49 protein-coding genes are annotated in these 41549 nt (G+C 57.6%); 39 read left to right on the forward strand and 10 right to left on the reverse strand.

Going from position 1 to position 41549, the window contains the following annotated elements; all coding sequences use genetic code 11:
* Positions 1–551 precede the first annotated feature (551 nt).
* Positions 552–1538 (forward strand): ImmA/IrrE family metallo-endopeptidase, encoded by a 987-nt coding sequence (locus DW49_RS0111875; protein ID WP_024421246.1) that lies wholly within the window; start codon positions 552–554, stop codon positions 1536–1538.
* Entirely contained in the window at positions 1539–2183 is a 645-nt protein-coding gene (locus tag DW49_RS0111880) for a hypothetical protein (RefSeq protein ID WP_024421247.1), read from the forward strand.
* Between the two features lie 11 nt (positions 2184–2194).
* Here the strand turns inward: DW49_RS0111880 and DW49_RS0111885 are convergent, their stop codons facing one another.
* The 9 genes from DW49_RS0111885 to DW49_RS0111930 form a co-directional block, all read right to left on the reverse strand.
* Positions 2195–3343, reverse strand: a complete 1149-nt coding sequence (locus tag DW49_RS0111885) for a site-specific integrase (protein ID WP_005619117.1) — start codon at positions 3341–3343, stop codon at positions 2195–2197.
* Entirely contained in the window at positions 3340–3546 is a 207-nt protein-coding gene (locus tag DW49_RS0111890) for a hypothetical protein (protein ID WP_024421248.1), read from the reverse strand. The genes DW49_RS0111885 and DW49_RS0111890 overlap by 4 nt, the downstream gene beginning before the upstream one ends.
* 338 nt (positions 3547–3884) lie before the next feature.
* The gene (locus tag DW49_RS0111900; RefSeq protein WP_005619116.1) at positions 3885–4694 is read right to left on the reverse strand and encodes a DUF2303 family protein; all 810 of its coding nucleotides are present in this window, start codon (positions 4692–4694) and stop codon (positions 3885–3887) included.
* 43 nt (positions 4695–4737) lie between these two features.
* On the reverse strand, positions 4738–5088 hold the full coding sequence (locus DW49_RS0111905; RefSeq protein WP_005619115.1) for a hypothetical protein: 351 nt from the start codon (positions 5086–5088) through the stop codon (positions 4738–4740).
* 49 nt (positions 5089–5137) lie between these two features.
* Positions 5138–5380 (reverse strand): pyocin activator PrtN family protein, encoded by a 243-nt coding sequence (locus DW49_RS0111910; protein ID WP_017698663.1) that lies wholly within the window; start codon positions 5378–5380, stop codon positions 5138–5140.
* On the reverse strand, positions 5377–5751 hold the full coding sequence (locus tag DW49_RS0111915; protein WP_024421250.1) for a hypothetical protein: 375 nt from the start codon (positions 5749–5751) through the stop codon (positions 5377–5379). Before DW49_RS0111915 ends, DW49_RS0111910 begins: the two co-directional genes overlap by 4 nt.
* Positions 5748–5984, reverse strand: a complete 237-nt coding sequence (locus DW49_RS0111920) for a hypothetical protein (protein WP_024421251.1) — start codon at positions 5982–5984, stop codon at positions 5748–5750. Before DW49_RS0111920 ends, DW49_RS0111915 begins: the two co-directional genes overlap by 4 nt.
* Positions 5985–6033: 49 nt before the next feature.
* The gene (locus DW49_RS0111925) at positions 6034–6606 is read right to left on the reverse strand and encodes a deoxynucleotide monophosphate kinase family protein (protein ID WP_005619113.1); all 573 of its coding nucleotides are present in this window, start codon (positions 6604–6606) and stop codon (positions 6034–6036) included.
* A 329-nt stretch (positions 6607–6935) separates the two neighbouring features.
* Positions 6936–7760: a LexA family transcriptional regulator gene (locus DW49_RS0111930; protein ID WP_081591593.1), complete on the reverse strand. Its 825-nt coding sequence runs from the start codon at positions 7758–7760 to the stop codon at positions 6936–6938.
* Positions 7761–7865: 105 nt separating this feature from the next.
* Between DW49_RS0111930 and DW49_RS0111935 the strand changes: the two genes are divergently transcribed.
* The 36 genes from DW49_RS0111935 (at position 7866) to DW49_RS0112115 (ending at position 38613) form a co-directional block, all read left to right on the forward strand.
* Entirely contained in the window at positions 7866–8117 is a 252-nt protein-coding gene (locus DW49_RS0111935) for a transcriptional regulator (protein WP_024421253.1), read from the forward strand.
* Positions 8118–8344: 227 nt separating this feature from the next.
* Positions 8345–8833 (forward strand): phage regulatory CII family protein, encoded by a 489-nt coding sequence (locus tag DW49_RS0111940; protein ID WP_005619112.1) that lies wholly within the window; start codon positions 8345–8347, stop codon positions 8831–8833.
* Positions 8826–9032 (forward strand): TraR/DksA C4-type zinc finger protein, encoded by a 207-nt coding sequence (locus DW49_RS0111945; protein ID WP_004407080.1) that lies wholly within the window; start codon positions 8826–8828, stop codon positions 9030–9032. Before DW49_RS0111940 ends, DW49_RS0111945 begins: the two co-directional genes overlap by 8 nt.
* Positions 9029–11722 carry a bifunctional DNA primase/polymerase gene (locus tag DW49_RS0111950; RefSeq protein ID WP_005619110.1) on the forward strand — a complete coding sequence of 898 codons (2694 nt, stop codon included), beginning with the start codon at positions 9029–9031 and terminating at the stop codon, positions 11720–11722. Before DW49_RS0111945 ends, DW49_RS0111950 begins: the two co-directional genes overlap by 4 nt.
* Before the next feature lie 328 nt (positions 11723–12050).
* A complete protein-coding gene (locus DW49_RS0111955; protein WP_005619108.1) occupies positions 12051–12533 on the forward strand; it encodes a hypothetical protein in 483 nt (160 codons plus the stop codon).
* Between the two features lie 251 nt (positions 12534–12784).
* A complete protein-coding gene (locus DW49_RS0111960) occupies positions 12785–13108 on the forward strand; it encodes a phage holin, lambda family (protein WP_005619106.1) in 324 nt (107 codons plus the stop codon).
* On the forward strand, positions 13105–13491 hold the full coding sequence (locus tag DW49_RS0111965; protein ID WP_005619104.1) for a hypothetical protein: 387 nt from the start codon (positions 13105–13107) through the stop codon (positions 13489–13491). Before DW49_RS0111960 ends, DW49_RS0111965 begins: the two co-directional genes overlap by 4 nt.
* Positions 13451–13639 (forward strand): hypothetical protein, encoded by a 189-nt coding sequence (locus DW49_RS1000000133640; RefSeq protein WP_229687546.1) that lies wholly within the window; start codon positions 13451–13453, stop codon positions 13637–13639. Before DW49_RS0111965 ends, DW49_RS1000000133640 begins: the two co-directional genes overlap by 41 nt.
* Positions 13640–13795: 156 nt before the next feature.
* Complete coding sequence (locus DW49_RS0111975; RefSeq protein WP_004663046.1) at positions 13796–14317, forward strand: terminase small subunit; 522 nt, start codon at positions 13796–13798, stop codon at positions 14315–14317.
* Between the two features lie 43 nt (positions 14318–14360).
* Positions 14361–16250, forward strand: a complete 1890-nt coding sequence (locus DW49_RS0111980) for a phage terminase large subunit family protein (RefSeq protein WP_005619102.1) — start codon at positions 14361–14363, stop codon at positions 16248–16250.
* Between the two features lie 10 nt (positions 16251–16260).
* Positions 16261–16476, forward strand: coding sequence for a hypothetical protein (locus tag DW49_RS0111985; protein WP_004663043.1), 216 nt, complete (start codon positions 16261–16263; stop codon positions 16474–16476).
* Positions 16477–16478: 2 nt separating this feature from the next.
* Entirely contained in the window at positions 16479–18080 is a 1602-nt protein-coding gene (locus DW49_RS0111990; protein ID WP_005619101.1) for a phage portal protein, read from the forward strand.
* A gap of 2 nt (positions 18081–18082) precedes the next feature.
* Positions 18083–19315, forward strand: a complete 1233-nt coding sequence (locus DW49_RS0111995; RefSeq protein WP_024421254.1) for a S49 family peptidase — start codon at positions 18083–18085, stop codon at positions 19313–19315.
* A gap of 13 nt (positions 19316–19328) precedes the next feature.
* Positions 19329–19679, forward strand: coding sequence for a head decoration protein (locus tag DW49_RS0112000; RefSeq protein WP_005619098.1), 351 nt, complete (start codon positions 19329–19331; stop codon positions 19677–19679).
* Between the two features lie 12 nt (positions 19680–19691).
* Positions 19692–20720: a major capsid protein gene (locus DW49_RS0112005; RefSeq protein ID WP_005619096.1), complete on the forward strand. Its 1029-nt coding sequence runs from the start codon at positions 19692–19694 to the stop codon at positions 20718–20720.
* Between the two features lies 1 nt (position 20721).
* Positions 20722–20943 carry a hypothetical protein gene (locus tag DW49_RS0112010; protein ID WP_024421255.1) on the forward strand — a complete coding sequence of 74 codons (222 nt, stop codon included), beginning with the start codon at positions 20722–20724 and terminating at the stop codon, positions 20941–20943.
* A 2-nt stretch (positions 20944–20945) separates the two neighbouring features.
* Positions 20946–21260 carry a head-tail joining protein gene (locus DW49_RS0112015; RefSeq protein WP_005619093.1) on the forward strand — a complete coding sequence of 105 codons (315 nt, stop codon included), beginning with the start codon at positions 20946–20948 and terminating at the stop codon, positions 21258–21260.
* Complete coding sequence (locus tag DW49_RS0112020) at positions 21257–21913, forward strand: phage tail protein (RefSeq protein ID WP_005619091.1); 657 nt, start codon at positions 21257–21259, stop codon at positions 21911–21913. Before DW49_RS0112015 ends, DW49_RS0112020 begins: the two co-directional genes overlap by 4 nt.
* The gene (locus DW49_RS0112025) at positions 21906–22457 is read left to right on the forward strand and encodes a hypothetical protein (RefSeq protein ID WP_005619089.1); all 552 of its coding nucleotides are present in this window, start codon (positions 21906–21908) and stop codon (positions 22455–22457) included. The genes DW49_RS0112020 and DW49_RS0112025 overlap by 8 nt, the downstream gene beginning before the upstream one ends.
* A complete protein-coding gene (locus DW49_RS0112030; protein WP_005619088.1) occupies positions 22432–22992 on the forward strand; it encodes a phage baseplate assembly protein V in 561 nt (186 codons plus the stop codon). Before DW49_RS0112025 ends, DW49_RS0112030 begins: the two co-directional genes overlap by 26 nt.
* Positions 22993–23047: 55 nt before the next feature.
* Positions 23048–23293, forward strand: a complete 246-nt coding sequence (locus DW49_RS0112035; protein ID WP_024421256.1) for a hypothetical protein — start codon at positions 23048–23050, stop codon at positions 23291–23293.
* Between the two features lie 5 nt (positions 23294–23298).
* Positions 23299–23625 (forward strand): GPW/gp25 family protein, encoded by a 327-nt coding sequence (locus DW49_RS0112040; protein ID WP_005619086.1) that lies wholly within the window; start codon positions 23299–23301, stop codon positions 23623–23625.
* Entirely contained in the window at positions 23622–24503 is an 882-nt protein-coding gene (locus tag DW49_RS0112045) for a baseplate assembly protein (RefSeq protein WP_005619084.1), read from the forward strand. Before DW49_RS0112040 ends, DW49_RS0112045 begins: the two co-directional genes overlap by 4 nt.
* A gap of 1 nt (position 24504) precedes the next feature.
* Positions 24505–25110 carry a phage tail protein I gene (locus DW49_RS0112050; protein WP_005619082.1) on the forward strand — a complete coding sequence of 202 codons (606 nt, stop codon included), beginning with the start codon at positions 24505–24507 and terminating at the stop codon, positions 25108–25110.
* Positions 25107–28232, forward strand: a complete 3126-nt coding sequence (locus tag DW49_RS1000000134030; protein WP_024421257.1) for a phage tail-collar fiber domain-containing protein — start codon at positions 25107–25109, stop codon at positions 28230–28232. Before DW49_RS0112050 ends, DW49_RS1000000134030 begins: the two co-directional genes overlap by 4 nt.
* Before the next feature lie 3 nt (positions 28233–28235).
* Entirely contained in the window at positions 28236–28811 is a 576-nt protein-coding gene (locus tag DW49_RS0112060) for a DUF4376 domain-containing protein (RefSeq protein WP_024421258.1), read from the forward strand.
* A gap of 120 nt (positions 28812–28931) precedes the next feature.
* On the forward strand, positions 28932–30104 hold the full coding sequence (locus DW49_RS0112065; protein WP_005621663.1) for a phage tail sheath subtilisin-like domain-containing protein: 1173 nt from the start codon (positions 28932–28934) through the stop codon (positions 30102–30104).
* A 12-nt stretch (positions 30105–30116) separates the two neighbouring features.
* Positions 30117–30620 carry a phage major tail tube protein gene (locus DW49_RS0112070; protein ID WP_004663012.1) on the forward strand — a complete coding sequence of 168 codons (504 nt, stop codon included), beginning with the start codon at positions 30117–30119 and terminating at the stop codon, positions 30618–30620.
* A gap of 9 nt (positions 30621–30629) precedes the next feature.
* The gene (locus DW49_RS0112075; protein ID WP_005621660.1) at positions 30630–30950 is read left to right on the forward strand and encodes a phage tail assembly protein; all 321 of its coding nucleotides are present in this window, start codon (positions 30630–30632) and stop codon (positions 30948–30950) included.
* A gap of 139 nt (positions 30951–31089) precedes the next feature.
* Complete coding sequence (locus tag DW49_RS0112085; protein WP_005621658.1) at positions 31090–34158, forward strand: phage tail tape measure protein; 3069 nt, start codon at positions 31090–31092, stop codon at positions 34156–34158.
* A gap of 8 nt (positions 34159–34166) precedes the next feature.
* Positions 34167–35012, forward strand: coding sequence for a phage tail protein (locus DW49_RS0112090; RefSeq protein ID WP_005621657.1), 846 nt, complete (start codon positions 34167–34169; stop codon positions 35010–35012).
* Positions 34987–35193 carry a tail protein X gene (locus DW49_RS0112095; protein WP_003342371.1) on the forward strand — a complete coding sequence of 69 codons (207 nt, stop codon included), beginning with the start codon at positions 34987–34989 and terminating at the stop codon, positions 35191–35193. The genes DW49_RS0112090 and DW49_RS0112095 overlap by 26 nt, the downstream gene beginning before the upstream one ends.
* A gap of 76 nt (positions 35194–35269) precedes the next feature.
* Complete coding sequence (locus tag DW49_RS0112100; RefSeq protein ID WP_005621653.1) at positions 35270–36310, forward strand: phage late control D family protein; 1041 nt, start codon at positions 35270–35272, stop codon at positions 36308–36310.
* A 44-nt stretch (positions 36311–36354) separates the two neighbouring features.
* Positions 36355–36909 carry a glycoside hydrolase family 19 protein gene (locus tag DW49_RS0112105; protein WP_024421259.1) on the forward strand — a complete coding sequence of 185 codons (555 nt, stop codon included), beginning with the start codon at positions 36355–36357 and terminating at the stop codon, positions 36907–36909.
* A gap of 171 nt (positions 36910–37080) precedes the next feature.
* Complete coding sequence (locus tag DW49_RS0112110) at positions 37081–37875, forward strand: DNA adenine methylase (protein WP_005621648.1); 795 nt, start codon at positions 37081–37083, stop codon at positions 37873–37875.
* A gap of 93 nt (positions 37876–37968) precedes the next feature.
* Positions 37969–38613, forward strand: a complete 645-nt coding sequence (locus DW49_RS0112115) for a hypothetical protein (protein WP_024421260.1) — start codon at positions 37969–37971, stop codon at positions 38611–38613.
* 347 nt (positions 38614–38960) lie between these two features.
* On the opposite strand, the gene DW49_RS0112125 is transcribed toward DW49_RS0112115, so the two are convergent.
* A complete protein-coding gene (locus DW49_RS0112125) occupies positions 38961–39455 on the reverse strand; it encodes an Hcp family type VI secretion system effector (protein ID WP_024421262.1) in 495 nt (164 codons plus the stop codon).
* 370 nt (positions 39456–39825) lie between these two features.
* Between DW49_RS0112125 and DW49_RS0112130 the strand changes: the two genes are divergently transcribed.
* A complete protein-coding gene (locus tag DW49_RS0112130; RefSeq protein WP_005621646.1) occupies positions 39826–41262 on the forward strand; it encodes an RNA-directed DNA polymerase in 1437 nt (478 codons plus the stop codon).
* Positions 41263–41549: the final 287 nt, after the last annotated feature.

Below are 41549 nucleotides of genomic sequence, written 5' to 3' on the forward strand. Positions count from 1 at the left end.
TGCGCTCCGACTGCCTGTCCAAGTGGACGTGGGGCAGGTGTCCAAGTGAGCTTGGAATGAGTGTCCAAATGATCGTGGGCTGAGTGTCCAAGTGTCGTGGAATCCGCAATCGAATTGGTAGGTATCCTTAAATCTATCCTTATTCTCGCTGGCTGCCACCGGAATCCGATGGAACGCCAAAACGAAAAAACCCGCCAGAAGGCGGGTTTTTCGCGGGTTCCAGAGATTTTTAAAGCCTTCTCTGGAAGCTTGTATGGTGCCGGCACCAGGAGTCGAACCCGGGACCTACTGATTACAAGTCAGCTTTTTTAGTCATACATATCATAGGCTTAAATACTTTTTTTGTACGCGAGGTGTCTTCTGCAGCTCACGTTCTGCGCAGTGCTGCCGACTAAATGTACGTGTGTTTTGATAGCAAAACCTACTTCTTACCTGTGGATAAATACAAAAAATGCTATCATTTTGCTCATACGGGTGACTTTCTCGCCGAAATTCGGCGTCTAACCCGCGTCTCATCTGTTATCCGAGGCCCGCTCAAAGGGGGAGGGATCATGACCAATATTCAAAGCATCTACTCTGCCCTTACCACCCACGGGCTCCCGAAGAAGCATCTGGCTCGCATCATGCCCGAGTGGTGGTCCGCGGAGGTTGAGGCGTCCCCTGGAGGCGCGCAGCGGGCAAAAATATATCTCGCCAAAGCTCTCAGCTTACAGATCCGACCTTTCAGCGAAGAGCCACCGCGGATTGCGTTCGATCTCCCTACAGAGAAGCGTTTTAAGCTTTCAGCAAAAACGTCGCCTGAGGACGTCTCTGTAGCTGTCGCGCTAGCAAGGAGCGCTTCTCGAATAGCGCTGAACTCGATGTCGAGGGTATATCAAGCTCCGCCCAATAGTGCGGCGCAAATTCGTGAGCATATCCTTTCGACTGGCGCGCCTTGGGTAGGCCTACCTCAGATTTTGGATGCTTGCTGGAGCAACGGTATTCCGGTGTTGCATTTGGCGTCGCCTCTTCTAGGTAAGAAGAAGATGGATGGTATAGCGATGTCCATTAAGGGCAGGCCGTCAATTGTCCTATCAAACGTCCGCAAGAATGGCTTTTTGCTATTTCATCTCGCCCACGAGCTGGGCCATATTGCTCTAGGTCATCTGACTGAGAACGGCGCAATTGTTGATGACGAGATCACTAAGGGTGAGTCGGACGAAGGTCGGAATCCGCAGGAGATTGAGGCTGATCGATTCGCCATTGAGCTTTTGACTGGCAACGCTGACACCCGCCTAACGTTGCCCCGGCGGGTGTATGCACCTCAGTTGGCTGAAACTGCAGTGCGGTTTGGGAAGGAAAGAAAAATCGATCCGACGCACGCGGTGTTGAACGTGGCACACAATAACAAGGAGATTTTCCCCCTTTGTGTTGGGGCCCTTAAAGAAATCTCAGGAGCAGTGAGTGACCAGGATGTTGTGTCAGAGCGCGTTTTCAGCAATCTGAATGACGGACTGGATCCGGACAGCGAGCACCTGCTACGGAACCTTATCGCGTAAATGATCGTGCTCGCCGACAATGACGTCTTAATAGCACTAGCGCAATGCGATTTGGTCGATGAGGCGTTGACTGTGCTAGGTTGCGGATTTAACGACTGTTATGTGCTTGGCGAGGCTCCCTTCTCCTTATATTTGACCGATGAAGCCAAGTGTTTCGATAAGAGGCTCGGTAATCATAGGGCTTTCGACCGTCTCTGTTACATTGTTGATTCATGTAAAAAACTCGGCCCGGCAGATGAGGATATAGGGCTGCTGGAAGAGTTGCTTCAGATTGAGGGTGTGCATGATGGCGAGCTGCAGCTTACGTTGCATGCGGAAAATCTATACAGGGCTAACACGCTGTTCACAGTGACGACGGGAGATAAAACTTTCCTTAAGGCGATTTACGACTCCGATTGTATGCATGCCCAAGCAATTCTTTCCCAGCGCGTCGAGTGTTTAGAGTCTTTGCTGCTGAAAGCATTAGCGTTATATGGGCACGAGTATATAACTCATAAGATTGGTGTAGGAAAAAGTACCACAACGAAATCAAATAAGTTTGACGGTGTCCTAAGTATGGCGTTCGGCAACGGTCGCGACCTACAGCACACCACGTCATGTCTTAACAATTACATGGATCCAGTACGATATTTCTTGCGACCTTGATCGACAGATTGCTACTCGCCAGATGGGCTCACGATCGGCAAACTCAAGTCGTATACATCCATCATCGATTCATCCCTGTGACCTGACGCCTGCTGCTTGTCCGCTCTGGTGCCAATCGTATCCGTGATTCCCTTGCGCTTGAAGTCGTGCATTCCAAACCGCTGAGCCTCTGTGAGGACGCCCTTTTCGATGGCCTGGGTAATAAGCCGCTGGAAGGCAGTGTCGAGGCCTGACTTCGATAGCTGCCCGCCGCTGGCGGAAACGATAAGGAAGCGCTGATCTGCCCGGAAAGGAACCGGCTTCTTCAACCTTTGCCACGTATCTGTTCTGACGGCCTTCGCCGCATCCCAAGCCGCACGCAGACGCGGTGTCCACCTCACAATGTTGTCCCGGCTGCCTTTCCGGCGGTTGGTGAGCACACCTTCCTCCAGCTCGTTCTCGTCGGTCAATGTGATAGTCTCAATTCCGCGCAGGCGACACAGATAACCAATTTCCATCACATACCACAGGTATGGCGAGCACGCGCCTTTCTCGCCTCGCTTGAGCTGTCCCTGCTGGTGGGCGAACTTGATCAGATCAACCATTACGGTTGAGTCTGGCAAGCGGCGCTGCTTCCTCTCCTTGGGTGCCTCAATGCCTTTGGCCGGGTTGTCGGTCACAAACCCACGATTCCGCCCCCACTGCATCAGACGGCGCAGGTAGCGCAGTCCGTGTGCGGCTTTCGACGGTGTACCAGCTTCGGCGATCTTGTCGATGATCCGCTGGACCATTGCAGGGGTAAACTTCTTCACGGCGAGCTCCCCCAAGGGTTTATCCAGTTTTGTGGGGTAGACCAGCAGGACGTCCCGTGAGTAGCAGTAGTCGTCTTGAGTCTTCTTTGTAAGTTCCTTGAACTGCTGGCTTCTATGAAACTCATCGCACAGGTATTGCAGGCTATCGCGATCCACGCCGCTACGCTCTTCTATGAGGCGATGCAGTTCCGAGAGGGTGACGTTTGCTGCGCACAGATTGGTGCGTTGGCGTCGCCCTGCCTCATTGAAGTACAACGTGTACCAGCGGCCCGAACCCCGGTGATCGAAATAGACATCGCGGGGAATCGCGGTCTGATCAATGTGTTTTGGGATGTTCGGGTTGTGCTGGCGCTTCCTTCCTCGTTTCATACGATATCCGCGTCATACTTTTCTTGATCAATAGGCTTGAGCCCTCCTGCTTGGTTCACCAAGTCAACAGTGGTCCAAGGCCCCTTCCTTCCGAGGAATATTCTGATTCCTTCCCCGAGTAACGCCTTCTCAACGTCTGCTCGCCGCGTATAGCCGGTGATCCGTTGCAGTTCTTCAAACTCAATCACTTTGGCGACGCTCATATCGATGCGCCTTTTATCTTTTGAAAAAATACGTTCCGTTGGAATTGTTTCATCAACGCTTCGACTCGGTTTCTTGTACGGGGAAGAGGTGAAATATCGTTCAAGTCGATATCCGTTGGGCTTATATTTTTTAACGTTACGGCTGCCGATTGTCCCATCCGGTACGACCTGCGCGGCGCCCATTTGACTGCTTTCTCAACAAATGCGGTGAGGAGCAAGAAGCATACGATTAGGCCAGTCAGAATGATGATGTGCTGTGCTTGCATGTGCTGTGTCCTTCGAAAGAGCCCGTCGCCGGATAGGTGGTGAGAGGACGGCGGCGGGCTGATACGGGAGTGTTATGCCAGCGTGAAGCTGCCGATGGTCAGATCAGTTGCGCTGCCGACTTCCTGGGCTACCACTTGTTTGAATTCTTGGGCGAGGTCTTCGCGCAGCTGCGCCTCACCGATCCAGCGCAGGCGCAGCACTGGCTGATCGCCTCCAGTAAGCACGGCAACGCGCAACTGAATGGTCTGAGCCTGCAAGCCTTCATAGGGGATAACGCTGAACAGCAGCTCAGCGGGGAGCCCGTCTGCCGATTTGGCTTCTATCTGATCCATTGCCGAACGGGATGCGCTCATGTCACCGACGATGTGTTCGCTTTTGCGGGCCTGCTCGATGGTGATGGAGCGAATTGCACCAGCAGCTCGGCGCAGATCGATATCTACACCTTCCGGGTTCAGCGCCTTCAGGTTGGGTGCCCAGTCCTCAATGAAGTCGCTCAGGTCTTTTTGAGTGTGCTTGGACCCGGCTGCGCGTTCGAGGGCGATAAATGCAGCGGTTTTCTTTAGGGTGAGCTTGGCGCGAAAGTCCCCATGCCCAGGATTGTCCTGATTGCCGAGGTTAAAGAAGACGGTGCACATCATGCAGTCGCTATCAACGAACCCAGCAGTGTTGCCATCGGTCTGGGTCAGCACGTATTCGCTGAAGTCTTTCAACGATGACGTTTCCAGCAGGCCCCGGAACCGGCTGCGCGACTGTTGGAATTTCTCCAGGCTGACGACGCTCACGGTCGCAGGGAGTGCGATTGAAGGTTCGAAGGTGTCCAGCGCTTTGGCGTTGGCCAGTACTGCGGTGTCTTGGATCAGTTGAATTGCTTTGGCTTCCATGAATCATTTCCTGCTGTGGTGAGAGGTATGGAACGGCGTTTAATTACGATCTGGCGGGCACGGGTGCGGCGTGGCGGTCAAACATCTGGTCTGCCGCAGGTGTCTCTGGAAATAGCGTCAGACGACCGCCTTCGCCTACATACATCGGCGTATCGAGGGTGGTGTCCTCGGTGCGGCTGCCGCGTTTGGTTGGCACTTTGTAAGCCAGCTTGTGGTTGACGGTGACCTGGTGGCTGTCAGCAATTTGCTTGAGCGAAAACGTCAGGGTTACGGTGCCGACCTTTTTGTTGTCGACGACACCAGCAGCAACCTCGGAGAGCGCATGGCCGATCTGATTGGCGAAGACGCCTGCGTTGAGTTCGCCGATGAACTCGGCTGTGTCCGTGGGTTTCATGTCCTGTGCCTCTGGTTGTTGTCACTGGAAGGCAGTGACCACCTTTGAATCAGGCCGCTTTCAACTTGGCCTGTGCATCGAGATAGGCCGCTAGGTCGTGCAGGTATACCACTGGCTGGCCCTTATTCGATCCACCCAGCCGAGTCACCTTGAGGTTGATGCGGCCAGCGTTGATCTTGCGGAGTAGGTAGCGATCACTCGATATGTGCGAGAAATAACGTTCCCGCACAGTACTCAGCGTTGGGCAGGGGGTAGCAAACTCGTCCCGGAGTTGAATTAGCGTTTCACTCACGCAGAATCCTCCCCATACCCCTCCTTTTGGGGCACCAACTGAAGGCGAATCAGCTCCGCGAGACCCTCCTTTGATTTGCCGGTTGCAGTCGCGCACAGTCGTCCCTTCGCGTCCGCCACCACTGCGCCATATGGGCGCTCTGGGCAGCGTGTTGGGGTGACATACGCGACCTGGCCTTCAAGCAGCACGGCGTCCACCATCCGAAAAACTTCCGCCAATTCGGCAGTTACAGGTGGCAAACCGTCAAGCATGCTAAGTGCCTCTGATGTCGCTCCGATCAATGTCGAGCGGCTGACGATTGTTGGGTGGTTCAGGTGCATCGGAACCAGTTTCAGCGCGCCTACGGCGTGAGTAATTGCGTTCAGAGTCATGCTGCGGCGTCCTTGTTCGTGGTGGTGATGCCAAGCTGGTCCGAGAGCCAGGCAACACCCGCCTCCTTGACCATCACCACTGCATAGTGGCTGTAGGCGTGAATGTTCTTGTTCCAGCGGCTGCGCGAATCTTCGTACAGATAGCCTTGGTCGCGATGCTTGGCTGCAAGCTCGCCTGCCTGGGTCAACACGCCGATTTCACGCAACTTCGCTCGAAATACCCGTGGCTTCATGCCGAGAATCACTGCTGTAGCATCTAAGGTTCTGTTCATGAGGAATGCCTCAGGCCACAGCCAGCAAACCGCGTGAGCGGATGGCGCGATACAACTCGTCCAGCGCCCCATACAGTTCTTGAAGACTGCTGTCGTTGGTAAGGACCAAGTCGTCCGGATGGACTGAAACACCCGCTTCGCTGATGTGGGGATTCACTTCCGCTGCGTCGTGTCGGGACAAATGAATGACGGTCCCGCCGCGTTTGCGGATGAAATCGGCCTCGTTTTCGAAGCGGACATCGCTCACCACAAAGCCCGGCACGCCATCGAAAACCGCACTGAGGCAATCAAGGTTCTGTTCGGCGAGGTCGATCCACAGGTTGGCGCTGATCATGTGACGGCCCCACTCGGTGCCGAGCAGTTGCATCAACTGGCGAGGAGAGCGGCCCAGCCAGTCAATGGGCTGTTCCTTTTTCTCGCCTTCGAGATCCTCGGGACTGAGGTTGAATATGGCCATGATGCCGTCGCGCAACGGGTCGGCGAATGCGTAACACTCGAACCCGTGCTCGTGGGCCAGGTGACTGGCTGCGGTGGTTTTGCCGGAGCGGGCAGGGCCGGTGAGGCCAATCAGGATTTGCTTCATGCAGCGTCACCTCCCCATGGCCCGAAATCATCGACTGCCTTTGCTGAAGCTGCTTTCGCAGCGCTGCTTTTTGGCTGGATGATTAGGAGAAGGCCGGTTTGGCGCTGAATGGTGGCGATAGACTCGCGGTTAGAGGCCACTGTTGGGTGGAGAAATACCGGGCAGCGGGTGTTGCGCTGTGTCGTTTGCATGGCTCGTACTCTGTGGTGAGAGGGGGTACGAACTGAATTTACAAGAAAGTACGTAAATTACGCAACGTATTATTTTGTTGATCGGTGTTTGCCCACAAAAAAAGCCGCTCGATGCGGCTTTTTCATGCTGCATTTTTTTCAGCGAAGGACCGAGTACCAGAACACTCGCCCGATAATGCATAGATTTTGGGCTTCTAATTCTCGCAAGGAATATTCCTCATCAGGGTGTTCATCCCGGTTGAAGCTTCGCAGCCTCAATCCTCCACTGGGAAGCCGGTACACAAGCTTCACACGCAACTGGCCATTGTGCTCTATAGCGTATATATCCCCATCCTTGATGAGCGTTTTGCCTCGGTCGACGCCCACGGTGCTTCCGTGAGGTAACACCGGTTCCATGCTGTTGCCGTACACCGAGACGCAAACAGCATTCTCTACTTGCACACCCTGCCGCCTTAGCGTCCGCTTGCCGAAGCGCAGCTTAGCTGTGGCGTGTTCCTGAATTGTCATGCGCCCGGATCCAGCTGACAGTTCCACTTCTTTAAGCAACGGAACCTCTACTTCGTCATCGCCTAGGGGAGTCTTGTCGTCCCATTCTTCAAGCGGTCCCAGCATCTCAGCGTTGGATTCAACGTTTGAAGCTGGCTTGGTCGGCTCTTCCACATTGAGTGTTGGAGGTAGTGATGGATCTAGGCCCAGTTCCAATTGCAGAAGCTCAGCAAGTATTCCCATTGCTTGAGCTATGTAGGACTTGTGTTTAGCTGCTCTCGTTTTTCCGCTTTCGAACGCTGCATAGGTCTGCTGGGTCAGAACCTCCCCTTCGGGCAGCGACTTTGAGACTCTGTCTGCCAATTCTGCCTGCGTCCAATTCAGTTGCAGGCGTCTTGCTCTGAAAAGCACAGCTACTGGTGTCGGAGCGGGTTTGCTTCGAGTGCCAGCTTCATCGTGAGGAGTATTTTTCTTCATGAGATGAGACTACAAATAAATTTGTTGCGCATCAAACGCATAAATACGTTGATGGCTAACAAAAAAAGACGTAGATTGCGGCCGTGAACACTGAGTGAGGTTGGTATGACAGTGCCAGAATCCATGCGCGAAGCCTTTGACGAGGTTGTTGCGAGGTCGGGGGGGCAATCCGCTTTTGCGAGGTTGATATCCAGCGAATCAAAACAGGTTTCGCAGCAACTCGTATCGTACTGGTTAAAAAAGGGCGAGTTGCCAGCTGAATTTGTGTTGCGTGTTGAAAAGCTGACTGGTTGTTCGCGCTTCCGGCTTCGCCCTGATGTCTTTTGCGAGCCGGATGACTTGAAGTCAGCTGCTTAAAGGCTGCAGGGCCGGGGACCTCTCACCACAAGATTCCCCCGACCCAGCAACGGCAGTGCAAAACACTGCCAACTCCGCCGACCAGGTCCTCTCACCACAAGAATCACTTGGTTGGCTAGAACGATGAACCGTGCCGCACAGCACGTTTAGCAAAGAACATCGGTCGTGGTCGTAGGATAGGGGGTACCCCTGCCTCTGGCTACACCGTAAACGGGGATTTTACGGTTATGAGTCGCACGGATCTTTTGCCTGACGCCGGTCAGGTGCTTTCGTTGCGCCAAGCGCTTTACCGCGCCGGGCGCGATTACAAGGGCGGGGTGACTGCCCTTGCCCACGACATGGTGCTGGACAACGACACCCTCCAGAAAAAGCTCAAGCTTGATGAGGAGCGGCGCTGGCTCAATCCGGACGAACTGGAAGACGTCGTCCGGCTGACTGGCAGCTCGCTTTTACTCGATGCCTTGGTGCGTCCTGCAGGTGCCGTTTGGTATCAGCCAGAGCCTGTCGCAGCCACGCAGGATGCGCTCAAGTCGGTTGGCAAGCTGCTGACCGAAACGGGCGAGTTCGTTTCAGGCATGCATAGCGGCGCTGCCGACGGAGTTTGGGAGTTGCACGAAGTCGCTCTGTTGGAAAAACAGGGCAACGACATCATCCGAGCGGTGCTGGGCATTATGGCCGGCGCTCGACTGGCGATGGAGGATCATGCCAATGGCTGACGACATCGACCGGGCCACGGAGCAAGCCCAATACCTGTTGGACGTCGCTCTATTTAAGCATCGTCGGATTCCGACCAGCTTGGTCAGCTCACAGTTCTGTGAAGACTGCGACGATCCGATCCCGGAGCCACGCCGTGCCGCCATTGTTGGCTGCGAGACGTGCATTCACTGTCAGTCGCTGCGGGAGCAGCGTAGATGAGTGATCGTCCAATCCCGCTTTCTGCTTGGGCACGTCGCTACTGTGAGACATTCAATTTTGCGTTAGTACCGATTCAACCGGGCGAGAAAGGCCCGAAGGGAAGGGGATGGAACCAGCCCGGCAAGTACATCGTTGATCCTGCCAAGGCCGAGGCGTTCTGGGCAAAAAATCCCAACCATAACCTCGGCGTTGTGCTGGGGCCGAGTCGGGTGTGTTCGTTGGACGTCGACGATGTCCAGTGGACGCGGTTTGTCCTGTACGAACTGTTGGGCGTTGATCTGGATGCGCTTGCACTGGCTTTCCCGACTGTCGTCGGCAACCCACTGCGGTTCCGGGTTCTGTTTCAGGTCCCGGAAGGGCTGGAACTGACGCGGCATTCTCTGTCTTGGCCCAATGAAAACGACCCGGATGGGTCAAAGCACAAGTCAATCATGCTGAAGGCAAACGCTGCTCGCGAGGCGGGCGATACGGCCAGAGAGGCCTTGTATCGAGCAGATGCCGAGCAGTACAAGCGGTTCACAGTGTTTGAACTGCGTGCAGGATTGGTGCAGGACGTACTGCCTCCCTCCATTCATCCAGGCACCGGCCGGCCATACACCTGGCGCACGCCGCCAGACGCTTCGGGGCTTCCGGTTCTGATCGGCGACCTGCTGAATGTCTGGAACAACTGGGACGTCTTCAAGCGGGGCGCGGAGGCTGCGTGCCCCTGGCTGCCGAAGGACGCCAAGCCTGCTGGCAAACAAAAGCCGAAACCGAAGCCAGCCCCAGCAGGTGGCAAGCGGCCGTCTGTCATTGACGAATTCAACAACTGCCACGACGTCGAAGAGATGTTGCGCAGCCACGGCTATACCAAGCGCGGGAGCAAATGGCTTTACCCGCAGAGTAGTACCGGACTCCCTGGGATCACCGTGGCTGAAGGCAAGGTGTATTCGCACCATGCTGCTGATCCGCTGGCCAACGGTCACCAAAACGATGCATTTGAAGTGTTCTGCTTACTGGAGCATGGCGGTGATCAGTCCAAGGCGGTGAAGGAAGCGGCGCGGATGCTCGGCATGCAATCGACCCGGCCCAGCGCAAGCGATCTTCCCCCAGCCCCAACTGAGGGTAGCGACAAGCCAGATGCAGCAGCACCGGACGCGCCAAGCGAGGCGGCTTCTGCACCTGACGGGGGGGCGGGGGAGGAGCTGACTATCGAGCAGGTGCTGCGGCGTTTTGCGTTGGTGGAAGGCACCACTCATGTTTGGGACTTCGATAAATCTCGGGCGATGAAGAAGTCGGCCTTTGAAGCGCGTGTGGGCAAACCCATTGCCAAGCTTTGGCTCGATGCCACGGACAAGAAGCTGATCGCCGATGATCAGGTTAAGGACATTGAGCAGGCCCGGAAAATGGCGGGCAAGAAGGGCGGTGCTCTCGGCATGCGCCCCACGGAACGTTACGTCTACATCGACGGCACAAAAGATGTTTGGGATCGGGAAAAGAAACGCCGGATCGCCGAGGGGGCCGTCAAGATGGCCTTGGGCGACACCTATGCGCTCTGGTTGAACAGCAGCGAGCGGCGGGTGGTGGACGTCGAACACATCGTCTTCGACCCGACCATGACCAAAGACCCCAGCATTTACATCAACACCTTTGACGGCCTGCCATTGGAGCCGATCAACGACGACGCGGCGTGCGCCAACCTGCGCTGGCTGATCTCATTCCTATGCAACCATGATGAGGCTGCTGCACTGTGGCTGACTCGGTGGCTTGCATATCCGTTGCAACACCTCGGGGCAAAGATGGATACGGCGGTTCTGATGCACTCCACCATGGAAGGCTCGGGCAAAAGCCTGTTGTTCGCTGACACCTTCGGCGCGCTTTACGGGCAGTACGCCGCGACGGTTGGCCAGACCCAGCTGGAGAGCAACTTCAACGCCTGGCAAAGCAGGAAGATGTGGGCCGTGTTCGAAGAGGTGGTCAGCCGCGATCAGCGTTACAACCAGGTCGGTAAGATCAAGCACTTGGTCACCGGCAAGACCGTGCGCATGGAGTCAAAGTTCATCAACGGCTGGGAGGAGGCCAACCACATGAACGCGGTGTTTCTTAGCAACGAGATCCTGCCGTGGCCGATCAGCGACAGTGACCGAAGGATGTTGGTCATGTGGCCGATGGAAACCTTGCCGGTCGCTCGACAGCAAGCGATCGGGCGAGAGCTGGAAAATGGTGGTGTCGCGGCCCTCTACGGCTGGTTGCTGCGTGTGGATCTGGGTGACTTCAATGAGCGCACCCGGCCGCCCAGCACCGTGTCACGCGAGCGGCTGGTTGCGCTCAGCCGGGCAGGGTGGCAGACGTTCCTGCACCTCTGGCGCTATGGCGAGTTGGGCCGGGGCCTTTGGGGGGCGTGCCTTTCGACTGATCTGTATGCGTTGTTCATCGAGTGGTGTCAGCGCAACAAAGAGCATGTGATGAGTCAGACGAAGTTTTCGCTATTCATCAGCTCGGAGGTGGAGAAGACACGGTCAATACCCTGGACTGAGCGCAATGACAGGCGCTTCGGCGCTTTCTTTGTGCCCGATGATCCTGAGGCTTCCCTTCCCCCATCAATGAGAGCGCCGGACTTGGGCGTTGCCGTCGAGGCCTGGCGGGCCAAGGCGCGCCTTGCGGGGTGGAACGTGGACAGCTGGGACCACGTGAAGGCGGTCGCAGCATGAGTACCTCTCAAAGTGTGTCGGGTGTGTTGGGTATGTTTTGGGTTGGTTTTGGCAACCCGACACAGATCAAACGCCCATTTTTCGCGGGGTGCAGACGTGTGTGTTGGGTGTGTTGGGTTTGGCGTCGCGTGCGCGCATGCGTGACGTTATTTATACCGGTTAAAGCGCAGTTATTTTTTCTCCATGCGAGGACGTATAAACCCGACAAACTCAACACACCCAGCACACTTTTTATTAATTCATTGTTTTTAAAGAGCTTTAAGTGTGTTGGGTCTGTGTTGGGTAGGGCGTTTTGTGTGTTGGGTTCAGAATTCGAGAGGAAAGGGCGGTGATCAAGGAAATCGAAGCGTTGATGGTGCATTGGGGCGAGCAGATGCGCGAGCGCGGCCAAGGCGGCGGCTTGGGCAGCCCGATGGGGGCCATTATCGAATGGGGCGGCGCGCCGCCGCGTGGTACGCCGGGTTCTCGGATACTTGGCGGTGCTGGGTGCGGGATTGATCACATTGCCAGTGAGGTTCAGGCAGCGGTGGCTGAGCTGGAACGGTCAGGCCGTGCACCGCTGGCACGGTTGGCACTGGAGCGTTATTGCGCCATGGCGACGGTCCGCGATCAGATGAAAGCGGTCGGTATTGCCGAAGGCGCTGATCGGACTTATCGCAACTGGGTGGATCGCCTGCATCAGCAAGTCCTGCTGATTCTCACACTGCGCAGTGGCTCGACACGTGGTTACCCGGTCGGCCCCCAAGCCAACCGTCAACTTAAGGTCGCATGCGGCGGTTCGCCGCGCTCCTCAATCCCTCGGGCACACTGACCGTTCGTCCGGGTCAGTTGTCGCATTGTGGTCGTATTCTTGTTGTATTGCGGCCACATTTGGCCCAACCGTTAAACAGCCCTTTTCGGTTTTTCCGAACGCCGGTACAACGTGGGCACGATCTGCGATTTGCGCCTGAATCACAGTCAGAGCACCTGCTGTGCAAGCTTCACCCAGCCATCCCTCAGGCTGTCACTCACCCCGCTTCGGCGGGGTTTTTATTTTCAGCTCACCCCAAGGGTGGTAACCGGATGCGCACCATGCCCGAAAAACCAGATACGTGGGCCAGGATCGTGGCGGCCATTTCAAATCCACTGTGGCAAGGCATGATCATGGCCATCGTCGTTTCTCTACTGCGCATCCTCTACGACGCCAAAGAAACCAGTAAGCGCCGGATCTTATTCGAAGCGCTGATCTGCGGTTCGTTGAGTCTGGTCGCGTCGAGCCTGATCGAGTGGATGACCTGGCCGCCCAGCTTGTCGGTAGCTGCAGGTGGAACGATTGGCTTTCTTGGCGTTACGGCCATTCGCGAATTGGTGGCCCGCTTCATTGGCCGGAAGGTGGATTCCCTATGAAGGCTTTAGCCGCCGCAATCATCATCGCGCTGGTGGGCGTACTGCTCGTCGGCATTCAGCAGTACCGGGTCGTCGCTATCACCGGTGCCATGCAACTTGAGACAAAGAGCAAGAACGAAGCCATCGCGGCCAACAAAGAGAGCGAGGCGACCATCACCACGCTACGGGCAGAAGCCAAGCGTAATGCCGACTACCAGGCTGATCTGAGCAAGCGGCTCAAGGCCAGTGAAGGCAAAGCCAAACAGGCGAGGAAAGAATTTGAAGACCTCAAGCGCAACAGCAAGCCCGTTCGTGATTGGGCTTCTCAGCCTTTGCCTGACGGCCTGCGCGGCAAAGCCGGTGGTGGTAACAAAGACGTCAGCGGTTCGAATCGACCTCCCTGAGCTGAATCCTTGCGAGCGGATCAACGCTGATGAGGTTGACCTTCGTTCGAACGGTGATGTGTGGGAGTTGAAGGATCAGGCCATCAAGCTGCTCGACACCTGCGCCGATCAGGTGGACGCGCAGATCCTGCGCCGCCAGAGCAAGTAGTCGAGCCCACTGGGCTTCATGCCCCATCGTGGGGCACACCAACCCCCTGTTTTTTGGGTCCTCCCCGAGGGGGGCTCCCTACACGGGTACGTGGACTCGCGGTTCTTGTGCAGCTGAGTTTTTTGCAGGGATGTCCGTCTTTCTAAAGGGTTGTGTATGGGCAGGAAAGTCAGCAAGGCCGATTTGAGCGAGATCGTTGGCCGGGACGAACGCACCCTGACCCGGTGGCAACACGACGGCATGCCGGTGGTTGAGTTTGGTCTGGGTCGTGGCAACGAAAATCAATACGACACCGAAGCGGTGGTCCAGTGGCTGATGCAGCAGGCCTCGCTCAACGGCAAGAAAGAGTCGTCCCGTGACAGGCTTGACCGGGTTCGGGCCAACCGTGAAGAGCTGGCGCTGGCCAAAGAGCTTGGGGAGGTGGTGATCGCCTCCGACATGATCCAGCGCTTCGAAGCCATGATCATGTCGGCCAAGGTCGAACTGCTCAATACATTTCCAGACGTGCTCGCCGCTGAGCTTTCAGCCCGGTATGGCATAGAGGTGGACGATCTACTGATTCGTGAGCCCATCGAGGCCATCCTGAGAAGGCTTTCGGACTATGACAATGATGCTGACTCAGTTGGAGATTCTGACGAATCGCCATACCCGGAGGGCCTTGAGGAAGACGGCGAGTGAGTCCCTGCACAAAGCCTGTTTGAAGTGGGCTCCACCGCCGCGAATGAGCATCATCGAATGGGCAGACAAGTATCGCTGGCTGTCCGCCGAAGAGGCGGCTCGGCCGGGTAAATACCGGTTCGATGTGACCCCGCATCTCGTCTGGCCAGGCGGCCCGCTTGAGGCACTGGACGATCCAAACGTTACAGAAATCGTAGGCCGCAAGTCCGCGCAGGTGGCCTGGACGTCGGGCGTGTTGGGTAACGCCCTGGGCAAGTGGATCGACATCGATCCGTCTCCGATCCTGGTGCTGTTTCCCAAAGCAGAAGCGGCCAAGCAGTATGTGGGCGAGAAGCTTGAGCCGATGATCGAGGCGACGCCCAGGCTTCGCAAGAAGGTCGATCTACGCAGTCGCAAGCTGCAGCAGCGTCAGGACTTCAAGCGATTTCCGGGCGGCTTTCTGAAAATGGTGGGCTCCAACAGTCCGGCGAGTGTGAAGTCCACGCCGGTGCCGAGAGTCGCTGTCGAGGAGCCTGATGACTGCAACCTCAACCTGCGGGGGCAGGGGGATAGCATCAAGCTGGCCAAGGAACGCTTGAAGACGTTTCGCCGCTCGAAAATCATCATCGGCGGCACCCCGACCATCAAGGGGCTGTCGGCCATTGATGCGGAGCTGGAGATCTCGGACAAGCGCGAAGGGCTTGTGCCTTGCCACGAATGTGGCCAGTCGCATGCGTTGAGCTTCGACAATCTGTTCTGCGCCGACGACCCGGATTATCACCACGAGGTGTATGGCAAGAAACGGCCCGAGCATGCGTATTACGCTTGCCCGCACTGCGGCTGTTCGTGGGATGACAACCAGAAAAACGCAAACCTCAAGCACGGCCGTTGGATCGCGACGGCCGAGTTCAGAGGCATCGCCGGTTACATTCTCAACGAGCTATACGCCACCTTCTGGGGATCGCGCTTCCAGGCGCTGATGGAGAAGAAACTTCAGGCAGAGCACGCCGCGTCCCACGGTAACATCGGGCCGATGATCGCTTTCGTCAACAGCTCCAAGGGGGAGAGTTACGAATACAAAAGCGATGCACCTAAAACGGATGAACTGGAAAAGCGGGCCGAGCCTTACGCAGAGCTGACGGCACCCAACGGGGTGCTGCTGATTACGGTGGGCGTCGACGTTCAGGGGGACCGGCTGGCGCTGGTCGTCATCGGCTGGGGCCGGGGTGAAGAATCGTGGCGACTGTACTGGGGTGAGCTGTACGGTAATCCCATTGATCCGCATGACGCCGTTTGGCAGGAGCTGGATCGGCTGATCGCCAAGCCGGTGGCGACAGTGGGCGGAGCGCAGCTGGTCATTTCCGCCGTGAGTATCGACAGCTCGGACGGCAACACAAGCGACGCGGTCTACGGGTACGTCCGGGACCGGCAGCGCTACAACATCATGGCGATCAAAGGTGCATCGATTGACAGCCGTGATAAGGAAATCTTTACCCGGCCGTCCCCGTCGGTTGACTCGTCTCAGGACAACACCAAAGCCTCGAAATATGGCCTGCGCGTCTACATCGTCGGAACCCACAAGGCCAAGACGCTGATCGACGGACGCCTTCGACTCACTGGCGCAGGGCCGGGCCGGATGCACTGGTACAGCGAGATCCGCTCGGACTACTACGAGCAGCTCACTAATGAAGTGCTCGCCCCGCACGCGCGCAACCCCAGCAAGATGGTGTGGCAGAAGAAGGCGGGCCGCCGTAACGAAGCGCTGGACTGCGAAGTGTATGCACTGCATGCGGCCAGAAGCTTGAAGACACATCTGTTACGCGAACATGAGTGGGATCAGTTGGAGCAGCAACTGCTGCAACCCACTCTTTTCAACACCGAGCAGGCCGTCACTCCTGTGCCACGTAAAGCGAATGCTCGCGGTCGTGGCACGCGCAGCCGTGCAGGCTACTAGAGGTTCAATCATGACTGACGCACAAATGCGCCTGGAGCAAGTACGGGCGGCGATCTCTGACGTCCTTAAAAAAGGTCAGCGTCTCAAAAGAGCAGATCGCGAGATCTATCGGGCCGAGCTCGACAGCCTGCGGTTGCTTGAACAGCAATACGCTAAAGAGGTCGCGCTGGAACAGGCGTCGCTGCAGGGTAGGGGACGAAATCGCATCTCCTACATGGTGATCTGATTATGGGTTTTTTCCGCAAAGACCCTGCCGAGTTGTTGATGCGTGAGGCACTCAAGCTCGCCAAGTCTGTGTCTGAAGGGCAGCCTGCTAAAGCGCAGGGGGGCGGTGGCGGAGTCGAAACCCGCTGGCGCGGCGCGTCCCGTGTGCTGCGCAGCATGGCGGGCTGGATTCCGGGATTGGGCAGTGCCAGGCGTGACCTGCACCACAGCGAGCGTCGCATGCTGGTAGCCCGGTCGCGTGATGCCATGCGCAACCATCTGATCGCTCGGGCGGCTATCACCCGTCTGCGCACCAATGTGGTCGGCACCGGCCTGGTCTGCCGTGCACAGATCGATCATGTCGCTGTCGGCATCGACGAGCAGCAGGCCGAGCAACTCAATGCTCAACTGGATAGGATCTGGTCGCTGTACGCCGATGACCCCCGCGAGTGTGATGCCGAAGCCACGCTCAATCACTACCAACTGCAGGCGCTGGTGCTCATATCGGCCATGGTCTGCGGCGACGTTCTGATCGCCAGCCCCGACGATGAGCGTCCGGGATGCATCTTCAGCACCCGTTTGCAGTTGATTGAATCGGATCGTGTCTGCAATCCCGACGGGGGTATGGACCGCGCAGATATGGTTGAAGGTGTCGAGTTTGACCGATTGGGAGCCCCCTTGGCGTATCACGTCTGCAATGGCTATCCCAATGAGTTTCTGGCAGGCCAGAACCTTGCGTGGGAGCGCCTGCCTGCTTTCGGTGATGTGACCGGCAGACGTCGGGTCATGCATGTCATGTCGGACAAGGAAAGGCCAGGCCAGAAGCGGGGCGCTCCTTATCTGGCTCCGGTGCTGGAGCCGTTGCAGAAGCTGGAGCGCTATAGCAGTGCTGAGTTGATGGCGGCAGTTATCTCGGCGATGTTCACCGTGTTCATCAAAAAGAACAACGATTTCAATGTCTCCAACTTGCCCATGTCCGCCATGGGTAACGAGGGCGCGGGTGGTGATACCACCGACGATGGTGAGCTGGCATTGGGGGAGGGTGCCATTGTCGACTTGGGAATGGGCGAGGAGCCGGTGGTTGCCAATCCGGCTCGACCCAATGCCCAGTTTGACCCCTTCTTCACGGCGGTCGTGAAAGAGATCGGCGCGGCGCTCGAGCAACCGATGGAGGAGTTGCTGCTGCATTACAGCAGCAGTTACAGCGCGGCTCGCGCTGCGATGCTGCAGGCGTGGCGGTTCTACAGCGTTCGGCGCTGGTGGCTGGCCTGTGACTTCTGTCAGCCCAGCCGTGAATTGATCATTGATGAGGCCGTGGCGAGAGGGCTGATCCACCTGCCGGGTTACGCGGACCCTGCAAAGCGTAAAGCTTACTGTCAGGGGATCTGGATCGGTCCGGCGCGAGGCGCTATCGATGAGCTCAAAGAGGCCAATGCAGCCGGTAAGCGAATAGAAATCGGGGTCAGCAACGAAACCCTCGAAACGGCCGCGATGACGGGCGAGCCCTGGCAGCAGGTTTACCGCCAGCGTGTTCGCGAAGTTGAGCAACGACGCTCCGACAACCTGCACATGTTGCCCAAAGGCGGCGTCATCGCTGACCCACCCACACCACCCAACGAGGAATAACCATGCCCCGCGCATTGGAGCTGGCTGCATCGCAGCCTTGGCTGATGCTGCCTGACGCCCTGGATAACCTGCTGACCATTGCCGACCGCATGGGCGATCCGGGTGCGTTGGAGAGCAAAACCGGTATTCGGCTGGAGAACAGCCGCACGGTCAGCGTTCGCAACGGCGTCGCCATCATCCCCGTGGTCGGTCCGGTTTTTCGCTACGCCAATCTGTTTACCGAGATCAGTGGCGCGACCAGCACTCAGGTGCTGGCCACCGACCTGCAGTCGGCACTGGATGACCCAAGCATCAAGTCCATCATCCTCAACATCGACAGCCCTGGCGGCGTGGCGGCGGGCATCAACGAGCTGGCTGACCAGATCCATGCGGGACGTGCGCGTAAGCGCATTGTGGCCTACGTCGGTGGAACGGGTGCCAGCGCTGCTTACTGGCTGGCGTCTGCGGCCAGCGAGATTGTCATCGATGAGACGGCGTTGCTCGGCAGCATCGGCGTTGTGGTGGAAGCCGTGGTCGAGGGTGAGGCCAGCAGCGGCCGCAAGCGTTACCAGATCGTCAGTCGCAACGCCCCCAACAAGCGGTTGGACATGGCCACCGAAGAGGGGCGTGCCAAGGTCGGTGAAACCGTGGACGCGATGGGCGAGGTGTTTGTGGCCAAGGTCGCCCGCAACCTTGGCGTGGCATCCGACGCTGTTCCTGCAATGGGAGATTTTGGCGGCTTGCGGGTAGGTGCCGCAGCCGTTGAATCGGGCCTTGCTCACCGCCTGGGCTCGCTGGAAGGACTAATTACCGAACTGGCCAAACCGGCCGCGACACAACCGAGGACATTCACTATGACCACCGTCAACTCCACCGCTCAGCTGCGCGAAGCACTGGCCGCTGGCACCGACCCAAACACCATCGAAATTGCCCAGGCCAGCCAGTCCGAACTGGAGGCTGCACGTACGCAAGCCAGCACGCAGGCGGTCACCGTTGAGCGTGAGCGCATCAAGGGCATCAACGGTCTGGCCAGTAAGGGCTTTGAGGCCGAGATTACGGCGGCCATTGATTCCGGGGCCTCTGTCGAGGCAACCGCCTTGCAGTTGTTCAAGGCTGCCCAGGACCGTGGCATTTCTTTGAGCGCCATTAAGGCCGACAGCACCCATGCATCTACTTCTACACCCGCCGATGGCAACGCTCAGGGTGAGCGCAAAGCCGTAGTCGGAGCCATTGTCGCGGGCGCTTCGCGTCGCTGATCAGGAGAACATCATGAGTAATCCAACCCGTCAGACCTACGTCCCCAGTCATCTCTCTGCAGGTGCATTCCCTGTGGTGATTGAGACAGGAATCATTGCGGCAGGCCAGAAGCTCAAGCGTGGCGCGGTGCTCGGTCAGGTCGACGCTTCGGGCGAGTACGTGCTCAGCGCCGCCGCTGCCGACAACGGCTCTCAGGCACCCAAGGCTGTGCTCGACCAAGACGTAGACACCACCGGCGGTGCTTTTCCAGCATCGATCCTTCTCACCGGCGAGGTGCTGGGCTCTGAGCTCATGTTGGGCGAAGGCCTGTCACTCGCCAAAGCAAAAGCAGCCCTGCGGCCGCTGTGCCTGTTCATTCGTTAACCGGAGCTTCTGATGGATATTTTTGACACCCGTACCATGCTTGAAGCCGTCGAGCAGATGCCCACGGCGCGACGTTTTCTGCTGAACACGTTCTTCAATGGCGGCAGCCCCGTGACGTTCCCCACCAAAACGGTGGACATTGATATCGTCAAAGGCCAGCGCAAAATGGCGCCGTTTGTTCATCCTCGCCTGCCCGGCAGCATTTCGCTTCGTGACGGTTACCGGACTGATTCCTACGCGCCGCCTTACATCCAGCCCAAGCGTGAAACGACCGCTGAGCTGGTCCTCAAACGCTCGGCAGGGGACAACCCTTTCTCCAGCCGGTCGCCGTTGGAGCGGGCAGGCCAGATGCTGGGCAAGGATCTGCGCGATCTGGATGACGAGATCATTCGTCGCGAGGAGTGGATGTGTGCCCAGGCACTGACCACCGGCAAGGTCCGCGTGCTGGGCGACGGCGTTGATGACACCATCGATTTTCTCATGGCGAACGATCACAAGATCACGCTGGGCACCGGCCAGTGGGGCAGCGACGACTCGGACCCGATTGGCAACCTGCGCGCTTGGAAACGCAAGATCGCCAAAGACTCTGGCCGCACTGCCAATACCGCTGCGCTCAGTGGTGAGGCGCTTGATGCATTCCAGTCCAATCTGACGGTCATCAAGCAGCTGAACACCCGCCGTGTGGACATGGGCCTCATCAAGCCGGAAGAGCTGCCGGACGGCGTCACGTATCTCGGCTACCTGAACGATCCGGGCGTCGACCTTTACGGCTATGACGAGTGGTATCTGGATGACGAAGGCGATGAGCAACCCATGATCCCAGCGGGCGGCCTGATTCTGGGCGCGACGTCCACGCGTAACGCCATGCTTTACGGTGCGATTCAGGATCTGGAAGCCATCGAGAGCGGGCTGGTCGAAGCGGCGCGCTTCCCCAAGAGCTGGACGACCCAGGAGCCGAGCGCTCGCTGGTTGAAGCTTCAGAGCGCGGCACTCGCCGGTTTGCTGGAGCCGGACGCATTCATCTACGCCAAGGTGGTGTGAGATGGCCAAGAAGCCCAGCTATATCGTGGTGGACGGCTGCATTCAGGAGGGAAGCAACGTCATCCTCAGAGGCAGCCTATATAGCCCGGCCAGCAAAGAGATGGAGGATGCGCTGGTTGCAGAAGGGCGTATCGCCTTGAGCTCGGACCCTCGTGCGCAAGAGGCTATCCAGTCCCAGGCAGCAAGCCGTGACGAAGCTGCTGATGAAACCGACGGTGACTGAACATGAGCTTTCGAGAACTGGCTGAGGACATGGACGCCCAGATCCTTGAATCTCTGGGCGATATCGCAACCGTCGACGGACGCGATATCGCAGGGTTTCTTTCAATCCCGTGGCTGCAACCCAAGCTCGGACGCATCAACACCGGCATCAGGAAACCGCACTTCACGATACGCGTTCATGACGCTACTGGTGTCGCGATTGGTCAGATCGTCTCCATCGACCTGCCTGAGCAGGACGGGGGTGGTCGGTATGACCTGGTCGGCCTGGAGCCAGACGGTACAGGCTGGGTGTCTCTTATCCTGAGGCTAAAGCGATGAGCATAGGCAGTTTCTACAAGCAGTCGGCCAAGGACGGCATGATCACCCTGCAGCCTTCTGCGGGGGATCTTGATGCCTTCAAGGACTTTGCTGCAGCGGTTCCCAAAGCGGCGGCAGCGGCCCAGCGGCGTGCCATCAACAAGACGCTTCGTTGGTTGCGCACGCATATCGCTAGGACCATCGGCCGACAAGAGCGAATCGCTGTGACCGCAGTGCGTCAGCGCCTGCGTGCTTACCCGGTCACTGCTGGCGCGATGCGCGGAAAACTCTGGATGGGTTTAGACGCGATGTCGGCCAGCCGAATCGGCCGGGCTCGGCAGAGCCGTGCCGGTGTAACGGTTGCGGGTCGCCGGTATCAAGGTGCTTTTTTGAAGACGGTGTATGGCGGTAGTCCCGACATATGGATCCGCACGGCGAGCAAGCATTTTGATGCAAGCGATTACGAGCAAACTCATCAGGGAAAACGCCGGTCGGGTTTCATTGAAGAGAACGGCAGCCGCTTCCCACTCGCCAAGGCCAAGGTCTCGCTCGAAGGGGCGCGGCCGCATTTTGATGAGTGGGTCAAACGTGCCGACGCGCGTTTGATTGAGATCCTCAAGCAGGAATTCAACTTCGAACTGCAGAAGTATCTGAGAGGAACAGCCCGTGTCTGACGAAGCTTTCAGCCTTGATCAGCTCTATGCAGCGATTGAGCACCATATCCGCGACGCGATTTGCGGGCTGGAGTATGTCGGCACCATGCCCGACATGCTGCAACAGATAGCTGTGCCAGCAGTGCTGCTGGAAGTATCGGAGTTTGAGCCCGGTATTGATCAAGGCACTGGCGAGTCCGCATTCATCGCACGGTTCGAAGCACGTGTCATTGTCGGTTCAGAGCGTGACGAGTGCCAGAAGCAAGCGGCATTTGCCGCGACCCAACTGGCGGTGTTGTTGCGCGGACAGACGTGGGGCCTGCCTGTCAACGAAGCTGAGTTTGTCCGGGCCGCTCAGGACTGGTCCCGTCCCGAGCTGGATGGGTACGCGGTCTGGCTGATCGAGTGGACGCAGGGCATCTATCTGGGCGACGAGGAGTGGCCGTGGCCCGATCAGCCGCCTGGCAGCTTGGTCTGGGGTTTCAGCCCTGACATCGGGCCAGGCAATGAAGAGTTCTATCGATCTGCGGAGGAGCTGAATGAGCTACGCGAGCGCAGCACATGACCGAATGCTGGCGGCGCTCATCATTCCCTGCCGCGTAGAGGCCGTTGATCTCGGTGCCGCAATGGTCCGCGTGAGCGATGGCGCTGGCTGGACCAGTGCCTGGGTGCGTTGGCATAGTCAGGCAGCGGGCAAGGCGCGCCATTGGCGAGTCCCGACGCTGGGTGAGCAGGGTGCCCTCATCAGCCCTAGCGGCGATCCTGCGCAAGGCACATTTGTTCCTGGGCTTTACGGCAATGCAGGTGCGCCGCCTGATAACCGCGACCACGTAGAGGTATGGCGCTTCGACGATGGCGGTTCTCTCGTCTACGACTGGCAGGCCCACACCTACACGATCAGCCTGCCTACGGGCACTGTAACGGTGAAGGTAGGCGCTTCGACGGTGGTCGTGACGGATGATTCCGCGACCGTTCAATCGCCCTCGATCAACCTCACGGGCAACGTGAAAATCGACGGGTCGTTGCTGGTCACCGGCAACGTGACTGGTATGGGGACGATCCTCGACACCCTGGGCAACAGCAATCACCACAAGCATTGATCCCATCGTTTGACCATCCCCGCGCCATGCGGGTTTTTTGCGTCTGGAGAAAAGCATGAGCAAAACCAAAACCGAGCCGGCGTCTACGGATCTCGTTATCACCGTCGCTCCGCGTGCGTTGTCGCCTGCATCGGAACCCGCACAGATCGACTTTCGTGACACGGTCTTCACTTCCCGAACTGTGGTGCTGCCCAACGGCGGCCTGGTCGACGTGGCACAGGGCGTTGCCTCGGTGGATTCCTCCGATGCCGACGCGCTGGCCTACCTGAAAGCGCATGAAGAGTTTGAGCCACTGGAGTAATCACGATGATCGGAATGGACCGCGAGACGGGCTTGCCCTTGTCGGGCCTCGATCACCTGCGCCAGTCCATTGCGGACATTCTGACCACGCCAGAGGGTAGTCGCAGAATCCGTCCCGAGTACGGCAGCAAGCTGGCCCGGTTCGTTGATTTGCCGGTCACGGCCGGTTGGCGCAGCGCGGTGCAAGCCGAGGTCAGCCGAGCCATCGGGCGATGGGAACCACGGGTGAAACTCCAATCCGTGCGGGCTATATCGGTGATTGATGGGCAAGTCACGTTCGCTTTGAAAGGTACGTATCAGGGCGATAGCTTCACGTTGGAGGTTACAGCATGAGTGCGGTGGATCTGTCGGCGCTGCCTGCGCCACAAGTGCTGGAACCGTTGGACGTTGAAACCACCTATGAGGAAGCGCTGGGCATTTTCCGGGACTGGATGGGAAACAACTGGAATGCCGCGCTTGAGAGCGATCCCGTCACGAAACTGATTGAACTGGGTGCTTACAACAAGCTCGGCAATCGCGCCCGTGTCAACGATGGGTGCAAGGCGTTGCTGCTGGCTTACGCTCGTAAATCTGACCTGGATCAGCTGGCGTTCAACGTAAACCTCAAACGCCTGGTGATCCAGGCGGAAGACCTGACGACCTTTCCCCCAACGGCTGAGGTGAAGGAAGAGGACGACGCGCTGCGCGAGCGTATCCAGCTGGTCTATGAGGGGCTGACTACTGCAGGTCCGCGTAACAGCTACATCCTGCACGCCCGGAACTCGTCGGGCCTGGTCGCTGATGCCACGGCTGAAAGCCCGTCTCCCTCTACGGTGGTCGTCACGGTGCTGGCTTTGAGTGAAACCGGCATTGCGCCCCAGTCATTGCTTGACGAGGTACGCGACTACCTGAGCGACGAGAACATTCGTCCGCTGGGTGATCGGTTGATAGTGCAGAGCGCTGAAATCCTGCCTTACACCATCAACGCGGTGGTGCACATGGTCGGTACTGGCTCGGAGAACGAGACCATTCTGGCGCAGTGCGAAGCGCGCTTGAAGGCCTGGATCAATCCTCGGCGTCGTTTGGGTGTTGAAGTGGCTCGCTCGGCTATCGACGCCCAGCTGCACATCGCAGGCGTTCGTCGCGTGGACCTGGGCGACTGGCTCGACATTCTTCCCAGCAAGTCACAGGCCGCCTATTGCAAGGGCTTCACGCTGACCAAGGGTGACTGACATGAAGAGTCTATTGCCCAACAGCAGTACGCAGCTTGAGCGTGCCATTGAGGCTGCGATAGTCGATGCCACGCCCGTGCCCCTGCGCACACTTTACAACCCGGACACCTGTCCGGTGGAGTTGCTGCCGCACCTGGCCTCCTCATGGTCCGTCGACCGCTGGGACGAGAAATGGTCGGAGCCGGTCAAGCGTAATGCCGTCAAGGCTTCGTTCTATGTCCACGCGCACAAGGGCACCATCGGCGCGTTGCGTCGGGTGGTCGAGCCTTTGGGCTATCTGATCGACATCGTGGAATGGTGGCAGCTCAACCCGCTTGGCGAGCCCGGCACGTTCCAGCTGAAAGTCGGCGTGCTGGACACCGGCATCACGGAACAGATGTACGAAGAGCTGACGGCGCTGATCGATGACGCCAAGCCCGTTTCCCGCCACTTGATCGGCCTTGCCATCAGTCTGGAAACCACCGGCAGCACCTACCTGAGCGCCTCTGTGCAAGAAGGCGACATCATCGACGTTTACCCACCGCAACAGCGAGACATTGTTGTCTCGGGTGTGATCGGTCGTGGCGGACGTGAAACAACTATCGACACCCTGGATGTGTATTCATGATCGATCAAAACTCGCAGTTTTACGCTATCCTGACCAACATCGGCGTCGCCAAACAGGCCAATGCCGATGCCCTGGGCATTGGCTGGAAGATTACCCAGATGGGCGTAGGCGATGCCAACGGCGCAGACCCGCAGCCGGACGCCAAGCAAAAAGCGCTGATCAACGAATGGCGTCGAGCGCCCCTGAATCAGCTTACCCAAGACCCGGCCAACCCGGCGATTATCGTCGCTGAACAGGTCATTCCTGCCGAGGTCGGTGGAAAGTGGATTCGTGAAATCGGCTTGTACGATGCTGACGGTGATCTGGTGGCGATTGCCAACTGCGCGCCGTCGTTCAAGCCATTGCTGGCGCAAGGCTCTGGCCGCACGCAGGTTGTGCGGATGAACCTGATCGTCAGCAACTCGGCCAATGTCGAACTGAAAATTGACCCCAGTGTGGTGTTGGCAACACGCGAGTTTGTAATCAGTGAACTGGCGCGGCAGGACTTCAAGCATTCCGTTCTGGTGGCCACCACGGCCAACATCGCGTTGAGCGGCCTGCAGACCATCGACGGAGTGGCAGTGCCCTCCGGCAAGCGCGTGCTGGTGGTCAAGCAGACCGCCGCCCGTGAAAACGGCATTTGGGTGACGGCGGCGGGCGCTTGGGCTCGGGCTGCTGATGCGGACACTGACCCGCGTGTGACGCCGGGCCTGCTGGTTCACGTCGAGCAAGGCACCATCAATGGTGACAGCGGCTGGCAGTTGATCACTGACGGTACTATCTCACTGGGTGTCACCCCGTTGGCCTTTGAGATGGCTTGGGGGCGCACGGGCGTGGAGGCGGGCACGTATCGCAGTATCACCGTCGACAAATACGGTCGTGTGGTGGCGGCCAGCAACCCAACGACCGTTGCTGGCTATGGCTTGACGGATGTCTACACCAAAACGCAGGTCGATAGCGCGCTGGCTGCAAAGGCGAACTTGGCAAGCCCGGTGCTGACAGGCACGCCGAAAGCACCCACTCCAGCCGCGTCGTCCAACAACGAGCAGCTGGCTACAACCGCGTTTGTTCAGCAGCTGTTTACTGTCCTGGTAGGGGCTGCGCCGGAGACGCTGAACCAGATCAACGAGATTGCGGCCGCGCTGGGCAACGATGCCAATTTCTCGACCACGATGATGAACGCCCTGGCGTTAAGGGCCCCCATTGCCAGCCCGGTGTTTACGGGTGATCCAAGGGCTCCTACTCCCGCGCTGACCGACAACGACACCAGTATTTCAACCACCGCTTTCAGTCGTGGTTTGCTGGCGTTGTTTGGCATCGGAACTGATTCTGCACAGCTCGTGCTGGATGCAAACGACGCCCCATTAAGCGGGATGTTCCGCATGGCTTCCACCGGCTTAAACATCCCGGCGTCTGCCAATGCGACCTTGATTTGCGCGCGTTACAACAACGGCGGCGCACTGCAGATTTTTGCGGCCTTGGCAGGAACGGGCGGCTACCCGAGTCTGTTCTGGCGCACGCAGGCGGCCGGTGGCTGGACCACTTGGCGCGAGTTTGCCCCGACAGATTCACCAGCGCTGACCGGAGCACCTACGGCCCCCACGCCGTCGGTTGTCGACAGCAGTAACAGAATCGCCACGATGTCGGCGCTGTGGAATGTCCTCGGCACCTACAACATCGGCACGCTCGCGCCCGTGGCGCTGGTGCTTACGTCAAACAGCGATTGGGCCAAGCCGGGCGGCTGGAGCGGCTATATCAACGTCGGCGCAAGCAAGCTCAATGGCGTTACGGTCCCGCTGGATTCGGGTGGTGGGTCCCCGGGTTATGGGATGTGGTGCATTACGGGACGTCGGGATAACTCCAACGGCTACAGCGGTATTTTCACCGATTTCTCCACCGGCAAAACCTGGACTGCATCCGCTGCGGTGGGTGGTAACGGGCCAGTGTTCACCGAGCTGTTAACGGCGGACTCGCCTGTTTTCAAAGGCACGCCGAAAGGTCCTACGCCGGAAACGAATACGGCGGGCAATCAGTTGGTAACGCAAGATTTTGTGCGCAGCTGGGCGCGAAAGTTTATTGGTGTGGGTGTTGGGGTGTCGGCTTCTACCTATTCGGTTAGCCCAACGCAAAACGGATGCTGGTTCAACATCACGTCGCCCAATGCCGTTGTCGCGCTCCCAGCGGCGGCCAACGTGCCGGATGGCACCACGTTCCTGTTCCGAAACAGCGCCGGGAACGCATCTATCACGCTGACCGTCCCGTCTGGAAATATCCTTACGGGCGTAAGCGGTCTGACGTTGGTGCTCGGACCTTATGAAATGATCGAACTGGCGTCCAGCGGGAATTCGTACTGGGCAGTAAATCGCTGTTCCATGACGCAACTGGCCCGCGTCGACAGCCCGGCGCTTCTCGGGACTCCGACCACTCCTACACCTGAGCCGGGCGATGCGTCCAAACAGATCGTAAACGCCGAGTTTCTGCGGTCGGAAGTAAGCAGGCTGAAATCGAAAATCCGCTTTACCGCAAACGGCAGTTGGACTTGCCCAGACGGTGTAACGACGATTTGGGTGTCTGGATGCGCTGGCGGGGGCGGTGGTGGCAGCGGTGGCGGTCTATCGCAGACGGGCGCGGGAGGCGGCGGTGGGGGAAACGCCGGTCAGTTTGTACTTTCGGAACCGATCACTGTTGTGCCGGGAACTGTCTACGCGATCACTATCGGTGGGGGCGGCGCGGCGGGTACGACGGCTGCAAGCGGCACTGCCGGGAAAAACGGCGGAGCTGGCGGTATAACACGTTTCGGCACTTTGCTGGGGCTTTCGGCTGGTAGTGGTGGGCAGGGAGGTGACATTACCACCGGCGCCGGTGGGGCTGCGACCGGCTTGGGGGCTGGCGGTGGGTCTGACGGGACCGATGCCCGTGGGCAGTACCTTGGTGGTGACGGCGGCTCTGGTGGTCCTGGCCCGTTCGGTACGGCCGGTGGTCGCGGACGCGCCGGTGCGGGTGGTGGCGGTGTCTCTCGTACCGGGGCTGGTTTTGGTGTTGGCGGCGGTGGCGGTGGTGCGGGGTATGGCACCGCAGGCGGTACTGCTAACGGTGGCGCTGGGAGTCCCGGACTCCCTGGCGTTCTGATTCTGGAGTATTAATCAATGCGTTACGCATACTTCGACCCGATCACCCGCGAGGTGATCGGCTGGTTTGACACCGAGGCTCTAGATTGCATCCTACCTGACGCGGATATGTTGGTGCCTCTCTCTCAGGACGCGTGGGAGGCCAACGCGAACGAACCGCGCTGGGTGGATGAAAACCATTTGCTAAGCAGCACCATGCCCGTCGTGCCGGTCAATCTGGATCAGATCAAGGCCAGCAAGTTGGTGGAGATTAGCAGCGCGTGCGCCGCTGCCATCGTCGGCGGTTTTATGAGCAGCGCCCTGGGCGAGCCTCACACCTATCCATCCCAAGCGACTGATCAGTCCAATTTGATGGCAGCCGTGCTGTCCTCGCTGTCGGCCCCCGCCGAAAGCTGGGAAACGCCAGTCTGGTGTGTTGACGCAAAGGGTGCGGGGGCTTACCGCATGCACACGGCTGCACAAGTGCAGGCGGTGGGGAATGATTCGTTGAATGCGCGCAATGTCGCGCTAACGCGCAAAGCAGCGCTTGAGGAGCGCATTCGACAAGCTGTGATTGTTGAGCAAGTCCAGTCATCGAGCTGGCCAACCACATAGGGACCGGCGCTGCATCGCTGTCCTCCCGGAACGCCCCGTAACCTGGGGCGTTTTCGTTTCTGTTCTGTTTTCCCTTGGGCCTCGCTATGCGGGGCTTTTTCATATCTGGAGATTGGCTCTATGAGTTTCTTTCACGGCATCACCATGACGACCGTTGACACCGGGGCGCGCACCATCGCGCTGCCGTCGTCCTCGATCATCGGACTGTGCGACGTTTTCACCCCAAGTACCGCGCCTGAGGTCGCCCAGTTGGCAGCCGTCAACGAGCTGAAACTGATCACCAGTGAGCGTGAAGCTATTGCAGCCTGGGGCGCAGACGCGCCGATTACCAAGGCGTGTCAGGCGATCTTTACGCGTGCTAAGGCCGTGATCGTGGGGTGTGGCGTTGCTGCCGGTGCGACCGCGGCTGAACTGACATCCGCCGTCATTGGCGGTGTGCTCGCGTCCGGTAAGCGTACAGGTCTGCAAGCGCTGATCGACGGCAAGAGTCTGTTCAATGCCCAGCCGCGACTGCTGATCGCGCCCAAGCATTCGGCCACGCTCGCCGTGGCCACCGCGATGGATGGTCTGGCTGCCAAGTTGCGCGCCATCGCCATTGTTGACGGGCCAGGTACGACTGATGAGGCGGCGATGGCCTACGCGAAAAACTTCGGCAGTAAGCGCATCTTCATGTGTGATCCCGGCGTTCAATACTGGGACACCACGGCCAGCGAGACCGTTGATGCCCCTGCGTCGGCTTGGGTCGCGGGTCTCTTTGCTTGGACTGACACGGAGTACGGTTTCTGGGCATCACCGTCGAACAAGGATTTTGTCGGCATCACCGGCACTACCAGGCCTGTCGAGTACCTGGCCGGTGACACGACGTGCCGGGCCAACCTTCTGAACAACGCCAATATCGCGACGATCATCCGTGACGACGGCTATCGCTTGTGGGGCAATCGAACGTTGTCCAGTGATGCCAAGTGGTCATTCGTGACTCGGGTTCGCACGCTCGACATCGTCATGGATGCGATCCAGGCAGGGCACAAGTGGGCAGTCGACCGCTCGATCACCAAAACCTACGTCAAGGACGTGACAGAAGGCCTGCAAGCCTTCATGCGCGACCTGAAAAACCAAGGGGCGATCATCAATTTCGAGGTCTACGCGGACACCGAGTTGAACACTGCCAGCCAGCTGGAGCAGGGCAAGGTGTACTGGAACATCCGTTTCACCGATGTGCCGCCTGCCGAAAACCCGAATTTCCGCGTTGAAGTCACCAATCAGTGGCTGACCGAAGTCCTCGAAGCCGCTTAAGGAGCGCTCTACATGATTCCGCAAACCCTTTCCAACACTAACCTGTTCGTCGACGGTATCAACTTCAGCGGTGATGTGCCGGGGCTGACGCTTCCCAAGATGACCCTCAAGACCGAGGAGTACCGCGGCGGCGGCATGGCCGGTCCGGTCGAGGTCGACATGGGCCTGGAAAAGATGGAAGCCAGCTTCACGACCAATGGCGTGCGCCGCGAGTCGCTGAAATTTTTCGGTCTGTCTGATCAGACCGCCTTCAACGGCACATTCAGAGGCTCTTTCAAGGGCCTGAAAGGCGTTGTCACACCGGTGGTGGCTACCTTGCGGGGCATGCTGAAAGAAGTTGATCCGGGCGAGTGGAAGCCCGCCACCGTGGCGGAGATCAAGCACAGCCTCGCCGTCTCCTACTACAAGCTGGAAGTCGACGGTCGTGTTGTTTACGAGATCGACATGGTGAACATGGTGCGCGTTATCGACGGCGTGGACCAGCTCGCAGCAGAACGCGCCGCCCTCGGCCTTTAAGGAACGAACATGACTCAAGTAACTGGCAACAACGAAACCACTCCGCTGCCGTCGTGGATCGTCCTGACGGATTCAGGCGCGATCATCACGCTGAAGTACCCGGTGGAAATCAACACCGTGAAAGTCGACAAGGTAACAATGCGCGCACCTTGCGTCAGGGATACCCGTGCTGCAGCGGCCGCTGCCAATGGCAGCCCCGAGGCCCACGAACTCCACTTGTTCTGCAGCCTGATCGAGGCTGGCCGGGACGATCTGGACCGAATGAAACAGCGCGATTATCGCCGCCTGCAGGAAGGCTATTTTCGCCTGGTCGAAGAGGATGAATTGTAATCCCGAGACCATGAGACAGGCGACGCGCAAGTTGGCAGCGGAGACGGGCTTTTCCGCTGCTGAGATCGAGGCAATGCCTTTCAATCGAATGTTGTGGTGGATCATGGATTGATCCCCCTTTGAACGCCTCGGGTGGTCTATGAGTGATAGTTTGAAGCTGGGCCTTGTCATCGGTGGCGCGGTCAGTGCAACCGTAGGCAAGGCCTTCAAGGACGTTGAGAGCCGTATCAAGGCGCTGGACGACAAAGGTGCCAAGGCTCGCGTCCTGCAGAGCACGATTGGCGAAACGATCAAGTTGCGCGAGGAGTGGCGCAAAGCCCATGCAACGGGCCAGGCCGGTGCGACCGCGTTACTGTCACGTTTGAATTCGAACCTCGATAGCCTCAAGGCGCAGGGCGTCGAGGTCGGACGGCTGAGCAAAGCCTACAAGGAAATGGGGCGCACGGCTCGTTCTGCGGAGTTGCAGGCCAAAGGCCGACGGCAGATGAGCGAGGGACGGGAGACGGTCAAAAGCTCGGTCGGGCAAGCCGTAGTAGCGGCCGGGGCCTTGGCGATCCCGACGAAAGTCAGCGCGGACTTCGGGGCGATTGTTCGCGACATTGCGATCAAGGCTGGCATTGCCAACAAACCGCAAGAAGCGGAGATGTCACGAACCATCATCACGACCGCCCGTGATACCGGCATGGAGCGCAATCAGGTCGCTGACGTAGTCAATCAGCTGGTCGGTGCGGGTATGGAGCTGAGCAAGGCGCTGGAGTACGCGCCGGTTGCCGCCAAATTCGTGGTCGGTCAGGGTTCCGAAGGGACCGACACAGCGAAGATGATCAACGCCCTGGGTCAAAACGCCAATATCACCGACGCCAAGGAAATGCAGCAGGCTCTGGAGGCCATCGCCTACCAAGGGCAGGCGGGCAGTTTCGAAGCCTCCGACATGGCAAAGTGGTTTCCCGAACTGCTGGCCAACATGGGCAGTATTGGTATCACCGGCATGGACGCGGTGACGCAGCTCGGTGCAATGCTGCAGGTCCAGATGAAGACGGCGGGCAGCTCTGACGAGGCGGCCAACAACCTGAAAAACTGGATGGGCAAAATCGGTGCTTCGGATACGGTCGATGCCTACAAAAAGGCCGGTATCGATTACGAAGGCTCGATGCAAACCGGCCTGCAGAAAGGCATGTCCACGCTGGAGTCCAGCATGGCGTTGGCCCAGCAGTACATCCAGAAGACTGACCCGAAAAAGGCCGAAGCAATGGCGGCCGCCACGGCCAAAATCAGTAAGGAAACAGATCCGGCCAAGGCCAAGGCCATGATGGAATCACTGTCGCAGGCTTTGAAAACCGGGGACATTTTTGCGGACATGCAGGTCAAGGCTGCGCTTACCGCGTACCTGCAGAACAAGCAGCTGTATAACGATCTGAAATCGCAGTCCCGCAACGCGTCGGGCATTCTCGACAAGAACCTGGCCGAGCGCCGGGAAGGCTCTTCGCAGAAGTGGGCCGAGCTTTCACAGGCGGCCAACGATGCCATGCGCAGCGTGGGCGATGCGATCAGACCGGCAACCGATGCCGTGGCGCAAGGTTTGACGACCGTGGCCCAAGGCATCACCACCGTCAGCGACAAGATGCCGAACCTGGCTATGGGACTGACGGGGGCCATAGGTGCTCTGCTGGTTGCCAAGTCAGCCTTCGGTGCATTCAAAATCGGCAAGGGCCTGATGAATCTTGCCAGAGGGTCGGTCGGCGGCGGAGCCGGGAAGGTCCAGCAGGTTTTTGTGACCAACGCAAAAGCTGCTGGTGTTGGCAGTACCGCAGCGGCCGCGCCTGGTGCTGCAGCCTCTGGGCGCAAAGCGCGTGTCGCTGCGCTACTGGGCGTTGGCCTGACAGTGGCATCCAAAGCCGGTGCGAAGCTGGTCGACAAGGACAAGCCGGATGACGTCAAAGGTGATGATGCCAAGGACGAGGAAGCCAAAGACGCTGATGCAGGCGGTGAGGCCAAAAGGCCTAAAGGGTTGCTCGGGGTTGGGTTCACGGCGTTGGAGGCTTACCGCGAAACGCTGGAGGCTGGTGCCGATTCAGATGGCGGCTCCAATGCTTCTGGCGAAGGGGGCGGCCTGCAGCGCGTCTTCGTGGTGAACGCCTCGGAGATAGGTGCGGGATCGGGTTTGCCGGGCCAGCGCGATACGCCACGTCGAGGACGGCGATCAGCCCGTGCACGTCGTCGTGCAGGCGCTGCGTCTCGTCCGCCCGTCGTTTCACCGCGTCCAACTGGTGAACCGCGTACCCGGCCTGTTCCGCCGCGTCCGGTCGGTGAACCGCGCATCCGTCCGATACCACCAAGCCCGGCCGGTGAATCGCGTATTCGCCCGGTGCCACCGCGTCCGGCCGATGCTCCTTGTATTCGTCCGGCCCCACGTCTGCCCATCCCTGTGCCGCCGCTTCCTGCGGCTGCTGAGCGAAGCATTATGCCTTTGCTGGGCAAGATGGCAGGCAGGGCCAAGGTTTTGCCCGGCGAAGCGGTGATCAGCGCGGGCCTGAAAGCGGTCGAGCTGTATCAGTCGGATGACCCTATCGAGAAAAAACTGGAAGGGGCTACCGAAGTTGCGGGCTCCGCGCTGGGCGGCTGGGGTGGTGCTGCGGCCGGTGCGGCGATTGGCACGATGATTTTGCCGGTCGTGGGCACGGCGATAGGCGCGGCCATTGGCGGTGCCCTGGGGTCTTGGGGCGGCGGTGAGGTCGGCAGCTTGCTGGGCAAAGAGCTGTTTGGCACGCCGGAGAAAGAGAGTAAGCCGGTGTCGCTGCTGGCTGCGCCTTCGGTTCCGGTCGCGCTGCCCGGCCCGGTAGTGCCCACGCTGGGGGCGACGGCCAAGTCTTTCGACAACGACCGGGTGCCGCTGATGGCTCGGGGGCCAGCTCCAGCGCTGGCTCCTACCGGGCCATTGATGGGGGACGTAGGGCGGGCCATGACGGAAAAGCCTGCCGCGAGTCCTGCCGCGCCGATTGTCATCAAGCCCGAAGCACCCAAGATGCCGACACCCAAGTACGAACAGCAGGTTTCGATAAATGCGCCAATAACACTGACCGTTCAAGGTGATGTGAAAGATCCGCAACAACTGATGCGGGATCTGGAGCCGATGATTCAGCGGGCTATGCGCGACTCGGCGCAACAGTCGCAACGGTCGAATCTGTTTGATGCTCCGCACGTCGAGTAGGGGGATATATGGCTTACATGGAACAACTGCAGTCGGGTATGAAGTACCTGGTGGCGGCGGGCGAGTCAGGTCGGCGCGATCTGGACGGCATGCTCTCGCCGGTCAATGGCGCGATCAGCGAAATCAGCGGTGCGACTGCTGAGCTTGAGGGCCTGCCCATCGTGGGGCCCGCAATCGGGGCCAAGCTTCAACGCGTGATGCGGGGTGTCACCGCAGCCCAGGCGAAGGTCGGGGCTGTCGTATCGACGTACAGTCGTGCCTCAAGGGCGGTAACTCAGATTGACGAGCGCCTGGGAGTGCTCAAAGAGCAGGCAGCAAAAGCCGGGACAGCCGTCAACAAGGTGGCTGGCAGTATCAGTCCCGCGCTGGCCAACGTGGTGCCCAGTTCGTCATTTGCCGCGCAGAAAACCCCGGCTGTCGAAGCGGTCAAACCGTTTGAGCATCTGCTGATCTTGCAGCCGCTCAGCGCGAAAGGCGAGCCCTACTACTTCAATCTGGACACCGCTGCGTTCGACGAACTGAGCCGTTCCAGTGAGTTCCGCTGGGCATCGCAAGAGCGTCTCACGCGTCGACCGGCACAGCAGAACATTGGTATGGGTGATGAGTCACTGACGCTCAAGGGGGCGGTGTTCCCCAACGTCAAAGGTGGGATCAAACAGCTCGATACGTTGCGTGGCATCGCGGGCCTGGGCGTGCCTCTGGCCCTGACCACAGGGTATGGGGCAGTGCTGGGTAACTGGTGCTTGAAGAAAATTCAGGAAGATCAGAGCGCTCTGATGCAGGGGGGCATCCCTCGCAAGCAGGCGTTCACGCTGGAGTTCACACGCTATGGCGACGATATGCAGAACGTCTGACGGGGATATCCTCGATACCCTTTGTTTCAACCATTACGGCCATTTAAACGGCTCTGTGGAGGCCGTGCTTGATGCCAATCAGGGCCTGGCCGATGAGGCTCAACCCTTCCGGGTGGGGCTGATCATCACTCTGCCGGACCTTCCCGCATCCTCCGACGAAACTGTAATGCTCTGGGGCTGACCTCGGCGTTACGCGTAACGAACCTTTCCTTTTGCCCGGCCCCGTTGATTGCGGGGCTTTCTTTTGGTGTCTGCGCATGAAACCCACTTTCCGTATCGTTGCCGACGGCACCGACATTACGGCGCTCATCAACGACCGATTGATCCAGCTGCGTACTACTGACAAGCCCGACATGGATTCAGATGAATTCGAACTGCGCATTGATGATCGCGACGGTGCAGTGGCGTTGCCATCGAGGGGGGCCGATGTTGAGGTTTATCTGGGCTATGACGGCCAGAAGCTCACCAAGATCGGTCTGTACACCATTGATGAGATCGAGGTGTCTGGTCCTCCCGACACGATGGTCATCAGAGGCAAAGCCAGCAGCATGCGTGGAAGCGGTAAGACCACACGCAGTGGTAGCTGGGAGGATGTGCCGTTGTCCAAGATTGTCAGCGACATTGCCGCACGCAATGGCTGGGCCTCAGCCTGCAACGTAGCGACAAAGGTCCCACGGGCTGACCAGCTCAACGAGTCGGATTACCACTTCATCACACGGCTGGCAAAAAAGTACGACTGCACTGCCAAGGTCGCCGACGGCAAGTTGCTCGTCATGCCCAGGCAAGAGGGAGCAAGCGCGTCCGGGAAAGCGTTTGGCGTTCTGGCCATCACGCGCCAAGACGTCAGCCGATGGCAGTTCAGACTGGGTGATCGTTCGACACACAAAGCCGTGTCGACGAAGCATCAGGACAAGAAGACCGGGAAGCTCCAGATCGTGACCCTCAATAACGACACGGCCCCGGATGGTCTCCCTCCCGTTCATACCGACCGGCATATCTACCCCAACAAATCTGCAGCTGAGCAGGCCGCGAAAGCGCGTCTTGCTGCTTTCAATCGCAGCACTGCAGGCATCCGTCTTGAAATGGTCGGGCGTACTGACCTTTTCGCGGAGCGCATGATCAGCGTGCAGGGGTTCAAGGAGGGGCTTGATGGCGAGTACCTGACGGATTCGGTCGAACAGGTATTTACCCAAGCTGGCTGGTCCACCACGGCCGAGTGCAATGGTGGCAACAAGGGCAAGGCAAAAGCCAAAGGCAAAAAGAAAGAGAAAAAACCAGTCAAGGTCGTGCAGCTCTGACCATAACCTCCATCACAAATCGCCTCTATTCAGGAGATGTCTGAATGTCGATTACTGTGCAGCAGTTGCTGCAGATTCTCCCCAACGCCAGCTCCCGAGCTGGCGTTTTTGTTCCCGTCTTAAACGTTGCGATGAGCAAATACGCCATCGTTACGAAGCTGCGTATCGCTGCCTTCCTGGCGCAGGTGGGCCATGAGTCTGGCCAGCTTCGCTACGTGCGGGAATTGGGCAGTGATGCCTACCTCGAAAAATACGATACCGGGCGGCTAGCCGAACGCCTGGGCAACACGCCAGAGGACGACGGCGACGGTCAGTTATACCGGGGCAGGGGGCTTATTCAAATTACCGGGCGGGCGAACTACGCGGCCTGCGGTGAGGCATTGGGCCTGGATCTGCTACAGCAACCTGAACTCCTCGAGCGTCCGGAGCATGCCGCCATGTCGGCTGCTTGGTTCTGGCACCGTGCTGGGCTTAATACCTTCGCAGATAGAAGCGACTTCCTGACAATTACCAAACGGATCAACGGTGGCACAAATGGCCTTGCCGACCGTCAGGCGCTTTACGAGCGGGCACTGAAGGTACTGGTCCGATTGAGCTGAAGAGATAACGCAACACATTGAAAAAGAGCGACCAGTCGAGATGCGTCAACATCTCGGCCGGTCACCGTTCCCGCAGATTACCCCTGCAAGTCCAGCCAAGGCTCTCGCTTCGTGCACAAAGCGGAGCGAGCCTAGCACCTGTTTATATATACAGTAAAGGTCTTGCTATTTATGTCCACACCCATCGTCCCTTGGATGGGCGGCAAACGCCGCCTGGCCGACCGTCTCATCCCGCTTTTCCCACCCCACGAATGCTACGTCGAAGTGTTCGCTGGCGGTGCGGCCCTCTACTTCATGCGTCCCCAGGCAGCTCCCGTTGAGGTCTTGAACGATATCAATGGTGATCTGGTGACGCTGTATCGCGTCGTCCAAAACCACCTTGAAGAATTCGTCCGCCAGTTCAAATGGGCGCTCAGCTCGCGTCAGGTATTTGAGTGGCAAAAGATGACCCGTCCCGAAACCCTCACCGATATCCAGCGCGCTGCCCGGTTCTTCTACCTCCAGCACCACGCCTTTGCAGGGAAGGTCAGCGGGCAGACTTTCGGGACCGCAACGACTGGCCCGGCCATCAACCTGTTGCGGATCGAGGAGAACCTTTCTGCGGCCTGGCAACGTTTGTCAGGTACGTACGTGGAGAATCTGCCGTGGCTTGAATGTGCTGAGCGATATGACCGGCCCCATACGTTCCACTACATGGACCCGCCTTACTGGCAAACGGCTGGGTACGGTGTGGATTTTCCGTTTGAGAACTACGAGCGCATGGCGGAGTTCATGCGGGGGTGCAAAGGGAAGGTGATGGTGAGCATCAACGATCACCCTGACATCCGGCGGGTGTTTGAAGGCTTCCATTTTGAAACGGTCGACATTCGTTACAGCACGGCAAACCAGAGAAAGGGAAAGGCTGATGTCAGCGGTGAGCTGGTTATCATGAATTGGGAGCCTGCCGCGCTCGGTGAGTTGTTCTGATGTTTGGCTTCAAGTCGGCCAGCGACCAGTACACCGAGAGAGAACCTTGATGATACAGTATGCTGACGCGATCTAAGTCATGGATGAGTTGATATGAATGATTTTTGCACGCCGGAGTCCAATGGTAGTCCCACTTGGGGGGGCTTTGATGTTTTTGTTTGGAAGTTGGTGCCAGCACGGTTCGGTGGAGGGCGAGGTCATATCCAGCGCTTCAAAGATACTTGGCTGATTCACAATAAGCAGTTCATCAAGGCATCAGCCGCAAAGTATTCGCTTCCTGTTGAGCTGTTGGCTGGTGTGTGTTGGATAGAAGCCGGAGGAGACCCAAATTCTGCCGATAGAGCAGCATTCGAATTCCGAGTGTTCGATCATTTGGGCAACTTGCCAACCGTCAGCACTCCGCCACCTGCTAAGACTAGTTTCGGATGGGTGAGTGTTCAGCTTAGGACCGCAGCAGTTACATTAGGTCTTAACCCCGATGACATGTCAATTAGCGAGTTGAGAAGCTTAGCCAACTGTCTGGAGCAGGATATCTATAATATTGATCTAGCAGCAAAGCACTTGCGGCTGCTAGTTGATTATGACAATTTTAAATCCATCGGCATGGACGAGGTGCGTATCATTGGTGCTCGATACAATCGAGGGACAAACCCATCTATTGAGAGAATAAAAGAAGACACCAGTTATGGGGATTTTATTGTGAAAAGATGGAATTTTTTTAGTCAGCTTTTAAGGTAGTTTATATGACGGCTAAAGGCGTTTTGATAAGGGTTTTGCTGTATACGGTTTACGTATCCTGTCTGCTGACGTATATAATTTTTCATGGTTCGCAATACGATTGGATGGAACCAAGTTCCATAGTGTCGCATATTGAGGACAGATCCAATACTCGCGGTGATATAAGAACCATGACTGTGCTGCTTGCGCTTTTTGTACAGTTCTTGATTTTCATAAGCTGTACTAGAAAGGAGTGGGTAGGTACTGCTATTCTTCTTGCAATCGTATTTGCTGTTTACTGGTGACCCAGTATGCCCGCCTGTTTGGTAGGCGGGCTTCTGCTGTGGCAGGGTACTCAGGGTACTGATTTATGCAAATGGCTTATTCGCGGTCCGGTCCCATCCGCCGGATACGATCCCAGCACTTCCACCGTCAGCACGGCGCTGCTGTGAGTACTCGAATTTTATTCGTCCATAGTTAAGTGTGATTAGCTCTACAGGTAAGCCTGCATGCTCAGCCCCATTTCCGCTAACGGTAGATATCAATACCTCTTCTAAGACGATATCCAGATACTTAAATTTTTCTGTGCCCGCCCGATGGACACGAATAGTTACTTTCTTGATATGCGACCCACGACAGCATAGCTCAAACAGTTTTGGCGTTGCTCTGTCTATATATTTACTTACTTTAAAGTCGCCCAGAGTAACGCCGCCTGCGCTCGCGCCGCCGTTAGAGCTGGCGGAGGTACTGATCGACTGAACCGCGTCGTAATGGTAGGACAGCAGTTCCACCCAGCCTTTGTGGGCGTCATCAAGAGATTCGCCCTCTACACCGTCGACCTGCATAAATGCGTCAAAAGACATATCAGCTTCCTGCTTTAAAGATTAGAGCGCTTAGCCTAGCTTATAGGGGGCGGGTATTGCCAGCATCCTCTAATCTGCGCATGAAAATAGATGACCGAGAACTCACATCATGGGGTTTATTCTATTTTGCGACTCGCTCCTACAAGCAGAGTAAGCGATCTGAATCGCTCGGACTGAAGGTCACTGTCTATCCACAACTGTTATTTCGCAGAGCCTCCAACGGCCATTAGCAGCCTTCTGGCACTGGGGGCTTACCCATCACAACGAATAGCAATCGACCCAAATCAGCCGTTCATATTGGAGGTTCCAGCAGAATCTAGGATCCTTGACACGTATCGCGTAATCTGAGGTCACGAATGAGGAGGATTTTATGGTTCAGGGACACGATGCACTTTTGTACCAAGCGGGGTGGATCACCGCAGAAGAGCTGTTCCGGCGGATGTTTTCCCCTCTATCTTTGGAATGGGTTTTCAGAGACCGGTTTGGAACATCTTTGGCCAAAGGGATTGACCGGATCAATGGCTTCCAGTTTAGCTGTAGGTCAGCATCCGAGCTGGAAGTCGTTTCGGCCAAATGTCTTGATAGCACTTTTAGATTTGCACCATTTCTAGAACAGCTAAAGTTGAAAGGGCGCGGAAAGGAACCTCGCGTTATAAGTATACCAATTGTCCGAGATCGTATAGTTCTTCATCAGCTTCAAAAATACCTAGCCCTGATTTTTCCTGAGCAGGTACCTAGAAACGTAGCTAGTAGTTATGTCCGCCAGGTAGCTTTGGATGTCAGTACGATGGACGCGGCTAGTGCATGGGTGTGTAGTACTGACATCCAAAAATTTTATGACTCGATTGACCAAGATCGAACGGTCATGCTGGTAGGGAGAAAGATCAAGATACCTCAGGTCTTGAACTTGATCGCTCATGCCTTGCGGACTCCGACAGTGCCCAAAAATACACCACGAAATAAGCACTCAGTCTATAAGCAAGAAGTTGGCGTCCCTCAGGGGCTAGCGATATCTAATATATTGGCAGCGATCTATATGGCTGACGTGGATCGGGCGATGCGGTCAGTACCAGGGCTTCACTATTATAGATACGTCGATGATGTATTGATGTATGGGGAGGAAAGCCTGGTTACCACTTCGTTTAATTCGTTGAAAAGAAGGTTGATGAGGCGTGGCCTTCATCTTCATGGCTTAAGCTCTGATAAGACGAAATTTGGCCCGCTAGATCAAGACTTTTCGTATCTTGGCTACGTTTTTGAGCTTCCTAAAATTACTGTGAGAAGAAACACAGTGGAGCGTTTTTTGCAATCGGTTGCCGCAAAGATAAGCGATTTTAAGCATAACCGAGCAAAGCGCCTTGAAAAGTTCAAATATCTCAATGAAGAAAGATTAGTCGATATTTTCTTTTTAGAGATAAATGAAAAGATTACTGGGGCAATCAGTCAAAATAAGAGGTACGGCTGGGTGGCCTACTTTAATCAGATTACAGATGAAAAACTCTTACACGAGATGGATAGAGCAGTCATGAGAATGGTTGCCAGGGTTCCTGACCTTGCAGCTGTAGGCACTATTAGGCTCAAGAAGTTAGCTCGCGCGTATTTTGCGATGAAATTTGATCCACGAGGTGGCTACATACGAGATTACGATGTGGTTAAGACATCGGCGGAAAAGCTCAGCTTTTTGGAGAGCCGGGGCAGAGTAGACCCAGCCGTGGCACTGACTGAGGTGCAGATAATAGAAAAATACGATCATTATATTCGGATGGTGCTAGCACGGATGAACGAAGACGAAGGAGAAATTTACTAGCCAGATGTGTATATTGGCATCGGGTGGTGCCTACCGCTATGCGGTACCTCTCGCCTTAGGTCGAGAGCGGAAGTGCTCCGAGCCCCTTCAAACGGGCGTGACACCAAGTGTTATACCTTCCTAGGGGCTGTCCAACGGCTGCTTGGGAAGTGGATCTGACTGATTACTCAGGCGCCACCCCATTTTTCTAGGGAGGGTCTGAAGTAAGCATCGATTTTTGATGCCTTCATGGCCTGAGGTTAAAAAACCTCGCCCGATCAGATAATCAGACGTTTTGCACTGTTAAC

The sequence above is a fragment of the Pseudomonas avellanae BPIC 631 genome (assembly GCF_000444135.1).
In the GTDB taxonomy this organism is placed as follows: Bacteria; Pseudomonadota; Gammaproteobacteria; order Pseudomonadales; family Pseudomonadaceae; genus Aquipseudomonas; species Aquipseudomonas avellanae.

Excerpts from the sequence above, each read along its gene's own strand:
- DW49_RS0111940 (WP_005619112.1), top strand. The coding sequence starts at position 8,345 with ATGAGTCGCACGGATCTTTTGCCTGACGCCGGTCAGGTGCTTTCGTTG.
- DW49_RS0112070 (WP_004663012.1), top strand. The coding sequence starts at position 30,117 with ATGATTCCGCAAACCCTTTCCAACACTAACCTGTTCGTCGACGGTATC.
- DW49_RS0112030 (WP_005619088.1), top strand. The coding sequence starts at position 22,432 with ATGAGCTACGCGAGCGCAGCACATGACCGAATGCTGGCGGCGCTCATC.
- DW49_RS0111975 (WP_004663046.1), top strand. The coding sequence starts at position 13,796 with ATGGGCAGGAAAGTCAGCAAGGCCGATTTGAGCGAGATCGTTGGCCGG.
- DW49_RS0112015 (WP_005619093.1), top strand. The coding sequence starts at position 20,946 with ATGAGCTTTCGAGAACTGGCTGAGGACATGGACGCCCAGATCCTTGAA.
- DW49_RS0112100 (WP_005621653.1), top strand. The coding sequence starts at position 35,270 with ATGAAACCCACTTTCCGTATCGTTGCCGACGGCACCGACATTACGGCG.
- DW49_RS1000000134030 (WP_024421257.1), top strand. The coding sequence starts at position 25,107 with ATGATCGATCAAAACTCGCAGTTTTACGCTATCCTGACCAACATCGGC.
- DW49_RS0111950 (WP_005619110.1), top strand. The coding sequence starts at position 9,029 with ATGAGTGATCGTCCAATCCCGCTTTCTGCTTGGGCACGTCGCTACTGT.
- DW49_RS0111965 (WP_005619104.1), top strand. The coding sequence starts at position 13,105 with ATGAAGGCTTTAGCCGCCGCAATCATCATCGCGCTGGTGGGCGTACTG.
- DW49_RS0112115 (WP_024421260.1), top strand. The coding sequence starts at position 37,969 with ATGAATGATTTTTGCACGCCGGAGTCCAATGGTAGTCCCACTTGGGGG.
- DW49_RS0112050 (WP_005619082.1), top strand. The coding sequence starts at position 24,505 with ATGAAGAGTCTATTGCCCAACAGCAGTACGCAGCTTGAGCGTGCCATT.
- DW49_RS0112065 (WP_005621663.1), top strand. The coding sequence starts at position 28,932 with ATGAGTTTCTTTCACGGCATCACCATGACGACCGTTGACACCGGGGCG.
- DW49_RS0111990 (WP_005619101.1), top strand. The coding sequence starts at position 16,479 with ATGGGTTTTTTCCGCAAAGACCCTGCCGAGTTGTTGATGCGTGAGGCA.
- DW49_RS0112020 (WP_005619091.1), top strand. The coding sequence starts at position 21,257 with ATGAGCATAGGCAGTTTCTACAAGCAGTCGGCCAAGGACGGCATGATC.
- DW49_RS0112105 (WP_024421259.1), top strand. The coding sequence starts at position 36,355 with ATGTCGATTACTGTGCAGCAGTTGCTGCAGATTCTCCCCAACGCCAGC.
- DW49_RS0111995 (WP_024421254.1), top strand. The coding sequence starts at position 18,083 with ATGCCCCGCGCATTGGAGCTGGCTGCATCGCAGCCTTGGCTGATGCTG.
- DW49_RS0112085 (WP_005621658.1), top strand. The coding sequence starts at position 31,090 with ATGAGTGATAGTTTGAAGCTGGGCCTTGTCATCGGTGGCGCGGTCAGT.
- DW49_RS0111875 (WP_024421246.1), top strand. The coding sequence starts at position 552 with ATGACCAATATTCAAAGCATCTACTCTGCCCTTACCACCCACGGGCTC.
- DW49_RS0112060 (WP_024421258.1), top strand. The coding sequence starts at position 28,236 with ATGCGTTACGCATACTTCGACCCGATCACCCGCGAGGTGATCGGCTGG.
- DW49_RS0111905 (WP_005619115.1), bottom strand. The coding sequence starts at position 5,088 with ATGAAACCCACGGACACAGCCGAGTTCATCGGCGAACTCAACGCAGGC.
- DW49_RS0112125 (WP_024421262.1), bottom strand. The coding sequence starts at position 39,455 with ATGTCTTTTGACGCATTTATGCAGGTCGACGGTGTAGAGGGCGAATCT.
- DW49_RS0112035 (WP_024421256.1), top strand. The coding sequence starts at position 23,048 with ATGAGCAAAACCAAAACCGAGCCGGCGTCTACGGATCTCGTTATCACC.
- DW49_RS0111900 (WP_005619116.1), bottom strand. The coding sequence starts at position 4,694 with ATGGAAGCCAAAGCAATTCAACTGATCCAAGACACCGCAGTACTGGCC.
- DW49_RS0112040 (WP_005619086.1), top strand. The coding sequence starts at position 23,299 with ATGATCGGAATGGACCGCGAGACGGGCTTGCCCTTGTCGGGCCTCGAT.
- DW49_RS0111935 (WP_024421253.1), top strand. The coding sequence starts at position 7,866 with ATGACAGTGCCAGAATCCATGCGCGAAGCCTTTGACGAGGTTGTTGCG.
- DW49_RS0111915 (WP_024421250.1), bottom strand. The coding sequence starts at position 5,751 with ATGACTCTGAACGCAATTACTCACGCCGTAGGCGCGCTGAAACTGGTT.
- DW49_RS0112005 (WP_005619096.1), top strand. The coding sequence starts at position 19,692 with ATGGATATTTTTGACACCCGTACCATGCTTGAAGCCGTCGAGCAGATG.
- DW49_RS0112075 (WP_005621660.1), top strand. The coding sequence starts at position 30,630 with ATGACTCAAGTAACTGGCAACAACGAAACCACTCCGCTGCCGTCGTGG.
- DW49_RS0112095 (WP_003342371.1), top strand. The coding sequence starts at position 34,987 with ATGGCGACGATATGCAGAACGTCTGACGGGGATATCCTCGATACCCTT.
- DW49_RS0111880 (WP_024421247.1), top strand. The coding sequence starts at position 1,539 with ATGATCGTGCTCGCCGACAATGACGTCTTAATAGCACTAGCGCAATGC.
- DW49_RS0112000 (WP_005619098.1), top strand. The coding sequence starts at position 19,329 with ATGAGTAATCCAACCCGTCAGACCTACGTCCCCAGTCATCTCTCTGCA.
- DW49_RS0112045 (WP_005619084.1), top strand. The coding sequence starts at position 23,622 with ATGAGTGCGGTGGATCTGTCGGCGCTGCCTGCGCCACAAGTGCTGGAA.
- DW49_RS0111925 (WP_005619113.1), bottom strand. The coding sequence starts at position 6,606 with ATGAAGCAAATCCTGATTGGCCTCACCGGCCCTGCCCGCTCCGGCAAA.
- DW49_RS0111930 (WP_081591593.1), bottom strand. The coding sequence starts at position 7,760 with ATGAAGAAAAATACTCCTCACGATGAAGCTGGCACTCGAAGCAAACCC.
- DW49_RS0112010 (WP_024421255.1), top strand. The coding sequence starts at position 20,722 with ATGGCCAAGAAGCCCAGCTATATCGTGGTGGACGGCTGCATTCAGGAG.
- DW49_RS0112110 (WP_005621648.1), top strand. The coding sequence starts at position 37,081 with ATGTCCACACCCATCGTCCCTTGGATGGGCGGCAAACGCCGCCTGGCC.
- DW49_RS0112130 (WP_005621646.1), top strand. The coding sequence starts at position 39,826 with ATGGTTCAGGGACACGATGCACTTTTGTACCAAGCGGGGTGGATCACC.
- DW49_RS0111960 (WP_005619106.1), top strand. The coding sequence starts at position 12,785 with ATGCGCACCATGCCCGAAAAACCAGATACGTGGGCCAGGATCGTGGCG.
- DW49_RS0111890 (WP_024421248.1), bottom strand. The coding sequence starts at position 3,546 with ATGAGCGTCGCCAAAGTGATTGAGTTTGAAGAACTGCAACGGATCACC.
- DW49_RS0111945 (WP_004407080.1), top strand. The coding sequence starts at position 8,826 with ATGGCTGACGACATCGACCGGGCCACGGAGCAAGCCCAATACCTGTTG.
- DW49_RS0111920 (WP_024421251.1), bottom strand. The coding sequence starts at position 5,984 with ATGAAGCCACGGGTATTTCGAGCGAAGTTGCGTGAAATCGGCGTGTTG.
- DW49_RS0111885 (WP_005619117.1), bottom strand. The coding sequence starts at position 3,343 with ATGAAACGAGGAAGGAAGCGCCAGCACAACCCGAACATCCCAAAACAC.
- DW49_RS0111980 (WP_005619102.1), top strand. The coding sequence starts at position 14,361 with ATGAGCATCATCGAATGGGCAGACAAGTATCGCTGGCTGTCCGCCGAA.
- DW49_RS0111985 (WP_004663043.1), top strand. The coding sequence starts at position 16,261 with ATGACTGACGCACAAATGCGCCTGGAGCAAGTACGGGCGGCGATCTCT.
- DW49_RS0112090 (WP_005621657.1), top strand. The coding sequence starts at position 34,167 with ATGGCTTACATGGAACAACTGCAGTCGGGTATGAAGTACCTGGTGGCG.